56 protein-coding genes and 1 riboswitch (2 of these 57 cut by a window edge) are annotated in these 55206 nt (G+C 72.9%); of the genes, 40 read left to right on the plus strand and 16 right to left on the minus strand.

The window, feature by feature from the left end; translation table 11 throughout:
* On the plus strand, positions 1–1152 hold the 3' portion of the coding sequence (gene fadD5, locus ELX43_RS02185) for a fatty-acid--CoA ligase FadD5 (RefSeq protein ID WP_127781940.1). It extends 471 nt beyond the left edge of the window; only the last 1152 of its 1623 coding nucleotides appear in the window; the start codon falls outside the window, past its left edge; it ends in the stop codon at positions 1150–1152.
* Between the two features lie 113 nt (positions 1153–1265).
* Here fadD5 and ELX43_RS18140 read toward each other — a convergent pair whose 3' ends face one another.
* On the minus strand, positions 1266–1391 hold the full coding sequence (locus tag ELX43_RS18140; protein WP_277601712.1) for a hypothetical protein: 126 nt from the start codon (positions 1389–1391) through the stop codon (positions 1266–1268).
* A 256-nt stretch (positions 1392–1647) separates the two neighbouring features.
* Here ELX43_RS18140 and ELX43_RS02190 point away from each other — a divergent pair, with 256 nt between their 5' ends.
* The 7 genes from ELX43_RS02190 to ELX43_RS02220 all read left to right on the plus strand — a co-directional run bounded on the left by ELX43_RS02190 (position 1648) and on the right by ELX43_RS02220 (position 8675).
* Complete coding sequence (locus ELX43_RS02190) at positions 1648–2157, plus strand: NAD(P)H-dependent oxidoreductase (RefSeq protein ID WP_127781941.1); 510 nt, start codon at positions 1648–1650, stop codon at positions 2155–2157.
* Positions 2154–2651: a flavin reductase family protein gene (locus tag ELX43_RS02195; RefSeq protein WP_127781942.1), complete on the plus strand. Its 498-nt coding sequence runs from the start codon at positions 2154–2156 to the stop codon at positions 2649–2651. Before ELX43_RS02190 ends, ELX43_RS02195 begins: the two co-directional genes overlap by 4 nt.
* A gap of 140 nt (positions 2652–2791) precedes the next feature.
* Complete coding sequence (locus ELX43_RS02200) at positions 2792–4930, plus strand: molybdopterin oxidoreductase family protein (protein ID WP_127781943.1); 2139 nt, start codon at positions 2792–2794, stop codon at positions 4928–4930.
* Complete coding sequence (locus ELX43_RS17720; protein WP_127781944.1) at positions 4923–5276, plus strand: molybdopterin oxidoreductase; 354 nt, start codon at positions 4923–4925, stop codon at positions 5274–5276. Before ELX43_RS02200 ends, ELX43_RS17720 begins: the two co-directional genes overlap by 8 nt.
* Positions 5276–7789, plus strand: coding sequence for a nitrite reductase large subunit NirB (gene nirB, locus ELX43_RS02210; protein ID WP_127781945.1), 2514 nt, complete (start codon positions 5276–5278; stop codon positions 7787–7789). Before ELX43_RS17720 ends, nirB begins: the two co-directional genes overlap by 1 nt.
* Positions 7790–7800: 11 nt before the next feature.
* Complete coding sequence (locus ELX43_RS02215) at positions 7801–8130, plus strand: Rieske 2Fe-2S domain-containing protein (RefSeq protein ID WP_127784599.1); 330 nt, start codon at positions 7801–7803, stop codon at positions 8128–8130.
* Positions 8131–8240: 110 nt separating this feature from the next.
* Entirely contained in the window at positions 8241–8675 is a 435-nt protein-coding gene (locus ELX43_RS02220) for a MarR family transcriptional regulator (RefSeq protein WP_127781946.1), read from the plus strand.
* Here the strand turns inward: ELX43_RS02220 and ELX43_RS02225 are convergent.
* Both ELX43_RS02225 and ELX43_RS02230 read right to left on the minus strand, forming a co-directional pair.
* Entirely contained in the window at positions 8665–9582 is a 918-nt protein-coding gene (locus ELX43_RS02225) for a GNAT family N-acetyltransferase (RefSeq protein ID WP_241249641.1), read from the minus strand. The genes ELX43_RS02220 and ELX43_RS02225 overlap by 11 nt on opposite strands.
* Complete coding sequence (locus ELX43_RS02230) at positions 9582–10172, minus strand: peptide deformylase (RefSeq protein WP_127781947.1); 591 nt, start codon at positions 10170–10172, stop codon at positions 9582–9584. The genes ELX43_RS02225 and ELX43_RS02230 overlap by 1 nt, the downstream gene beginning before the upstream one ends.
* Before the next feature lie 233 nt (positions 10173–10405).
* Between ELX43_RS02230 and ELX43_RS02235 the strand changes: the two genes are divergently transcribed.
* The 5 genes from ELX43_RS02235 to ELX43_RS17530 all read left to right on the plus strand — a co-directional run bounded on the left by ELX43_RS02235 (position 10406) and on the right by ELX43_RS17530 (position 14138).
* On the plus strand, positions 10406–11653 hold the full coding sequence (locus ELX43_RS02235; protein WP_127781948.1) for an EAL domain-containing protein: 1248 nt from the start codon (positions 10406–10408) through the stop codon (positions 11651–11653).
* Positions 11654–11844: 191 nt separating this feature from the next.
* Positions 11845–12177: a DUF3263 domain-containing protein gene (locus tag ELX43_RS02240; RefSeq protein WP_241249643.1), complete on the plus strand. Its 333-nt coding sequence runs from the start codon at positions 11845–11847 to the stop codon at positions 12175–12177.
* Positions 12174–12725: a LytR C-terminal domain-containing protein gene (locus tag ELX43_RS02245; protein WP_127781949.1), complete on the plus strand. Its 552-nt coding sequence runs from the start codon at positions 12174–12176 to the stop codon at positions 12723–12725. The genes ELX43_RS02240 and ELX43_RS02245 overlap by 4 nt, the downstream gene beginning before the upstream one ends.
* Positions 12726–12805: 80 nt before the next feature.
* Positions 12806–13711, plus strand: a complete 906-nt coding sequence (locus ELX43_RS02250; protein WP_206518075.1) for a mechanosensitive ion channel family protein — start codon at positions 12806–12808, stop codon at positions 13709–13711.
* The gene (locus tag ELX43_RS17530) at positions 13704–14138 is read left to right on the plus strand and encodes a hypothetical protein (RefSeq protein ID WP_164860554.1); all 435 of its coding nucleotides are present in this window, start codon (positions 13704–13706) and stop codon (positions 14136–14138) included. The genes ELX43_RS02250 and ELX43_RS17530 overlap by 8 nt, the downstream gene beginning before the upstream one ends.
* 24 nt (positions 14139–14162) lie before the next feature.
* On the opposite strand, the gene pssA is transcribed toward ELX43_RS17530, so the two are convergent.
* The 4 genes from pssA to glp all read right to left on the minus strand — a co-directional run bounded on the left by pssA (position 14163) and on the right by glp (position 17521).
* Positions 14163–15080 carry a CDP-diacylglycerol--serine O-phosphatidyltransferase gene (gene pssA, locus ELX43_RS02260; protein WP_241249645.1) on the minus strand — a complete coding sequence of 306 codons (918 nt, stop codon included), beginning with the start codon at positions 15078–15080 and terminating at the stop codon, positions 14163–14165.
* Positions 15077–15811, minus strand: coding sequence for a phosphatidylserine decarboxylase (locus ELX43_RS02265; RefSeq protein WP_127781951.1), 735 nt, complete (start codon positions 15809–15811; stop codon positions 15077–15079). Before ELX43_RS02265 ends, pssA begins: the two co-directional genes overlap by 4 nt.
* A gap of 141 nt (positions 15812–15952) precedes the next feature.
* Positions 15953–16255, minus strand: coding sequence for a GlsB/YeaQ/YmgE family stress response membrane protein (locus ELX43_RS02270; RefSeq protein ID WP_127781952.1), 303 nt, complete (start codon positions 16253–16255; stop codon positions 15953–15955).
* Positions 16256–16327: 72 nt separating this feature from the next.
* Positions 16328–17521: a gephyrin-like molybdotransferase Glp gene (gene glp / locus ELX43_RS02275; protein ID WP_164860555.1), complete on the minus strand. Its 1194-nt coding sequence runs from the start codon at positions 17519–17521 to the stop codon at positions 16328–16330.
* A 104-nt stretch (positions 17522–17625) separates the two neighbouring features.
* On the opposite strand from glp, the gene ELX43_RS02280 reads away from it, so the two are divergent.
* On the plus strand, positions 17626–18756 hold the full coding sequence (locus ELX43_RS02280) for a serine/threonine-protein kinase (protein WP_206518076.1): 1131 nt from the start codon (positions 17626–17628) through the stop codon (positions 18754–18756).
* 219 nt (positions 18757–18975) lie between these two features.
* On the plus strand, positions 18976–20604 hold the full coding sequence (gene groL, locus ELX43_RS02285; RefSeq protein WP_127781954.1) for a chaperonin GroEL: 1629 nt from the start codon (positions 18976–18978) through the stop codon (positions 20602–20604).
* 120 nt (positions 20605–20724) lie between these two features.
* Here the strand turns inward: groL and ELX43_RS02290 are convergent, their stop codons facing one another.
* Genes ELX43_RS02290 through ELX43_RS02300 form a run of 3 tightly spaced genes read right to left on the minus strand, consistent with a single transcriptional unit; the run spans position 20725 to position 22987 of the window.
* Positions 20725–21738 (minus strand): Gfo/Idh/MocA family oxidoreductase, encoded by a 1014-nt coding sequence (locus ELX43_RS02290; RefSeq protein ID WP_277601713.1) that lies wholly within the window; start codon positions 21736–21738, stop codon positions 20725–20727.
* Positions 21735–22415 carry a carbonic anhydrase gene (locus tag ELX43_RS02295; protein ID WP_127781956.1) on the minus strand — a complete coding sequence of 227 codons (681 nt, stop codon included), beginning with the start codon at positions 22413–22415 and terminating at the stop codon, positions 21735–21737. Before ELX43_RS02295 ends, ELX43_RS02290 begins: the two co-directional genes overlap by 4 nt.
* Positions 22412–22987: a TetR/AcrR family transcriptional regulator gene (locus ELX43_RS02300; protein ID WP_206518077.1), complete on the minus strand. Its 576-nt coding sequence runs from the start codon at positions 22985–22987 to the stop codon at positions 22412–22414. Before ELX43_RS02300 ends, ELX43_RS02295 begins: the two co-directional genes overlap by 4 nt.
* A gap of 147 nt (positions 22988–23134) precedes the next feature.
* Here ELX43_RS02300 and ELX43_RS02305 point away from each other — a divergent pair, with 147 nt between their 5' ends.
* From ELX43_RS02305 to ELX43_RS02320, 4 genes are read left to right on the plus strand one after another with little or no spacing between them, the layout of a single operon-like run.
* Positions 23135–24688, plus strand: coding sequence for a carboxyl transferase domain-containing protein (locus ELX43_RS02305; RefSeq protein WP_127784605.1), 1554 nt, complete (start codon positions 23135–23137; stop codon positions 24686–24688).
* 5 nt (positions 24689–24693) lie between these two features.
* The gene (locus ELX43_RS02310) at positions 24694–26634 is read left to right on the plus strand and encodes a biotin carboxylase N-terminal domain-containing protein (RefSeq protein ID WP_206518078.1); all 1941 of its coding nucleotides are present in this window, start codon (positions 24694–24696) and stop codon (positions 26632–26634) included.
* A complete protein-coding gene (locus ELX43_RS02315) occupies positions 26627–27568 on the plus strand; it encodes a hydroxymethylglutaryl-CoA lyase (RefSeq protein WP_127781959.1) in 942 nt (313 codons plus the stop codon). The genes ELX43_RS02310 and ELX43_RS02315 overlap by 8 nt, the downstream gene beginning before the upstream one ends.
* The gene (locus ELX43_RS02320) at positions 27569–28720 is read left to right on the plus strand and encodes an acyl-CoA dehydrogenase family protein (RefSeq protein ID WP_127781960.1); all 1152 of its coding nucleotides are present in this window, start codon (positions 27569–27571) and stop codon (positions 28718–28720) included.
* A 2-nt stretch (positions 28721–28722) separates the two neighbouring features.
* On the opposite strand, the gene ELX43_RS02325 is transcribed toward ELX43_RS02320, so the two are convergent.
* Positions 28723–29019, minus strand: a complete 297-nt coding sequence (locus ELX43_RS02325; protein ID WP_127781961.1) for an antibiotic biosynthesis monooxygenase — start codon at positions 29017–29019, stop codon at positions 28723–28725.
* 71 nt (positions 29020–29090) lie between these two features.
* On the opposite strand from ELX43_RS02325, the gene ELX43_RS02330 reads away from it, so the two are divergent.
* Positions 29091–29654, plus strand: a complete 564-nt coding sequence (locus ELX43_RS02330) for a nucleotidyltransferase family protein (RefSeq protein WP_127781962.1) — start codon at positions 29091–29093, stop codon at positions 29652–29654.
* Between the two features lie 87 nt (positions 29655–29741).
* On the opposite strand, the gene ELX43_RS02335 is transcribed toward ELX43_RS02330, so the two are convergent.
* Positions 29742–29921 carry a hypothetical protein gene (locus tag ELX43_RS02335; protein WP_127781963.1) on the minus strand — a complete coding sequence of 60 codons (180 nt, stop codon included), beginning with the start codon at positions 29919–29921 and terminating at the stop codon, positions 29742–29744.
* A gap of 175 nt (positions 29922–30096) precedes the next feature.
* Entirely contained in the window at positions 30097–30969 is an 873-nt protein-coding gene (locus ELX43_RS02340) for an alpha/beta hydrolase (protein ID WP_206518079.1), read from the minus strand.
* A 60-nt stretch (positions 30970–31029) separates the two neighbouring features.
* Here ELX43_RS02340 and ELX43_RS02345 point away from each other — a divergent pair, with 60 nt between their 5' ends.
* The 15 genes from ELX43_RS02345 to ELX43_RS02415 all read left to right on the plus strand — a co-directional run bounded on the left by ELX43_RS02345 (position 31030) and on the right by ELX43_RS02415 (position 46957).
* Complete coding sequence (locus tag ELX43_RS02345) at positions 31030–31893, plus strand: MoxR family ATPase (RefSeq protein ID WP_206518080.1); 864 nt, start codon at positions 31030–31032, stop codon at positions 31891–31893.
* A gap of 11 nt (positions 31894–31904) precedes the next feature.
* Complete coding sequence (locus ELX43_RS02350; protein ID WP_127781964.1) at positions 31905–33056, plus strand: VWA domain-containing protein; 1152 nt, start codon at positions 31905–31907, stop codon at positions 33054–33056.
* Entirely contained in the window at positions 33049–34182 is a 1134-nt protein-coding gene (locus tag ELX43_RS02355) for an XdhC family protein (protein WP_127781965.1), read from the plus strand. Before ELX43_RS02350 ends, ELX43_RS02355 begins: the two co-directional genes overlap by 8 nt.
* 95 nt (positions 34183–34277) lie before the next feature.
* Positions 34278–35267 carry an LLM class flavin-dependent oxidoreductase gene (locus ELX43_RS02360; RefSeq protein ID WP_127781966.1) on the plus strand — a complete coding sequence of 330 codons (990 nt, stop codon included), beginning with the start codon at positions 34278–34280 and terminating at the stop codon, positions 35265–35267.
* 156 nt (positions 35268–35423) lie between these two features.
* Positions 35424–35840, plus strand: coding sequence for a GtrA family protein (locus tag ELX43_RS02365; RefSeq protein ID WP_127784608.1), 417 nt, complete (start codon positions 35424–35426; stop codon positions 35838–35840).
* 93 nt (positions 35841–35933) lie between these two features.
* Positions 35934–36035: riboswitch (guanidine-I (ykkC/yxkD leader) on the plus strand.
* A gap of 103 nt (positions 36036–36138) precedes the next feature.
* Complete coding sequence (locus ELX43_RS02370; protein WP_127781967.1) at positions 36139–37176, plus strand: 2-oxoglutarate and iron-dependent oxygenase domain-containing protein; 1038 nt, start codon at positions 36139–36141, stop codon at positions 37174–37176.
* The gene (locus tag ELX43_RS02375) at positions 37173–37958 is read left to right on the plus strand and encodes a creatininase family protein (protein WP_206518081.1); all 786 of its coding nucleotides are present in this window, start codon (positions 37173–37175) and stop codon (positions 37956–37958) included. Before ELX43_RS02370 ends, ELX43_RS02375 begins: the two co-directional genes overlap by 4 nt.
* Positions 37959–37972: 14 nt before the next feature.
* Entirely contained in the window at positions 37973–39355 is a 1383-nt protein-coding gene (locus tag ELX43_RS02380) for a glutamate--ammonia ligase (protein ID WP_127781968.1), read from the plus strand.
* A 1-nt stretch (position 39356) separates the two neighbouring features.
* Complete coding sequence (locus tag ELX43_RS02385) at positions 39357–40124, plus strand: SDR family NAD(P)-dependent oxidoreductase (RefSeq protein WP_127781969.1); 768 nt, start codon at positions 39357–39359, stop codon at positions 40122–40124.
* Positions 40125–40219: 95 nt separating this feature from the next.
* Positions 40220–41785: an ABC transporter substrate-binding protein gene (locus tag ELX43_RS02390; protein ID WP_127781970.1), complete on the plus strand. Its 1566-nt coding sequence runs from the start codon at positions 40220–40222 to the stop codon at positions 41783–41785.
* Between the two features lies 1 nt (position 41786).
* Positions 41787–43616: an ABC transporter ATP-binding protein gene (locus ELX43_RS02395; protein WP_127781971.1), complete on the plus strand. Its 1830-nt coding sequence runs from the start codon at positions 41787–41789 to the stop codon at positions 43614–43616.
* Positions 43616–44494, plus strand: coding sequence for an ABC transporter permease (locus ELX43_RS02400; RefSeq protein ID WP_127781972.1), 879 nt, complete (start codon positions 43616–43618; stop codon positions 44492–44494). Before ELX43_RS02395 ends, ELX43_RS02400 begins: the two co-directional genes overlap by 1 nt.
* Before the next feature lie 21 nt (positions 44495–44515).
* Positions 44516–45499, plus strand: coding sequence for an ABC transporter permease (locus tag ELX43_RS02405; protein WP_346773861.1), 984 nt, complete (start codon positions 44516–44518; stop codon positions 45497–45499).
* Positions 45496–46284, plus strand: coding sequence for an N-acyl homoserine lactonase family protein (locus tag ELX43_RS02410; RefSeq protein ID WP_127781974.1), 789 nt, complete (start codon positions 45496–45498; stop codon positions 46282–46284). The genes ELX43_RS02405 and ELX43_RS02410 overlap by 4 nt, the downstream gene beginning before the upstream one ends.
* A gap of 61 nt (positions 46285–46345) precedes the next feature.
* Positions 46346–46957 (plus strand): hypothetical protein, encoded by a 612-nt coding sequence (locus ELX43_RS02415; protein ID WP_127781975.1) that lies wholly within the window; start codon positions 46346–46348, stop codon positions 46955–46957.
* A 101-nt stretch (positions 46958–47058) separates the two neighbouring features.
* On the opposite strand, the gene ELX43_RS02420 is transcribed toward ELX43_RS02415, so the two are convergent.
* The 3 genes from ELX43_RS02420 to mftR form a co-directional block, all read right to left on the minus strand.
* Positions 47059–49356: an MMPL family transporter gene (locus ELX43_RS02420; protein ID WP_127781976.1), complete on the minus strand. Its 2298-nt coding sequence runs from the start codon at positions 49354–49356 to the stop codon at positions 47059–47061.
* Positions 49357–49563: 207 nt separating this feature from the next.
* A complete protein-coding gene (locus ELX43_RS02425) occupies positions 49564–50007 on the minus strand; it encodes a hypothetical protein (protein ID WP_241249651.1) in 444 nt (147 codons plus the stop codon).
* 12 nt (positions 50008–50019) lie between these two features.
* Complete coding sequence (gene mftR / locus ELX43_RS02430) at positions 50020–50631, minus strand: mycofactocin system transcriptional regulator (RefSeq protein ID WP_241249659.1); 612 nt, start codon at positions 50629–50631, stop codon at positions 50020–50022.
* Between the two features lie 133 nt (positions 50632–50764).
* Between mftR and mftA the strand changes: the two genes are divergently transcribed.
* The 5 genes in view from mftA to ELX43_RS02455 are tightly spaced (at most 2 nt apart) and all read left to right on the plus strand, a layout consistent with a single transcriptional unit that may run on beyond the window.
* Positions 50765–50863 carry a mycofactocin precursor MftA gene (gene mftA / locus ELX43_RS02435; protein ID WP_127781978.1) on the plus strand — a complete coding sequence of 33 codons (99 nt, stop codon included), beginning with the start codon at positions 50765–50767 and terminating at the stop codon, positions 50861–50863.
* Positions 50864–50865: 2 nt separating this feature from the next.
* Entirely contained in the window at positions 50866–51165 is a 300-nt protein-coding gene (gene mftB, locus ELX43_RS02440) for a mycofactocin biosynthesis chaperone MftB (RefSeq protein ID WP_127781979.1), read from the plus strand.
* Positions 51162–52409: a mycofactocin radical SAM maturase gene (gene mftC, locus ELX43_RS02445; RefSeq protein WP_127781980.1), complete on the plus strand. Its 1248-nt coding sequence runs from the start codon at positions 51162–51164 to the stop codon at positions 52407–52409. The genes mftB and mftC overlap by 4 nt, the downstream gene beginning before the upstream one ends.
* Entirely contained in the window at positions 52410–53609 is a 1200-nt protein-coding gene (gene mftD / locus ELX43_RS02450; RefSeq protein ID WP_127781981.1) for a pre-mycofactocin synthase MftD, read from the plus strand.
* Positions 53609–55206, plus strand: partial view of a mycofactocin system FadH/OYE family oxidoreductase 1 gene (locus ELX43_RS02455; RefSeq protein ID WP_127781982.1) — the 5' portion only. It continues 292 nt past the right edge of the window; the window shows 1598 of its 1890 coding nt (coding positions 1–1598); the start codon lies at positions 53609–53611; the stop codon falls past the right edge of the window. The genes mftD and ELX43_RS02455 overlap by 1 nt, the downstream gene beginning before the upstream one ends.

Here is a 55206-nt window from a genome sequence, read left to right on the forward strand (position 1 = left end):
GGCCCCGCCGAGGGCGACGTGCTCGGCTACGAGCAGCTGCTCACCGAGACCGGTGCGGCGCACGCCCCGGTGGACGTCCCGGACGACACCCCGGCGCTGATCATGTACACCTCCGGCACCACCGGCCGGCCCAAGGGCGCGGTGCTCACCCACGCCAACCTGCAGGCCCAGGCCTTCACCTGCATCCGGGCCCTGCAGATGCACGGCACCGACGAGGTCGGCTTCTGCGCCGCGCCGATGTTCCACATCGCCGCGCTGGGCAGCCTGGCGCCGTCGCTGCTGCTGGGGGTGCCCACCGTGGTGCACCCGACGGGCGCGTTCGACCCGGGTCAGCTGCTGGACGTGCTGGAGGCCGAGGGCGTGACCACGCTGTTCCTGGTGCCGGTGCAGTGGCAGGCGGTGTGTGCCGAGCAGGCGGCCCGGCCCAGGCAGCTGCAGCTGCGGGTGATCTCCTGGGGCGCGGCCCCGGCCTCGGACACGGTGCTGCGAGCGATGGCGGAGACCTTCCCGGAGGCGCTCAACGTCGCGGTGTTCGGCCAGACCGAGATGTCGCCCATCACCTGCGTGCTCGACGGCGAGGACGCGCTGCGCAAGCTGGGCTCGGTGGGCCGGGTCATCCCCACCATCCAGGCCCGGGTGGTGGACGACGAGATGAACGACGTCCGCCCCGGCGAGGTCGGCGAGATCGTCTACCGCGGCCCCACGCTCATGCAGGGCTACTGGCAGAACCCGCAGGGCACCGCGGATGCGTTCCACGGCGGCTGGTTCCACTCCGGCGACGTGGTGCGCCAGGACGAGGAGGGCTTTGTCTTCGTCGTCGACCGCAAGAAGGACATGATCATCTCCGGCGGGGAGAACGTCTACTGCGCCGAGGTGGAGAACGTGCTCTACGAGCACCCGCAGATCGCCGAGGTCGCCGTCATCGGCCGACCCGACGAGCGCTGGGGCGAGGTCCCGGTGGCGGTGGCCGCGGTCACCGGCGGTGAGCTGACCATCACCGAGCTCTCCGCGTGGCTGGACACCCGGCTGGCGCGCTTCAAGCACCCCAAGGACCTGGTGGTGGTGGACGCGCTGCCGCGCAACGCCAGCGGCAAGGTCGTCAAGGGCGAGCTGCGCTCGGCCTATCCGAAGGTGGGAGCCGGCTCGGTCTGACCCGGACAGGGCTGCCCAGGTCAGTCCAGCGCAGGTCGGTCCAGCGCAGCCTGGCGGCGGGCCAGGCGACCGATCCCCGGGACGAACCGGCCGACCCGGGCCGCGTGCTCGGATTAGGCGCTGCCGTGCACAGCCAGCAGGTACGGCTCCTCGACGACCCGGACCTGCAGCTGCAGGGCCACGAGGAGCAGCACCAGCCCGGCCACGGCGACGGCGACGACGTTCGGGCTGAGCAGCACCAGGGCCGAGCCCGGTCAGGCTCATGGCGGTGAAGATGGGGTTGCGCGCCACGGCGAACGTGCCGGTGACCACGAGATCGGTGCGCTCACTCGCGTCGACGCCGATGCGCCGAGTGATCGCCGCCACAAGAGGGTGGTTCGGGCGCCGGCGAAACACTCCGGCCACTCGCCGGTAGCAATCCGGCCATCAGCGTGGCGTTCAGTGCGCTGAGCAACACTGGCAGATGCACCGACACACGCAGCGCGGAGGACGAACATGAAGGTAGTGGTGGTCGCGGGCAACCCGAAGCCGGGCTCACGCACGCTCGAGGCGGCAACCCTGGTGGCCAGCGCGCTCACCGGCGAGGAGCCCGCCGAGGTCATCGACGTCATCACCCTGGGGCCGGGTCTGCTCGGCTGGGGTGATGCCGGGGTGCAGGCGGCGGTGGCGACCGTGCAGGCGGCGGATCTGGTGGTGGTGGCCAGCCCGACGTTCAAGGCGACCTACACCGGGGTGCTCAAGCTCTTCCTCGACCAGTTCGCCACCGGCGACGGGCTGCGGGGCGTGGTGGTGGTCCCGCTGATGCTCGGGGCCGGACCCACGCACGCGATGGCGCCGGACCTGTTCCTCAAGCACGTGCTGGTCGAGCTGGGGGCCACTGCGCCGGCACCGGGACTGTTCCTGCTTGACTCGACGTACAGCAGCGATACTCGAGTCGCCGACTACGCGGCCCGGTGGGGAGCTGTGCTCACCGCCGCCGCCAGCTCACGAACGGAGACTTCATGACCACCCCCAGCACCTTCGACCAGGGCGAGCTGCGCAACGCCTTCGGACAGTTCCCCAGCGGCGTGGTGGCGGTGTGCGCCGAGATCGACGGCACCCCCGTGGGCATGGCCGCCAGCAGCTTCGTCGCGGTGTCCCTGGAGCCGCCGCTGGTGGCCTTCTGCGTGCAGAACACCTCGTCCACCTGGCCGCGGCTGCGGGCCTGTCAGCGCATCGGCATCAGCGTGCTGGGGGAGGCCCACGACGGCGCCGCCCGCACCCTGGCCGCCAAGACCGGCGACCGCTTCGCCGGGCTCACCCTGCGCACCAGCGACGACGGTGCGGTGTTCATCGAGGGCGCGACCACGTGGCTGGACACCACCGTCACCGAGGAGGTCCCCGCTGGTGACCACGCCATCGTGCTGATGGCGGTCAACTCCTTCGAGGTGCTGCAGGACGTGGCGCCGATCGTCTTCCACGGCAGCAAGTTCCGCAAGCTCGCCGCCGACGCGGGCTAGCCGCTGGCCCCGGCACCTCAGCGTGTCGGGGCGGTGGCGGTGAACGCATGGCTTCCTCCCTGACTCCTCGGAGCAACACCGAGGAAACCTTGCCCTCCTAGGTTCGTGGGGCCAGGTCGTCGCCACGACGCAGGGGGAGCATGCCGACCAAGACGCACTGCCCGTACTGCTCGCTGCAGTGCGGCATGACCCTCACCGCCCCGGCTCCCGACGCCCCGGCTGACGCCCTGCCGCTCACGGTCGCGCCGCAGGAGGACTTCCCCACCAACCTCGGCGGGCTGTGCGCCAAGGGCTGGACCTCCGCCGAGCTGCTGGCCCACCCCGAGCGGCTCACCCAGCCGCTGGTGCGTGACTCCCGGCACGAACCACTGCGCCCCACCACCTGGGACGACGCGCTCGACCGGGTGGTGGCCGGCATCCGCCGCAGCCAGGACGCCCACGGCCGCGACAGCGTGGGCTGCTTCGGCGGCGGCGGCCTCACCAACGAGAAGGCCTACCAGCTGGGCAAGTTCGCCCGGGTGGCGCTGGGTACGGCGTCCATCGACTACAACGGCCGCTTCTGCATGTCCTCGGCCGCCAACGCCGCCGGGCGGGCCTTCGGCATCGACCGCGGCCTGCCCTTCCCGCTGGCCGACGTCGCCCACGCCGACGCCGTGCTGCTGGTGGGCAGCAACCCGGCCGACACCATGCCCCCGGCCATGCAGTTCTTCGACGCCGGCCGCGAGCGCGGCGCCCGCCACGTCGTCGTCGACCCCCGCCTGACCGGCACCGCCCGTCGCGCCGAGCTGCACCTGCAGCCGGTGCCCGGCACCGACCTGGCCCTGGCCAACGGCATGCTCAACATCGCCATCCGCGAGGGCCTGGTCGACCACGACTACCTCGCCGAGCGCACCACCGGCTTCGAGGCGGTGCGCCGGGCGGTGCGGCTGTACTGGCCCGACCGGGTGGAGCGCATCACCGGCGTCCCCGAGGCCGACCTGGTGGCGGCGGTGCACCTGCTGGCCGAGGCGCCGCGGGCGATGATCCTCACCGCCCGCGGTGCTGAGCAGCACAGCTCCGGCTCGGACACGGTGATGGCCTACATCAACCTGGCGCTGGCCCTGGGCCTGCCCGGACGGCCCTACTCCGGCTACGGCACCATCACCGGCCAGGGCAACGGGCAGGGCGGTCGCGAGCACGGACAGAAGGCCGACCAGCTGCCCGGCTACCGCCGCCTGGACGACCCCGCGGCGCGGGCGCACGTGGCGGGGGTGTGGGGCGTGCACCCCGACGAGCTGCCGCAGCCGGGGGTCTCCGCCTACGAGATGCTCGACACCCTGGGCACCGACGGCGGGGTGCGGGCGCTGCTGGTCACCGCTTCCAACATCGTGGTGTCCGCCCCGCGGGCCGCGCACGTCACCGAGCGGCTGCGGGCGCTGGACCTGCTGGTGGTGTCGGACTTCTTCCTCTCCGAGACCGCGGCCCTGGCCGACGTGGTGCTGCCCACCACCCAGTGGGCCGAGGAGACCGGCACCATGACCAACCTGGAGGGCCGGGTCATCCTGCGGCAGCAGGCCATCGACGCCCCGGACGGTGCGCGCACCGACCTGTGGATCATGCGTGAGCTGGCCGAGCGCCTCGGCCGGCCGTTCTTCTCCGACGACCCGGAGGTGGTGTTCGCCGAGCTCGGCCGCGCCAGCGCCGGCGGCAAGGCCGACTACTCCGGGCTCAGCCACCAGCGCCTCGCCCAGGACCAGGGCGTGTTCTGGCCGTGTCCCTCCCCGCGGCACCCCGGCACCCCGCGGCTGTTCACGGTGGACTTCCCCACGCCGGACCGGCGTGCCCACCTGCACCCGGTGGAGCACAAGGGCACCGCGGAGGTGCCCGACGAGGAGTACCCCTACTACCTGAGCACCGGCCGCCTGGCCCGGCAGTACCAGTCGGGAACCCAGACCCGGCGAGTGCCGTCCCTGGCCGCCGACGGGGCCGGTGCCGCGGTGCAGCTGCACCGCGACCTGGCCCAGCGCCTGGGCGTGGGCGACGGAGCCCTGGTCCAGCTGCGCACCCGTCGGGGCAAGGCGGTGATGGCAGTGGAGGTGGTGGCGGGCATCCGCCCGGACACCGTCTTCGCACCCTTCCACTGGGGCGGGGAGTCCAACGCCAACCTGCTCACCAACCCGGTCCTGGACCCGTACTCCCGCATGCCCGAGTTCAAGGTCTGCGCCGTCGCGCTGGACCGTGCCGACCTTGCTGACCCAGCCCGCCCCACCGACACCGAGAGCGAGCCGAGCCATGCCTGACAGCAGCACTCCCCGATTCCTGCAGGGCGTCTTCGCCTTCGACGGCAAGGGCCTGGACAGCCCCTTGCCGCTGTCCCCCGAGCTGCGCTACTCGGTGCCGCCGGGAGCCACCACCCAACCGGTCTACTTCCGCGGCGGCAACAGCGCGCCGGAGATGATCACCGTGGTGCTGGTGCGCGACGGAGCGCCCATGCGCTACTTCCCCATCGCCGCCTCCGGGGCCTGTCACGTGCCGCTGCGAGTGGTGGAGGACCTGCTGGGCGACACCGTGCTGGAGATCCACGTGGCCGCTCCGGAGGGGTGCAGCGGGACCGTGGTGGTCGACCTGGGGCTGGTGGAGGTCTGATGACGCTGCTCGAGGAAGCCCCAGCCGCCCGCAACGGCCACGAGCCGTCGCGCTCGCGCCTGGTCGTGGTGGGCAACGGGATGGCCGGGGTGCGCGCCGTGGAGGAGATCCTGGCCCGCGACGGTGCGGGGCAGTTCGCCATCACCGTCTTCGGCGACGAGCCCTACGGCAACTACAACCGCATCCTGCTGTCCAACGTGCTGGCCGGCTCCGACGACACCTCGGAGATCTACCTCAACCCCGTCGACTGGTACACCGACAACGACATCGACCTGCGCGCCGGCGTCCGCGTGGTGCGCATCGACCGCTTCGCCAAGGTGGTGCTGGCCGACGACGGCAGCACCCTGCACTACGACCGCCTCGTCATCGCCACCGGCAGCCGCTCCTTCTTCCCGCCGATGGAGGGCATGTGGGCGGACAACACCACGCTCACCGCGGGTGTCTTCGGCTTCCGCAGCCTGGACGACTGCTCCGGGATGATCGACTACGCCGCCGGCAAGGCCCGCGCAGTGGTGATCGGCGGTGGGCTGCTGGGGCTGGAGGCCGCGCGCGGGCTGCAGAACCGCGGCCTGGAGGTGGAGGTGGTGCACGCCGCGCCCACCCTGATGAACGCCCAGCTCGACGACGACGCCGGCGCCATCCTGCGCCGGTCGGTGGAGAACCTGGGCATCACCGTGCACACCGAGAAGCGCACCGAGAAGGTGCTCAGCGCCGACGGCGCCGTCACCGGCATCGAGTTCTCCGACGGCACCCAGGTGCCCTGCGACATGCTCGTGGTCTCCGCCGGAATCCGGCCCAACGTGGGACTGGCCGTGCGGGCCGGGCTCACCGTGGAGCGCGCCATCGTCGTCGACGACCACCTGCGCTCGGTGGACGACGAGAACATCTACGTGGTGGGGGAGTGCGCCCAGCACCGCGGCCAGGTCTACGGGCTGGTCGCACCGCTGTGGGAGCAGGCGACCGTGCTGGCCGAGCACCTCACCGGCACCAACCCCAAGGCCGTCTACCAGGGCTCCCGGATGGCCACCAAGCTCAAGGTCGCCGGCGTGGACGTGGCCGCCATGGGGCTCAAGCACCCGGAGCACCCCGACGATGAGTTCGTCCAGTTCTCCGAGCCGCGCAACGGCATCTACAAGACGATCGTGGTGCGCGACGGCAAGCTGGTGGGCGCCACCCTGGTGGGCGACGTGAGCAAGGTGGCGTTCCTCATGCAGGCGTTCGACCGCGGGCTGCCGCTGCCCGAGGAGCGCATCTCGCTGATGTTCGACCTGGGCACCCCGTCGGTGGAGGTGGGGGCGGCCGAGCTGGCCGACGACGCCCAGGTCTGCAACTGCAACGGGGTGAGCAAGGCGGCCATCGTCAGCTGCGTGCAGGGCGGGCAGAAGACGGTGAGCGGGGTCTCCGCCGCCACCCGGGCCGGCAAGGGCTGCGGCTCGTGCAAGGGACTGCTGGGCCAGGTCGTGGAGTGGGCGGCCGGCGGCGCGGTGGAGGAGGACGCCTCGGCCAGCTGGTACGTGCCCGGCGTGCCCTACGCCAAGCCGGAGCTGATGCGGCTGATCCGTGAGCTCGAGCTGCACTCGGTGTCGTCGGTGTTCGCCGCCCTGGCGCCGGAGGCCGCCGAGGACGCCCAGTCCAAGATGGGCCTGGCCTCGCTGCTGCAGATGATGTGGGCCGAGGAGTACGTGGAGGAGCACGACGCACGGTTCATCAACGACCGGGTGCACGCCAACATCCAGCGCGACGGCACCTTCTCGGTGGTTCCGCAGATGAAGGGCGGGGTGACCAGCTCCGAGCAGCTGCGCAAGATCGCCGACGTCGCCGACAAGTACGAGGTGCCGCTGATCAAGCTCACCGGCGGTCAGCGCATCGACCTGCTCGGCATCCGCAAGGAGGACCTGCCCGCGGTGTGGGCCGACCTGGACATGCCCTCGGGCTTCGCCTACGGCAAGAGCTTCCGCACGGTGAAGACCTGCGTGGGCACCGACTTCTGCCGCTTCGGGGTGGGCGACTCCACCGCCCTGGGCATCGCCATCGAGGAGCGCTTCAAGGGCATCGCCGGCCCAGGGAAGATGAAGCTGGCCGTCACCGGGTGCCCGCGCAACTGTGCCGAGGCGCTGTGCAAGGACCTCGGGGTGGTGGCGGTGGAGGGCGGCCGCTGGGAGATCTACGTGGGCGGGGCCGCGGGTGCACACGTGCGCAAGGGGGACCTGCTCGCCACCGTCACCAGCGCCGCGGAGGTGATGACGCTGACCGGTCGCTTCCTGCAGTACTACCGGGAGAGCGCCAACTGGCTGGAGCGCACCTACAGCTGGGTGCCGCGGATGGGTATCGAGCACCTCCGCGCAGTGGTGGTGGACGACAGCGAGGGCATCGCCGAGCGCCTGGACGCGGAGATGCAGAAGGCGGTGGACGCCTACCGCGACCCGTGGACGGACGGCAGGGAACCGGCCACCCCCGGGCAGTTCCGCCCCTCGCTGCCGCTGACCGTGCTCCCCCAGGTGCCGGTCCGGTGAGCGCCGAGCCGCTGGAGGAGGTGGACGCCCCGGTGGTGGGCCACCTCGAGGACATCCCGGTGGGGGAGGGCCGGGCCTTCGCGGTCGCCGGTGACCAGGTGGCGGTGTTCCGGCTGCGGGACGGCTCGCTGCGGGCGCTGGACGCGGTCTGTCCGCACCGGGGCGGCCCGCTGGCCGACGGCCTCACCGACGAGCGGGTGGTGGTCTGCCCGCTGCACGGCTACACCTACGACCTGGCCACCGGGCAGGAGATGTCCAGCGGGGCAACGGGAGTGTGTGCCTACCAGGTGAGCGCCGACGAGGGCGGAGCCATCAGGATCGGTCCACGAATCGCACGGTGAGGCGCGCCCCCGCCCACCGTGCAGCACGGCTCTGCCTGCGATGATGTGCCGGACGATCAACGCTGCGGAGAGCTGAGGCCGGGATGACAGACACGGGCACCGACAGTCGGATGGTGGTCGCGACGGAGGTGCACCTGACCCTGGCGCGGCTGTCCCGCCAGCTCCGCCGCGCACGTCGCCCCACCGAGCTCGCCGTCGGGGCGATCTCTGCGCTGGACGCCCTGGTGCGCCTCGGGCCCACCCGCCTCGGTGACCTCGCCGCTCGTGAGCAGGTGGCCGCGCCGACCATGTCGCGGATCGTGGCGATGCTGGAGACCGAGGGCTACGTCGAGCGCAGCCCCGACCCGCAGGACGGCCGCGCCCGTCTCTTCGGGGCCACCGAGCAGGGGGAGCTGCTGATCACCGGGGTGGTCTCCGAGCGCACGCGGGCCCTGGCCGACCGCCTGGACCGGCTCTCCCCGAGCCAGCGGGACGGGCTGATCGAGGGCCTGCGGGCGCTGGAAAGCACCTTCTCCTGGGACGACCCGGCCGGGGCTAGTCGCTGAGGTAGCGGTAGCGGTGGTGCTCGGTGAAGCCCATCGACCGGTACAGGCCCAGCGCCGCCTCGTTGCCCTCCGCCACCTGCAGGTAGGCGCGCTGAGCGCCGCGCTCGTGGCCCCACCGCAGCAGGGCGGTGCACACCCGACGGCCGAGCCCGGTGCGACGGTGCTCCGCCGCCACCTCGATGGCGTTGAGACCCAGCCACCTCGTGCCGTCCGGGGCGGTGGTGAGCGCGCCGCGCCCGATCGCGAGCGGGTGCTCGCCCCCGATCCTGGCGAAGCCGAGCTCGCCGTCGAGCACCGCGGAGACCACCTGCGCGGCGACGTCGGGCGCCGGTTGTCCGCGGTAGTGGTAGCGCTGCAGCCAGGCCGCGTCAGGTGCGCTGGCGATCTGCACGTCTGGCGCTGCGGCTGCCCCGGGATCAAGGGGTGCGGTGAGCACCACGACAGGGTCGGCCGGCTGCCAGCCCAGCTCGGCGAAGCGCATCCGGTCGGGCACCTGGAAGCGCACCGGCAGGTCCCGCTCGGCGTACCAGGCACGCACCTGCTCCACGGCGTCGTCCACGCCGGGCGGGCCCACCACCAGCACCGTGTTGGCCCGGTTGCTGAAGCCCGCACCGGCGCGCAGCAACCACCGGCCCAGCCACTGCTGCTCCAGCCCGGGCCAGGCGCGCGCCGCGGCCTCCTCCAGGTTGGCGATGGCGCGGGCGCTCACCGGAGCGGCCGGAACGGCCTTCAGCGCCACCACCTGCTCGGGGGCCACGCTGGTCAGCTGGCCGTCGGCGGACTCCACCACCACCAGGGGGCCCAGCGACCGGAGGGTCCCCAGCCGGTCGGTCATCGGGTGACTGCCGCCAGCAGGCAGCCGGTAGCGCAGCATCACCCGCTGGCCGAGCGAGGGCAGCGGCGGCACTAGTGGCCGAAGGGGTCGGGAACCTCGCCGGGCATCCAGCTCAGCCCCGGCACGCCCCACCCGTTGCGCTTCACCATCTTCTTGGCGGCCCGCTGGTTGCGACCGACGAGCACGTCCAGGTAGAGGAAGCCGTCCAGGTGGCCCACCTCGTGCTGCAGGCAGCGGGCGAAGAAGCCGTGGCCGGCGATGTCCACCGGCTTGCCGTCACCGTCGACCCCGGTGACGCGCGCCCAGTCGGCCCGCCCGGTGGGGTAGCCCTCGCCGGGCACCGAGAGACAGCCCTCGTCGGACTCGTCCGGGTCGGGCATGGTCTCGGGGATCTCCGAGGTCTCCAGCGTGGGGTTGACCACCACGCCGCGGCGCATCACCACGTGCTCGGGGTCGTCGGGGTCGACGTCCGGGCAGCCGTAGACGAAGAGGCGCTTGCCCACGCCCACCTGGTTGGCGGCGAGGCCCACGCCGTTGGCCGCGTCCATGGTGTCGAACATGTCCTGGATCAGGGTGTGCAGCTCGTCGTCGAAGTGCTCGACGGGTGCGGTGGGGGTGTGCAGGACAGGGTCACCGACGATGCGGATGGGCAGGATCGACACAAGCGCGGAGTCTAGTCGGGCGGCCCACCAGCACCTCCGCCGGCGACGACCACCACGGGCCGGCGGCGACCGCGGCCGGGCCCGCCCACCAGGCTGCGCACGACCTCGTCACCACCAGCGCCGATCCGCCGCCCCTCTCGCCGCGGCGGGTGGCGGGTGGGACGTATTGCTCTGCGTCACAAGGAAATTGCGTTCTGTCACGAAAGGGCAGTGATCCTGGCTAGGCTGGCGAAATGCACAGCTCCGGAGTCCTGACGCCCCTGGAACGGGTCCTGGCCGACGGGCACCTGGCGCCGGTCTACCAACCCCTCGTCCGGCTGGACAGCTTCGAGCCGGTGGGCTTCGAGGCTCTCGCCCGCGGGCCGGTGGGCACCGAGCTGGCCAACCCCGCGGAGCTGTTCGGCGCCGCCCGGGCCGAGCAGCGCCTGGCCGAGCTGGACTCCGCCTGCATGGCGGCCGCGTGCGCCGGGGCCGCCGAGGCGGGGCTCACCGCCCCGTGGACGTTGTTCGTCAACGTGGAGCCCGAGGTCGCCGACGACGTGGTGCTGCCCACCGCGAGCGCCGCCGGCGAGGACGCCCAGCCGGTCCGCATCGTGGTCGAGCTGACCGAGCGTGCCCTGGCCGCCGACCCCGCCGCCGTACTGCGCCTGGTCGACCGCATCCGCGCCCGCGGGTGGGGCATCGCCCTGGACGACGTCGGCGCCAACACCGAGACCCTGGCCCTGCTGCCCCTGGTGCAGCCCGACGTCATCAAGCTCGACCTCAGCCTGATCCAGGGCAAGCCCACCGCCCGCATCGCCCGCGTCTTCAACGCCGTCGCCGCCGAGGCCGAGCGGTCCGGCGGCATCGTCCTCGCGGAGGGCATCGAGACCGAGACGCACCTGCGTGCCGCCCTGGCCCTGGGCGCCCAGCTGGGCCAGGGCTGGTACTTCGGCCGGCCCGGCCCGCTGCCCGCCGAGCTGCCGGCCGCCCCGAGCGTGCCCGTGCACGTTCGCCGCCGGCCGGTGGTCGACCCCACCTCGCTCACCTCCTTCGAGCTGGCCGCCCTCGAGCGGCCGGTGCGCACCTCCACCAAGGACCTGCTGGTGGAGGTCTGCAAGCACCTCGAGCGCCAGGCCGCCGACGTCGGCGAGGCGTGCATCCTGCTGGCCGCCTTCCAGTCCGCCGACCGGTTCACCGAGCACACCAAGAAGCGCTACAGCCAGCTCGTCGACGGCGCGGCCTACATCGGGGTGCTCGGGGTGGACATGCCCGACCACGTCGTCCCCGGGGTCCGCGGGGTCGCCCTCGACCCCGACGACCCCCTCGCCCTGGAGTGGGACGTGGTCGTGGTGGGCCCGCACTTCGCCGGCGTGCTGGTGGCCCGGGACACCCCCGACGGCCGCGACGGGGCCGAGCACGTCCTGGAGTACGTGCTGTCCTACGACCGCGACCTGGCCATCACCATCGCCACCGGCCTGATGGCCCGCATGCAGCCCTAGCGGCGACGACGACGCAGGTCAGGCCCCGCAGCGGGGGCCGGTGGCCACAGCCCACCGCGCCGCCGCCACGGTGCGCCGCTACCGGGGCGGGCCCGGCTCCCGTGGTTGAATGACCGACGAAGAACACGCGTGTGATTCGGCTGGTGTCCGGCCTGGTCACCGCCCAGCATCGTCGTCAGCCGAGGAGTGACATGGACGTCGCAGCTTCGAGCCTGCCCACCGACGGGGACCGGGTCCCCATCGCCGAGGCGCCCGACGCCGAGGTCCCCGCGGGACTGACCCGGCGCGAGCACGAGATCCTCAGCTTCGAGCGCCAGTGGTGGAAGTACGCCGGCGCCAAGGAAGACGCCATCAAGGAGCTCTTCGACATGTCCGCCACCCGCTACTACCAGGTGCTCAACGCCCTGGTGGACACGCCCGCCGCCCTCGCTGCCGACCCCATGCTGGTCAAGCGGCTGCGCCGGCTGCGCGCCAGCCGGCAGAAGGCCCGCGCGGCCCGCCGACTCGGGTTCACGGTCACGTGAGCGCCAACCCCAAGCCCCCGCACCCGCCGATGCGGGTCCTCGGGATGTTCCTGGTCATCCTGGCGGTGGCCCTGGTCGGCGTCGGCGTGCTGATCAGCGGTGGCTCGCAGGACAACGCCGCCGCCCCGGCCCCTGCCACGTCGGCGCCGGCGCTGACCACCTCGCCGGAGGCCACCACTCCCGCCCCGCCGAGCACCACCACGCCGGAGCCCGCGACCACCACACCGCCCCCGAGCACCACCCCCTTGGCCACGCCCGCCTCCAGCCAGGTGGGCGTGCAGGTGCTCAACAACACCACCACCCGTGGGCTCGCCGACCGGGCCGCCCAGCAGCTGCGCGGCGCGGGCTGGGACGTGGCCAAGGTGGGCAACTACCCGGGTGGGATCGTGCCCAGCACGGTGGTCTACTTCCGTCCCGGCACCGACGAGCAGGCTGCGGCGACCAGGCTGGCCGGCACCCTGGGCGCCAGCGCCCAGCCTCGGCCCTCCGGCTTCGCCACCTTCGGCGACGGGCTGATCGTGGTGCTCGCCTCCGACTACGACGGTTGAGCGCTACTCACCCCGTGCGTGGTCCTGATCACGGTGGGTGACGGTCACCGCGACCGCACCGACCGGGCATAGTGGTCCGCGTGAGAGTTCAGGCCATCGCCCCGCTCGGCGACATCACCACGTGGCTGCGCAGCAGCGGCCTGCTCATCGTGCTGTACGTGCTCGGTGCCATCCTGCTGGCCCGCTTCGTCAGCTGGGTCGGGCAGCGCATCACCGACCACATCGATGACACCTCCGGCAGCTCGGACGCGCTGGTCCGCTCGGAGCAGTCCAAGCACCGGCACGCCGTGGCCCAGGTGATCACCTGGATCGCCATCGTGCTGCTCTACTGCCTCACCGCCGTGCTCGTCCTGGACGCGCTGGGCATCCCCATCACCGGCCTGGTGGCTCCGGCGACCGTGCTCGGCGTGGCGCTGGGCTTCGGTGCCCAGCGCGTGGTGCAGGACCTGCTCGCCGGCTTCTTCATCATCGCCGAGCGCCAGTACGGCTTCGGTGACGTGGTGCGGATCTCCGCGGTCGGCTCGGTCACCGGGGTCACCGGCACCGTGGAGGACGTGTCCCTGCGCGTCACCCGGCTGCGCAGCGCCGACGGCGAGGTGGTGATCGTGCCCAACGGGCAGGTGGTGCAGGTGACCAACCTGTCCCGCGACTGGGCCCGCGCGGTGGTCGACGTGCCGCTGCCGCCGTCGGTGGACATCACCGTGGCCAACGAGGTCCTGCACCAGGTGGGCGCCGACATGTACCAGGACCCCGACTTCCAGCCCCTGCTGCTGGACGAGCCGAGCGTGATGGGGGTGGAGAGCTTCACCGTGGAGCAGACGACGGTGCGCATGGTGGCCCGCACCCTGCCGGGCCGGCAGTTCGAGGTCGGCCGCCAGCTGCGGGTGCGGGTGGCCGTGGCGCTGCGCCAGCACGGCATCAACGTCTCCGCCGCCGAGCTGGAGGCCCCCGCCGCCGCCGTCCGGGGGGAGACCGCAGATGCCTAGCCAGAGCCCGCGGCGCCTGCCGCCCTACCTGCTGCACGGCAAGGTGCGCACCTCCACGCTGCTGCTGTCGCTGCTGTTCCTGCTGGTGCTGGCGCTGTACCTGGTGGTCCGCCCCGACCCGGCCGCCACCCCCCAGGGTCCCAGTCGTGCGGTGCAGCCAGCCGGCCCCGCCACCACCTCCGAGGTGGTGCCGAGCACCACCACCCGGGCGCCGACCACCACCACGGCACCGCCCGTCACCACGACGGCACCGGAGGAGACCACCACCGTGCCGCCGGCCACCACCACCACGGAGCGGCCCAGCACCACCACGGCACCGGGGACCGCCCCCACGACCACGCAGCCGCGCTCCTCGGTGGCTCCCACCACCACGGCCGCGACCACCTCCGCACCGTCGCCCACCGCGGCGACCGCCGAGGAGCCCTAGCTCAGCTCGGCTCGGGGCGGGTCGTCAGTGCCGGCCGGCGCCGGGTCGCCGGCCGGCGGGCACGCCACGCCGACGCGGCGGACGCAGCCCCAGGCGGCGGGTGGAGCGCGAGCGCCGGATGGCCGGACGGGGCGTGGGCGTGTCCACGATCCAGGCCTCCGGGTTGCAGGCCAGCCAGCGGAAGCGGTACATCGCGTAGGGGATGTGCGCGGCGTAGAGCACCAGCGCCACCACCATGAACAGGTACGGGAACAGCAGCAGACCGGCGAAGGCCAGGCCCACGGCCATCAGCAGGAAGCTGGCGTAGCGCAGCGGCACCCGTGCGGTCTTCAGCGACAGGGTGGGCACCCGGCTGATCACCAGCGCCGAGACCACCACCATCCAGATCAGCGACGCAGTGGTGCCGCACCACCAGCCCTCGCCCCACTGCTGCTGCAGCGCCACCGGCAGCAGCACCAGCAGCCCGCCGGCGGGGGAGGGCACGCCGGTGAAGAACTCCTTCTCGTACACCGGTGCCGTGGTGTCGTCGAGCAGCGTGTTGAACCGCGCCAGGCGCAGCACCACGCTCACCACGAACAGCAGCGAGACCACCCAGCCGCCGTTGGTGCCGTGCAGCACCGTCACGTAGAGCACCAGCGCCGGTGCCACCCCGAAGGAGACCGCGTCGGCCAGCGAGTCCAGCTCGGCGCCGATGCGGCTGGTGGCGTCCAGCAGGCGGGCGAGGCGACCGTCCAGGGCGTCCAGGACGGCGGCGGTGCCGACCAGGGCCAGCGCCGCACCCAGCTCCCCGTCGAGAGCGAACTTCAGCGAGCTCAGTCCCGCGCACAGGGCCAGCACCGTCACCACGCTGGGCAGCAGGCGCACGCCGTTGCGCCCACCGCGCTCGTCGGCGGTGGCCAGGGGCGCACCCGGGCTGTTCAGCGCCGTCCGGCGGGTGCTCACGGCAGCTCGGCCAGCACGGTCTCGGCGCCGATGGTGCGCTGGCCGACGTCCACCAGCACCCGGCTGCCCGGCGGCAGGTAGACGTCCACCCGGGAGCCGAACCGGATCATCCCGTAGGTCTGCCCGCGGGTCACCTGCTCGTCGGCCACCACGTCGCAGACGATGCGGCGCGCGATCAGCCCGGCGATCTGCACCACGGCCAGGTCGTGCCCGTCCTCGGTGTGCAGCCACAGCGAGGAGCGCTCGTTGTGCTCGCTGGCGCCGGGCAGCTCGGCGGAGAGGAACCGGCCCGGCCGGTAGGCCACCGTGCGCACGGTGCCGGCCACCGGGATGCGCTGCACGTGCACGTCGAAGACCGACAGGAAGACGCTGACGCGGGGGACCGGCTCCTCGCCCCACACCTCGCTCATCCCCAGCTCGGCGGGGGGCAGCGCGGTGTCCACCAGCGCGATGGTGCCGTCCGCGGCGGCCACCACCAGGCCGGGCCGCTGCGGCGGGACGCGCGTGGGCTCGCGGAAGAACGCCGCGCAGGCCAGGGCGGCGACGGTGCCGGTGCGCCGCAGCAGCCGAGACCGTCGGCCCAGCACCGCCAGGGCGGCCGGGGCCAGCACGAACGGGCGACCGGCGGGGTGCAGCGGAGGGATGCTCTGGCGCGCCAGCTCCAGCAGGCCGTGCACGCTGGTGGTCGGCAGCTGCTCGCCGGGGTCGACGGGCTTCGGTCTGCGGGCCATCTGGGTGAGCATCTCCTCGAGGTCGGGGCGCCCGGTCGTGCCCCTCCGGCAGAGGAGCGAGCACAGCGATGGGCGGGTCACACGCTACGTGACCCGCCCATCGTCGCGGCGTCGCTGCTGCTCAGCGACGCGCAGTCGTGCTCAGCGCCGACCGGTCACCAGCTTGACCAGCCAGAGCAGGATGACCGCGCCGAACAGGGCGATGAAGAAGGTGAACCACCATCCGCCACCGTCGACGTCGACGCCGAAGATCTGCAGGATGAGGCCGCCGATGATGGCGCCGACGACGCCGACCACGACGTTCAGGATGATGCCCTGCTGGGCGTCGGTGCCCATGAACTTGCTGGCGATCCACCCCGCCAGGCCGCCGATGATGATGTAGGCGATGACGCCCACGCTGGTCTGGCCGGCGCCGATGCCGGCGGCCAAGAGTTCCTCGGTCATGACGTTGCTCCTTGTTCGTGGTTGGTCGGACCGTTCGCGGTCCTGCGGACAACTGTGGACTTCCGGCGCCCGCTAGTCGATCAGCCAGGCGTCGACCTCGGTGCCCTCCGCCAGGTGCACGGCGTCCTCGGGCAGGTCGAGCAGGCAGTTCGACGTCGCCATCCAGCGCAGGAAGTGCGACGCCGGCGGACCCATCGCGTGCACGGTCCCGGTGGCCCGGTCGAGCACGCCCCGGCGGAACTGGCGCCTGCCGGCGGGGGAGTCCAGCGGCTCGCTCAGCCGCGCCCGGACCACGTGCCGGCCGGGCGGCAGCCCCATGGCGGACCGGATGGCCGGCCGCAGGAACACCTCGAAGGACACCAGCGAGCTCACCGGGTTGCCGGGCAGGGTCACCACCGGCACCCCGTCGAGGCGGCCAGCGCCCTGCGGCATGCCCGGCTGCATGGCCACCTTCACGAACTCCACGCCCTGGCCGGTGAGCGCGTCCTTGACCACCTCGTAGGCGCCGGCGCTCACGCCCCCGGAGGTGATCACCAGGTCCACCTCGGCCAGCCGCGGCTGCAGCGCCGCGTGGAAGGCGGTGACGTCGTCGGCGACGAAGTGCAGCTGCTCGGCATCGGCGCCGGCCGCGCGCACCGCGCTGGCCAGCATGATGCCGTTGGACTCGTGGATCTGGCCGTGCTGCAGCGGCTGCCCGGGCTCCACCAGCTCCGAACCGGTGGACAGCACCAGCACCCGCAGCGGCGGCACCACCGCGACGGTGGGCTCGCCGAGCGCGGCGACCAGGCCCAGCTGGGCCGAGCCGAGCACCACGCCTGCGGGCAGCGCCGTGTCGCCGGCGCGCACGTCCTCCCCGGCGGAGCGGACGTGCTTGCCCGGCTCCCGGCTCTCCCGGATGGTCACGGTGGTGGTGCCACCGTCGGTGGCCTCCACCTGCACCACCGCGTCGGCGCCCGCGGGCATCGGGGCGCCGGTCATGATGCGGTGAGCGGTGCCGGGGGCCAGCGGCGGGCCGTCCACCCGGCCGGCGGGCACGTCCTCGGCCACCGGCAGGACCACCGGGTGCTCGGCCCCGGCCCCGGCGACGTCCTCGGCGCGCACGGCGTAGCCGTCCATCGCGGAGTTGTCGAAGGCGGGCAGCGGCCGGGCCGCCACCAGGTCGGCGGCCAGCGCTCGGCCGGCCGCCTGCTCGAGCGGAACCTGCACCGGGGCGGGGCGGGTCAGCAGCCCGGCGACGACCTTCTGGTGTTCGGAGACGGTGCGCACGCCTGCCATCCTCCCCCTCCGGCCGGGTTGGGGCACTACGGGGCGTAACGGTGGATTGCGCAGTGCGCCACCGCAGGGGCGGGCACCGGGCTAGAGTCGGAGGCGTGCCCGGCCAAGAGACCACCGACCTCGTGGGTCGTCGCCTCGGGCACTACCGCGTGGACGGCGTGATCGGGCGGGGCGGGATGAGCACGATGTACCGCGCCACCGACGTCCGGCTGGGCCGCACCGTCGCGCTGAAGGTGATGGCCGAGGAGCTGGCCGGCGACGCGGAGTTCCGGGAGCGCTTCGTCGACGAGGCCCGCAACACCTCGGCGATCGACCACTCCCACATCGTCCCGCTGTACGACTTCGGCGACCTGGACGGCTCGCTGTTCCTGGCCATGCGCTACGTGGAGGGCCAGGACCTGGCCGCGGTGCTCGCCGGCGGTCCGCTGGCGCCGCGCCGCACGGTGAACCTGCTCAGCCAGGTGGCCGAGGCGCTGGACGTGCTGCACGCCCGCAAGCTGGTGCACCTGGACGTCAAGCCGGCCAACGTGCTGGTGACCAAGCGGGAGAGCGCGGGGCGCGAGCACGTCTACCTCGCCGACTTCGGCCTCACCCGCCGCGGCGCGGCCGGGCACCGCACCAGCAACGGCGACTTCCTCGGCTCACCCACCTACGCCGCGCCCGAGCACCTGCGCGGCGAGCACGTGGACGGCCGCACCGACGTGTACTCGCTGGCCTGCGTGCTGTTCGCCTGCCTCACCGGCAGCGCACCCTTCCGCGGGTCGGTGGACGAGGTGATCGCCGGGCACCTCTCCGGCGCGGTGCCCCCGGTCTCCGCCGAGGCGGTGCTGCCCCGCCAGCTCGACGAGGTGGTCTGGCGCGGGATGGCCGCCGAGCCGTCCGCGCGGCCGGACACCTGTGGCGAGCTGATGGTGCTGGCCCAGCAGGCGCTGGCGCACGTGGTGCAGCCGGAGTCCCCGCCCGCCCGTCGGGTGGTCGGTGCTGGGGCAGCCGCGCCGGCCCACCCGTCGGTCCCGCCGCGCGGCACCTCCGCACCGCAGGGCGCCGCGCAGCCGCCGGCGCACATCAGCACGCTGCGGCTGCGCGACCCCTCGCCCACCCGCGCCGGCTCGCCGCTGGTGGCCGAGCCGGTCACGGAGAAGCGGTGGGTGATCCCCAGCCTGGTCGCCGTGGCGCTGGCCGGGCTGGTGCTGCTGGTGATCGGGCTCGTGGCTCTCGCCACCTGACCCCAGCCCGCCCCCCTGACCGGCCCGCGCAACACCGCAAGTCGGTGTGGGCCACGTTGCAGTCGAGGGGCGAGAGTGCTAAACATGGGGCTGGCACTCGCGACACGTGAGTGCCAGGTCGGGACGGTGAGGCGTGGGCCCCGGTGAGCCCAGGTCGTCCGTCGCGGGCACCTCCTGGCCAGCAGCGTGTCACCCCCCAATCTGGAGGATCACTTCGCAATGGCCAAGATGATCGCGTTCGACGAAGAGGCCCGTCGCGGCCTCGAGCGGGGCATGAACGTCCTCGCTGACGCAGTAAAGGTGACGCTCGGCCCGAAGGGTCGCAACGTCGTGCTGGAGAAGAAGTGGGGCGCCCCCACCATCACCAACGACGGTGTCTCCATCGCCAAGGAGATCGAGCTCGAGGACCCCTGGGAGAAGATCGGGGCCGAGCTCGTCAAGGAGGTCGCCAAGAAGACTGACGACGTCGCCGGCGACGGCACCACCACCGCCACCGTCCTGGCCCAGGCCCTGGTTCGCGAGGGCCTGCGCAACGTCGCGGCCGGCGCCAACCCGATGGCCCTGAAGAAGGGCATCGAGAAGGCCGTCGAGGCCGTCACGGCCAAGCTCATGGAGACCGCCAAGGAGGTGGAGACCAAGGAGCAGATCGCTGCCACCGCGGGCATCTCCGCCGGCGACCCCGCCATCGGCGAGCTCATCGCCGAGGCGATGGACAAGGTCGGCAAGGAAGGTGTCATCACCGTCGAGGAGAGCAACACCTTCGGGCTCGAGCTCGAGCTCACCGAGGGCATGCGCTTCGACAAGGGCTACATCTCGCCCTACTTCGCCACCGACACCGAGCGGATGGAGTCGTCCCTGGACGACCCGTACATCCTGCTCATGAGCTCCAAGATCTCCACCGTCAAGGACCTGCTGCCGCTGCTGGAAAAGGTCATGCAGTCGGGCAAGTCCCTGGCGATCATCGCCGAGGACGTCGAGGGCGAGGCCCTGGCGACCCTGGTGGTCAACAAGATCCGTGGCACCTTCAAGTCGGTCGCCGTCAAGGCCCCCGGCTTCGGTGACCGTCGCAAGGCGATGCTGGCCGACATGGCCATCCTCACCGGCGGCGAGGTCATCAGCGAGGAGGTCGGCCTCAAGCTCGAGACCGCCGACATCTCCCTGCTGGGCCGCGCCCGCAAGGTCGTCGTCACCAAGGACGAGACCACCATCGTCGAGGGCGCTGGCGACCCGGACGCGATCGCCGGTCGGGTCAACCAGATCCGCGCCGAGATCGAGAACTCCGACTCCGACTACGACCGCGAGAAGCTGCAGGAGCGCCTGGCCAAGCTGGCCGGTGGTGTCGCGGTGATCAAGGCCGGTGCCGCCACCGAGGTTGAGCTCAAGGAGCGCAAGCACCGCATCGAGGACGCCGTGCGCAACGCCAAGGCGGCCGTCGAGGAGGGCATCGTCGCCGGTGGTGGCGTGGCCCTGGCCCAGGCCGGTACCGCGTTCGACTCCCTCAAGCTCGAGGGTGACGAGGCCACCGGTGCCAACATCGTGCGCGTCGCGCTCGAGGCCCCGCTCAAGCAGATCGCCGTCAACGCCGGCCTCGAGGGTGGCGTCGTCGCGGAGAAGGTCCGCAACCTGCAGACCGGTCACGGCCTGAACGCGGCCACCGGCGAGTACGTCGACATGCTGCAGGCCGGCATCAACGACCCGGTGAAGGTCACCCGCTCTGCCCTGCAGAACGCGGCCTCCATCGCGGCCCTGTTCCTCACCACCGAGGCTGTCGTCGCCGACAAGCCCGAGAAGGCCGGCGCTGCGCCGGCCGGTGGCGGAGACATGGGCATGGGCGGCATGGACTTCTGAGTCCTGCGGCTCTGGGTCCTGCCACCTGCTAGACCCCGCACCACAACCGCCAGGGGCGGTCCCGCACCACGCGGGACCGCCCCTGGCGGCGTGTGTGGACCCTGTCCTGGGCCGGCTGCTCTAGAGGACGTTCGGGTCCTCGGCCAGCGGCACGCCCAGCTGGTCGGCGGCGGCCTCGAGCACGTCCATCACGGCCTGGGTGTCGCGCAGCGGCATCACGTCGCTCTCGGTGCGGCCCTCCTGCAGGCAGCGGGTCACCTCGGCCAGCTCGTGGGCGTAGCCGGTGCCGCGCTGCGGCAGGGTGATGGTGGCCGGCTCGGCGTGGTTGCGGTGCAGCACGATGGTCTGCGGGTGGTGGAAGCGCGGCAGCACGTCGATCCAGCCCTTGGTGCCGTACACCCGGGCGTCGCCGGGCAGCGCGCAGCGCAGCGAGCACGCCAGGGCGGCGCTGCGGCCGTCGTCGTAGCCCAGCAGCAGCCCCGCCTCGGCGTCCACGCCGGTGGGAAAGAGCGAGCCCACCGCGCTGACCCGGTCCGGGTCGCCCAGCACCATCTGCGCGAACGACACCGGGTACACGCCCAGGTCCAGCAGCGACCCGCCACCCTGCGCCGGGTCGTAGAGCCGGTCGGTGGGGTCGTAGCGGCGCTGCACGCCCAGCTCGGCCGACACCGAGCGGACCTCACCGATGGCGCCGTCCTCGACCAGGTCGCGCAGCCGTACCACGGCCGGCTGGAAGCGCGTCCACATCGCCTCCATGGCGAACACCCCGCGGCGGTGCGCCTCGGCGATCACCTCGGCCGTGCCCTCGGCGGTGGCGGTGAACGACTTCTCCACCAGCACCGCCTTGCCCGCCCGCAGGGCCCCGAGGGCCACGGCGTGGTGCTGCGGGTGCGGGGTGGCGATGTAGACCACGTCCACCTCGTCGTCGGCCAGCAGCTCGGCGTAGGAGCCGTGTGCGCGCTCCAGGTCGTGGCGCTCGGCGAAGGCCTGGGCCCGCTCCAGGGAGCGGGAGCCCACCGCCACCGGCCGCGCGCCGGGGACCAGGGCGAAGTCGTGCATGACGTTCTCCGCGATCCGGCCGGGGCCGACGACTCCCCACCGGATCTCGCGGGCTCTGGGGGGCGTCCGGGTCACAGGTTGCCGATGACGTCGACGACGCCGGCGTGGCCGTCCGCCAGGCGGTAGGTGATGCCGACGATGGCCACCTTGCCCTCCTCGACGGCCTTGTTGAGCACGGTGGAGCGCTCGGGCAGGCGGTGCATGGTCTGCAGCACGTGCTCGCCGACGATGTCGTCCACCTCGGTGAGGTCCTTGCGCTCGGCGGACATCACCGAGGGCACGATGCGCTCCACCAGGTCGCGGATGTAGCCCACCGGCATCTCGCCGGTGTTGTAGGAGTTCGACGCCGCGGTGACCGCGCCGCAGTTGTCGTGGCCGAGCACCACCAGCAGCGGGATGCCCAGCGGGGTGACGCCGTACTCCAGGGTGCCCAGCACCGACTCGTCGATGACGTGGCCGGCGGTGCGCACCACGAACATGTCACCCAGGCCGACGTCGAAGATGATCTCCGCGGCCAGGCGGGAGTCGCTGCAGCCGAAGACCATGGCGAACGGAGCCTGGTTGTGGGCGAGGGACTCCCGGCGGGTGGCGTCCTGGTGCGGGTGCGAGGGCGCTCCGTCGACGAAGCGCTTGTTGCCGGCGAGCAGCGCCGCCCAGGCCTCTGCGGGGGTGCTCGGGCGGCCAGTGGTGGGCGGCTCCGTGGCCGGGGTGGTGGAGGTGGGGTTGGCGGCGGTGGCGTCCGAGGAAGTCATGGAGCAGAGGTTACGACCTCGGTCAGCAGGGCGGCCGAGCCGAGACCCCGCAACAGCTCGGCCAGGCGGTGCTCGTCCAGTCCCTTGCCTGCGTACGGCGTGGAGTTGAGCAGCCCGAACACCGCCTGCACCCGGGCGCGGGCCACCGGCTCGTCCAGCTGGGGCAGCACCAGCACCAGCTGGCCCACCCACACCTCGGTGTAGGCGCGCTGCAGCCGGCGCACCCGGGCGCGGTCGTCGTCGGAGGTCGACGCCAGGTCGCGATCCTGCACCCGGATGAGGTCGGGCTCGGTGAGCGCGAAGTCCACGTGCCCGGCGATGAGCGCGGCGATGGCGGCCGCGGGCGTGGCTGCGGCCTCGACCCGCCGGCGGCCGTTGTCCAGCAGGCGCTCGCTGACGCTGACCAGCATCGCGCCGAGCACCGCCTGCTTGCTGGTGAAGTGCCGGTAGACGGCCGGACCGCTGACCCCTGCGGCAGCGCCGAGGTCGTTGATGCTCACCCCGTGGAAGCCGCGCTCGGCCATCAGCCCGGCGGCCACCTGCAGCAGCTGGTCGCGGCGGGGGGTGCTCATGGGCGGCATCGTAGTCCACCGGTGTTAGCGGACGTTAACATCGGGCTGTTAACACCTGCTAACGTGTGGCCTGTGACACACCCGGCCCCGGTCCTGTCCACCCGCGCTGACCCCACCAGCCCCCAGGGGCAGGCCAACGCGGCGGCCATGGCGGCGCAGGTGGCCGACCTGCGGGCCCGGGTCGCCGCCGCGGCGCTGGGCGGCTCGGAGCGCTCCCGGCAGCGCCACGTGGCGCGCGGCAAGCTGCTCCCGCGCCAACGGGTGGACACCCTGCTCGACCGGGGCAGCCCGTTCCTGGAGCTCTCCGCCCTGGCCGCGCACGGCATGTACGACGACGCGGCGCCCGGCGCCGGGATCATCACCGGCGTCGGCCGGGTGAGCGGGCGCGAGTGCGTGGTGGTGGCCAACGACGCCACCGTCAAGGGCGGCACCTACTACCCGATGACGGTGAAGAAGCACCTGCGCGCCCAGGAGGTGGCGCTGCACAACAACCTGCCGTGCCTGTACCTGGTGGACTCCGGCGGCGCCTTCCTGCCCCACCAGGACGAGGTGTTCCCCGACCGCGAGCACTTCGGGCGGATCTTCTTCAACCAGGCCACCATGAGCGCCCGCGGCATCGCCCAGGTGGCCGCGGTGCTCGGCTCGTGCACCGCCGGTGGCGCCTACGTGCCGGCGATGAGCGACGAGGCGGTGATCGTCCGCGACCAGGGCACCATCTTCCTGGCCGGACCACCTCTGGTGAAGGCGGCCACCGGCGAGGTGGTCACCGCGGAGGACCTCGGTGGCGGGGCGCTGCACGCCCGGGTCTCCGGCGTGGTGGACCACCTGGCCGACGACGACACCCACGCCCTGCAGGTAGTCCGCTCCATCGTGGCCACCCTCGGCCCGCGCGAGCCGGTGCCGTGGGACGTGCGCGAGCCCGAGCCGCCGCGCCACGACCCCGCGGAGATCCCCGCGGTGGTCCCCGCCGACGCCCGCACCCCCTACGACGTGCGCGAGGTGATCGCCCGCGTGGTGGACGGCAGCCGGTTCCACGAGTTCAAGGCGGACTACGGGACCACCCTGGTCACCGGCTTCGCGCACGTGCACGGCCACCCGGTGGGCGTGGTGGCCAACAACGGCGTGCTCTTCAGCGAGTCCGCCCTCAAGGGCGCGCACTTCGTCGAGCTCTGCGACCAGCGCAAGATCCCGCTGGTGTTCCTGCAGAACATCACCGGCTTCATGGTGGGGCGGGAGTACGAGGCGGGCGGCATCGCCAAGCACGGCGCCAAGATGGTCACCGCGGTGGCCTGTGCCCGGGTCCCCAAGCTCACCGTGGTGATCGGCGGGTCGTTCGGCGCCGGCAACTACTCGATGTGCGGGCGGGCGTACTCGCCGCGCTTCCTGTGGATGTGGCCCAACGCCCGCATCTCGGTGATGGGCGGCGACCAGGCCGCGGCGGTGCTGGCCACGGTGCGCGGCGAGCCCGATGACGCAGCCGACAGCACCGCAGCCGACAGCACCGCAGCCGACAACGCCGCCGCCGACGCCGCGGTGCGCGCGCAGTACGAGCACCAGGGCCACCCCTACTACTCCACCGCACGGCTGTGGGACGACGGCGTCATCGATCCCGCCGACACCCGCACCGTGCTCGGCCTCGCCCTGGGAGCCGCGGCCAACGCCCCGCTGGAGCCCGTCCGCAACGGCGTCTTCCGGATGTGAGCGCCATGTTCAGCACCGTCCTGGTGGCCAACCGCGGGGAGATCGCCGTCCGCGTCATCCGCACCCTGCGCGAGCTCGGCATCACCGCGGTGGCCGTGTGCTCCGACGCGGACACCACCGCTCGGCACGTGCGCGAGGCCGACGTCGCCGTCCGGCTCGGGCCCGCCCCCGCGCACCAGAGCTACCTCGACGGCGACCGCGTGCTGGCGGCCGCGCGCGCCACCGGGGCGCAGGCCATCCACCCCGGCTACGGCTTCCTGGCCGAGAACGCCGCCTTCGCCCAGGCGTGCGCGGACGCCGGCGTCGTGTTCATCGGCCCACCCCCGTCGGCCATCGAGGTGATGGGCGACAAGATCCGCGCCAAGCGCGCCGTCAGCGCCGCCGGAGTGCCCGTGGTGCCCGGCCGCAACCAGCCGGGCATGAGCGACGCCGACCTGCTCGCCGCCGCCGAGGAGGTCGGCTATCCGGTGCTGGTGAAGCCCTCCGCCGGCGGGGGCGGCAAGGGCATGCGCCTGGTGCGCGCCGCCGCCGCCCTGCCCGAGGCGCTGGTCAGCGCCCGCCGAGAGGCCGCCGCCAGCTTCGGGGACGACACGCTGTTCCTGGAGCGCTTCGTGACGGCGCCGCGGCACGTGGAGGTGCAGGTGCTGGCCGACACCCACGGCGGTGTCATCCACCTGGGCGAGCGGGAGTGCAGCCTGCAGCGGCGGCACCAGAAGATCGTCGAGGAGGCGCCGTCGCCGCTGCTGGACGCCGCCACCCGGGCCCGCATCGGGGAGGCGGCCTGCGAGACGGCGCGGGCCTGCGGCTACACCGGGGCGGGCACGGTGGAGTTCATCGTCAGCGCCGAGGCGCCCGAGACGTTCTTCTTCCTGGAGATGAACACCCGCCTGCAGGTGGAGCACCCCGTCACCGAGCTGGTCACCGGCATCGACCTGGTGGCCCAGCAGCTGGCCGTGGCCGCGGGGAAGAAGCTGGCCCTGAGCCAGGACGACGTGGTGCTCACCGGACACGCCGTGGAGGCTCGCGTCTACGCCGAGGACCCCGCCCGGGACTTCCTCCCCACCGGCGGCACCGTGCTGCTGCTGCGCGAGCCGACCGGCGCTGGTGTCCGGGTGGACTCCGGGCTGCGCGTGGGGACGGTGGTGGGCAGCACCTACGACCCCATGCTGGCCAAGGTGGTGGCCCACGGCCCGGACCGGGCCACCGCGCTGGCCCGGCTGGGCGCTGCGCTGGGGCGCACCACGGTGCTGGGGGTGCCCACCAACCTCGGCTTCCTCCGGGAGCTGCTGGCCCACCCGGACGTGCGGGCCGGACGGCTGGACACCGGGCTGGTGGAGCGCGAGCTGGCCACCCTGGTGCACGAGGAGGTCCCCGCGGCAGTGCCCATCGGGTTCGCCCTGCACGCGCTGGCCCAGCCGCCACCGCCCGACCCGTGGGCGGCGCGCACGGGGTGGCGGATCGGGGCGCCCGCACCGCTGGTGTGGCAGACCACGGCGGGGGAGGTGTCGCTGCTCGGCGACCAGGCGCGGGTGGACGGCGGCGAGGCGGTGACCGCTGCGGCGGTGCTCGACGGCGACGAGCTGGTGCTCACCATGGACGGGCGCACCGAGCGCTGGCTGTGCGCCCGCGACGGTGCCAGGCTGTGGCTGGGCCGCGGCGGGTCGGCGTGGCCGGTGGCCGAGCTGGCCGTCGACCGGGTCCGCGCCGCCGCAGCCGGGGACGCCGAGCTGCGCAGCCCCATGCCCGGCGCGGTGATCGCGGTGCACGTGGCGCAGGGGGAGCAGGTGGCGGCCGGGGCGGCGCTGCTGGTGGTGGAGGCGATGAAGATGGAGCACACGATCCGCGCTCCGCACGCGGGCACGGTCACCACGCTGGCGGTGCGGGCCGGCCAGCAGGTGGCCGTGGAGGAGCACCTGGCCACGGTGGAGGGGGACCCGGATGCCTGAGCAGGCAACGGCGCCGCTGGCCGGGCTGCCGGGGCGAGTGAGCATCTACGAGGTGGGTGCCCGCGACGGGCTGCAGAACGAGAGCGCCCTGGTGCCGGTGGCGGTGAAGGCCGACTTCGTGCGCCGGCTGCTCGCCGCCGGGCTGACCGCGGTGGAGACCACCAGCCTGGTGCGCCCGGAGTGGGTGCCGCAGCTGGCCGACGCCGAGGAGCTGCTGGCCGAGCTCGGTCCCACCCCGGCGGGGCTGCGGATGCCGGCGCTGGTGCCCAACCGCCGCGGGCTGGACCGGGCGCTGGCTGCCGGGGTGCGCGAGATCGCCGTGTTCGCCTCGGCCACCGAGACCTTCGCGCGCAAGAACCTCAACCGGGGGCTGGCGGAGTCCCTGGACGTGTTCGAGCCGGTGGTCACCGCGGCGCGCGCGGCCGGCCTGGCCGTGCGCGGCTACGTGTCCATGTGCTTCGGCGACCCCTGGGAGGGCGCCGTCGACCCGGCGCAGGTGGCCCGGGTGGTGCACGCGCTGTGGGACATGGGGGCGCAGGAGATCTCCCTGGGCGACACCATCGGCGTGGCCACCCCGGGGCAGGTGGTGGCGGTGCTGGAGGAGCTGCCGGTGCCGCGCGAGGCCGTCGCCGTGCACTTCCACGACACCTACGGCCAGGCGCTGGCCAACACCCTGGTGGCGCTGCAGCACGGGGTGACCACTGTGGACTCCAGCGCGGGCGGTCTGGGTGGCTGCCCGTACGCCAAGTCCGCCACCGGCAACCTCGCCACCGAGGACCTGGTGTGGCAGCTGCACGGGCTGGGCATCGAGACCGGCGTCGACCTGGCGGCGCTGGTGGCCACCAGCACCTGGATGGCCACCCAGCTGGGCCGACCCAGCCCGTCCCGGGTGGTCACCGCGCTCGCCAGCTCCGCCACCGCCGAGGAGGCCTAGATGCTCGACACCCAGCTCACCGACGAGCAGCAGCAGCTGCGCAAGACCGTGGCGGCCTTCGCCCGCGAGGTGGTGGCCCCGGTGTCGGCCCGGCACGACGCCGAGCACAGCTTCCCCTACGAGGTGGTGGCCCAGATGGGGGAGATGGGCCTGTTCGGGCTGCCCTTCCCCGAGTCCTGCGGCGGCATGGGCGGGGACTACTTCACGCTCTGCCTGGCGCTGGAGGAGCTGGGCCGGGTGGACCAGAGCGTGGCCATCACCCTGGAGGCGGGCTGCTCGCTGGGTGCCATGCCGATCTTCCGCTTCGGCACCGAGGAGCAGAGGCAGCAGTGGCTGCCGCAGCTGTGCGCCGGGCAGGCCCTCGGTGCGTTCGGGCTCACCGAGCCGGGTGCGGGCAGCGACGCCGGCGGCACCCGCACCACCGCCCGGCTGGACAGCGGCCAGTGGGTGATCAACGGCAGCAAGGCCTTCATCACCAACTCCGGCACCGCCATCACCCGAGTGGTCACCGTCACCGCGGTGACCGGCGAGCGCGCGGGTGGGGGCAAGGAGATCAGCACGATCCTGGTGCCGGTGCCCACCGCCGGCTTCACCGCGGAGAAGGCCTACGACAAGGTGGGCTGGAACGCCTCCGACACCCACCCGTTGACGCTGGACGACGTGCGGGTGCCCGAGGAGAACCTGCTGGGCGAGCGCGGTCGCGGCTACGCCAACTTCCTGCGGATCCTGGACGAGGGGCGCATCGCCATCGCCGCGCTGGCGGTGGGCGCCGCGCAGGGCTGCGTGGACGAGAGCGTGCGCCACGCCCGGGAGCGGGAGGCCTTCGGCCGGCCGATCGCGGCCAACCAGGCCATCGCCTTCAAGATCGCCCGGATGGAGGCCCGCGCGCACGCCGCCCGCACCGCCTACTACGACGCCGCCGCCCGGATGCTGGCCGGGCGGCCGTTCAAGAAGGAGGCGGCCGTCGCCAAGCTGGTGGCCGGCGAGGCGGCGATGGACAACGCCCGCGACGCCACCCAGGTGCACGGCGGGTACGGCTTCATGAACGACTACCTCGTCGCCCGGCACTACCGCGACTCCAAGATCCTGGAGATCGGCGAGGGCACCACCGAGGTGCAGCTGATGCTCATCGCCCGCGAGCTCGGGCTCTAGCGTCAGACGCGGTCGTCCACGGTGAACTTGGTCAGCGTGGGAGCCCCGGCCAGCAGCGGTCCCAGCTCGGTGATCGCGCCCGGCCCGGCCCGGAACTCGCGGTAGGCGGCGTCCGCCTCGGCCGACGCCCACTGCTCGCTCACCAGCCAGTGCGCCTCGTTGGACTCGTCCACCAGCACCTCCACGCCCAGGCAGCCCTCGAACGCCCGGGTGTCGGTGAGCACCTGGTGGAACAGCTCGCGGGCCTGCTCCACCGACTCGGGCTTGAACAGCAGGTCCAGGTGCGCGGTGATGGCCATGGTGGCTCCTCGGGTTGCGGGGTGGCTGGGTTGTGGTCTGGGTCTCAAGTTGTATCAGGCACCATGGGCGCGTGAGCGTCGTGGGAGTGCTGCTGGCCGCCGGAGCCGGCACCCGGTACGGCAGCCCCAAGGCGCTGGCGCACGACGGGTCCTGGCTGCGCGGGGCGGTGACGGCGCTGCGTGCCGGCGGTTGCGACCAGGTGGTGGTGGTGCTGGGCGCGGCGGCAGAGCAGGCCCGTGCCCTGGTGCCCGAGGGTGTCGAGGTGGTGGTGGCCGCGGACTGGCAGAGCGGGATGGCGGCGTCGCTGCGGGCGGGGCTGCGGGCGGCGCGCGAGCGCGACGCCGGTGCGGCGCTGGTGCAGCTGGTGGACACCCCGGACGTGGGCGCGGACGTGGTGGCGCGGGTGCTGGGGGTGGCCGCCGGTTCGCTGGACACCGCGCTGGCGCGGGCGAGCTTCCACGGTGCGCCGCGGCACCCGGTGCTGTTCGGGCGCCACCACCTCGGTGCGGTGATCGACACCGCCACCGGCGACGCGGGTGCGCGGGACTTCCTGCGCGGGCGCCCCGACGTGGTGCTGGTGGAGTGCGGTGACCTGGCCACCGGGGCCGACCACGACACTCCGGAGCCAGCCTGACTGGTCCGCCGGCGCGCGGCAGCTGGCTGGCCAACAGCAGGTTCCCCCGTCGCACGGAAGGGGGAACCTGCTGCGTCCGTCGGAGTGCTACTGCGGCCAGACCTCGGAGATCGAGATGCCGTTGCCCGCGACGTGGTCACCGTCGTGGTCCGGCTCCATCGTGCAGATGAAGCCCCAGCCGTCAGGGTCGGTGGCCTCGCAGCACGGGGTGGCGTCGGTGCGGTTCGGACGGGGGTCAGGGTCGTGGACCCGGTGGTGAGCAGACATGCAGGCTCCTCGGAGAAGACGCCCGGCGAGAGCTGTTACCCGCCGACGAGAGCGTCTTGGTCTCCGTCAGCCCGGCGCACCCGCCACCAGCTGAGCTCCTCATGAGTCACCGCGTCATTGTGGCATCGAGGCGAGACGGAAACACCCCTCGTCCTCCAGGCAGTGCGCCGCGACGTCAGCTGAGGAACTGCTGCAGCAGCGTGGTGCACTCCTGGGGTCGCTGCTCCACCAGGAAGTGCCCGGCGTCCACCGCCTGGCCACGCACGTCAGAGCCGTACCCGCGCCACACGGCGAGCGGGTCGTAGAGCTCGGCCACCGCGCCGCGTGCGCCCCACAGCGCGAGCAGCGGCTGGGTGAGCAGCCGGTCGGCGTCGGCGCGGTCGTGGGCGGCGTCGATGGACAGCGCCGCCCGGTAGTCCTCGCACCAGCCGCGCACGGTGCCCGGGTCCCGGGCGCAGCGCTCGTACTCCGCCAGCGCCTCGGCGTCGTAGTCGTCCAGGCTCCCGCCCAGCGCCCCGAGGTTGGCGTGCAGGAAGAACACCGGGTCGCCGCCGATCAGGGTCTCCGGCAGCGGCTCGGGCCGGCTCAGGAAGAACCAGTGGTAGTAGCGCTGGGCGAGGGTGAGGTCGGCGGTGGCCAGCACGTGCACGGTGGGCACGATGTCCAGCACCGCCAGCCGCTCCACCCGCTCGGGGTGGTCCAGCGCCATCCGGTGGGTCACCCGCGCGCCGCGGTCGTGGCCCACCACGGCGAAGCGGTCGTGGCCCAGCGCCCGCATCACCGCCACCTGGTCGGCGGCCATCGCCCGGAAGCTGTGCGCGGCGTGGTCGTCGCTCGCGGCGGGCTTGCTGGAGCTGCCGTAGCCGCGCAGGTCGGGCACCACCACGGTGTGCTCGCGGGCGAGCGCCGGTGCCACCTGGTGCCACATCGCCGAGGTCTGCGGGAAGCCGTGCAGCAGCAGCACCGGCGGGCCCGACCCGGCGTGGCGGACGGCGATGGTGGCGTCGCCGGTGTCGAGGTGGTCGGTGGCGAAGTCAGGAAACAGCACCGGCTGATCCTGCCCGCTGGCTGAGCTCGTGGCCGAACGGAACCCGTCTAGGGTGCGAGGGTGGACATCACCTCTCCCGTTGACCTCGCCGCCGCCCTGCGCGACGTCGGATACCTGCCGGACGAGGGCATCGCCACCGCGGCGTTCCTGGCGCTGAAGATGCAGCGCCCGCTGTTCTGCGAGGGCGAGCCGGGCACCGGCAAGACGGCGCTGGCCATGGCACTGGCCCGGGCGCTGGACGTGCCGCTGGTGCGGCTGCAGTGCCACGAGGGCATCGACGCCAGCCAGGCCCTCTACGACTGGGACTTCCCCCGCCAGCTGCTGCACCTGCGGGCGCTGGAGAGCGGTGGCGGACCGGTGGACGACACCGAGCTGTACTCCGAGCGCTTCCTCATCGCCCGCCCGCTGCTGCAGGCGCTGCGGCAGGCGCCGTGCGTGCTGCTGGTGGACGAGATCGACCGCGCCGACGACGAGTTCGAGGCGTTCCTGCTGGAGGTGCTGGCCGAGAACAAGGTGAGCATCCCCGAGCTGGGCGAGATCCGCGCTGAGGTGCCGCCGCTGGTGGTGCTCACCTCCAACCGCACCCGCGAGGTGCACGACGCGCTCAAGCGGCGCTGCCTCTACCACTGGCTGGAGCACCCCGACCTCGAGCGGGAGGTGGCCATCGTGCACGAGCACCTCCCGGAGGCGCCGGAGACGCTGGTCAGCCAGGTCGCCCAGGCCAGCCGCACCCTGCGCACCCTGGACCTGCTCAAGCCGCCCGGAGTGGCCGAGACCCTGGACTGGACCGCCGCGCTCACCGCGCTCGGCCGCACCTCCCTGGACGTGCAGAGCGCTGCCGCCACGCTGGGCGCGGTGCTGAAGTACCGGGAGGACAACGACAAGGTGATCAAGTCCGGCCTCGACGCCCTGCTGTTCGGGTGAGCGGTGCCGCCATGACCGCTTCCCAGGCAGCGCCGGCCCCGCGCCAGACGTCCGAGCAGCCGGCCCAGCCGGTGCTGGGGCTGCTGGGCTTCGTGCGGGTGCTGCGTGCGGCGGGGGTGGCCGCCGACGCCGGTCGCGGACTGGCGTTCGTCGCCGCCGTCTCCGAGCTCAGCGCCGCCAGCCCCGACCAGGTCTACTGGGCCGGGCGCATCACCCTGTGCTCGCAGCCCGACGACCTGCCCCGCTACGACGCCGCGTTCCTGGCCTGGTTCGGCGCCACCACCGCCCGCTCGGCGACCAGCGAGGAGCTGGTCTCGCTGCCCAGCGTCAGCGCTTCCCTCACCGGCCCCCACCCGCAGACGGGTGCGGACACCGAGGAGGCCGAGCAGCTGAGCACCGCGGCCAGTGCCGAGGAGCGGCTGCGGCACAAGGACTTCAGCGAGCTGAGCGCCGCCGAGCGCGAGCACCTGCGCAGCCTGCTCACGGCCCTGCGCTACCGCCCGGCCACCCGGCGGGCGGTGCGCCGGCGTCCGGCCCGCCGCGGGAGTGTCGATCCCCGCGCCACCGTGCGCTCCATGCTGCAGGCCGGGGGCGAGGTGGCGCGGCCGTTGATGCACCGCCGCAGCCGTCGACCGCGCCGGCTGGTGCTGCTGGTGGACGTCTCCGGCTCCATGACGCCCTACGCCGACGCCCTGCTCCGCTTCGCGCACGTGCTCACCACGGCCGCGCCGGCCACGGTGGAGACCTTCACCCTGGGCACCCGCCTCACCCGGCTCACCCGCGCGCTGCGCCACCGCGACGCGGAGGTGGCCCTGCGCCTGTCCGCGGCCGCGGTGCCCGACTACGCAGGCGGCACCCGGCTGGGGGAGACCCTCAAGGTCTTCACCGACCGCTGGGGGCAGCGGGGGATGGCTCGTGGCGCGGTGGTGGTGGTGTTCAGCGACGGCTGGGAGCGCGGCGGCGCTGAGCTGCTGGGCGAGCAGGTGGGCCGCCTCGCCCGGCTGTCGCGCGCGGTGGTGTGGGTCAACCCGCACGTGGGTCGAGCAGGGTACGAGCCCGTGCAGTCGGGCATCGTGGCGGCGCTGCCGCACCTGCACGAGCTGGTGTCCGGACACTCGCTGGAAGCCCTGGACGAGCTGTTGGAGGTGGTGGCAGGTGCGTGACGTGCTGGACGAGGCCGAGCACTGGTGGCGGCGGGGCGAGCCCATCGCGCTGGCCACCGTGGTGGGCACCTGGAAGTCCTCGCCGCGGCAGGCCGGGGCGTCGATGATGCTCGGCGGCGACGGCGCCGTGGTGGGCAGCGTCTCCGGCGGCTGCGTGGAGGGTGCGGTGTACGAGCTGGCCCAGCAGGTGGTGGCCGACGGGGTGCCGCAGCTGCAGCGCTACGGCGTCTCCGACGACGACGCGTTCACCGTGGGCCTCACCTGCGGCGGCATCCTGGACGTCTTCGTGGAGCGCATCGACCCCACCAGCTTCCCCGAGCTGGGTGAGGTGGCCGAGGCGATCCGCGCCGGGGTCCCGGTGGCGGTGGCCACCACCACCCGGCACCCCGACCCCGCGCGGGTGGGGCAGCGGCTGGTGCTGTTCGCCGACTCCACCAGCGGCACCCTGGGCTCGGCGCGCAGCGACGCCGCCGTCACCGACGACGGCCGCGGCCTGCTGGCGGCCGGGCGCAACGCGATCCTGGAGTACGGCCCGGACGGGGAGCGGCTGGGCGACGGCATGGAGGTGTTTGTCTCCTCCTACGCCCCGCGCGCCCGGATGCTGGTCTTCGGCGCCATCGACTTCGCCGCCGCCGCCGCGAAGATCGGGGCCTTCCTCGGCTACCGGGTGACCGTGTGCGACGCCCGTGCGGTGTTCGCCACCCCACAGCGGTTCCCGGACGCCGACGAGGTGGTGGTGGAGTGGCCGCACCGCTACCTGCGGGCCGAGCGCGACGCCGGACGCCTGGACGGGCGCACGGTGCTGGCGGTGCTCACCCACGACCCCAAGTTCGACGTGCCGCTGCTGGAGCTGGCGCTGGGCGACGAGGACTGGAAGGTGCGCCCGGCCTACGTGGGGGCGATGGGGTCACGGCGCACCCACGACGACCGCGAGGCGCGGCTGCGCGAGCGGGGGGTGACCGACGCCCAGCTGGCCCGGCTGCACAGCCCGATCGGGCTGAACCTGGGTGCCCGCACGCCCGAGGAGACCGCGGTGTCCATCGCCGCGGAGATCATCGCCGCGCGCTGGGGCGGCGACGGGGTGCCGCTGACGCGGACCGACGGTGCCATCCACCGGCCCGGCTGAGGCGCCTCGGGAAGTAATCGGGCGTCGTCACGGTTGGTAACTGTGCACCCGGGGAGTCACCCGGGAGAGCTGTGCTCGAGGAAAGGCTGATCGCTGTGACCGTCCCACTCTCCATCCTGGACCTTGCCCACATCGGTGAGGGCGAGACCGTGCGCGAGAGCTTTGACCGCAGCGTGGCGCTGGCGCAGCGCGCGGAGCAGCTGGGCTACCGCCGCGTCTGGTACGCCGAGCACCACAACATGGGCACCATCGCCTCCTCCGCCACCGCCGTGCTCATCGCGCACGTGGCCGCCAACACCGAGCGCATCCGGCTGGGCGCGGGCGGCGTGATGCTGCCCAACCACGCACCGCTGACCATCGCCGAGCAGTTCGGCACCCTGGAGACGCTGCACCCCGGGCGCATCGACCTCGGGCTGGGCCGCGCGCCGGGCAGCGACCAGCAGACCATGCGCGCCATGCGGCGCGACCCCGCGTCGGCGGAGAGCTTCCCGCAGGACGTGCAGGAGCTGCAGGGCTACCTGGGGGAGGAGTCGCTGATCCCCGGCGTCAACGCCACCCCCGGCCGCGGCACCCACGTCCCGCTCTACATCCTGGGGTCCTCGCTGTTCGGCGCCCGGCTGGCCGCGGCGCTGGGCCTGCCCTACGCCTTCGCCTCGCACTTCGCCCCTGGCGCCCTGCAGGACGCGGTGACCATCTACCGGCGTGAGTTCCGCCCGTCGGCGCAGCTGTCCGAGCCCTACGTCATCGCCGGGGTGAACATCGTGGTGGCCGACACCACCGAGGAGGCCGAGCTGCAGCTGCTCGCTGCCCGGCGGGCCCGGGTGTCGCTGCTGCTGGGCCGTGGGCGCACCTTCACCGACGAGGAGGCCGACATGATCCTGGAGGCCCCCGCCGGCCAGCAGATCCGGCAGATGACGCACTACTCCGCGGTCGGCACCCCCGCCGAGGCGCGGGAGTACCTGGACAAGTTCGCCGTCCACGCCCAGGCCGACGAGCTGATCGTGGCCTCGGCCAACGACCGCAACAGCTGGCTGCGCTCCTACGAGCTGCTCGCCGAGGTCAGCGACATGGGTGTTCCCGCGTGAGCCTGCGGAGCTGCGCGGCGTGAGCCCTGGCAGACTGCGGCCGTGACACAGGCGGCCTCGGCGCAGGAGGAGGACGAGCCCGCCCAGCCCGCGGAACCGGCGGCACTGCCCTACTGGGCGCCGTCGTGGCTGCGTGGCCGGGCGCGTCCCACCCGGATGCGTCCCGACCACGTGGTGCGCCAGTTCATCCGCTTCGCGCTGGTGGGCGGGTCCAGCAACATCGTCTACGCCGGCACCTTCACCGCGCTGGCGGCCTGGGGCTACCTGGTGGCCAACGTGGTCGGCGTGGTGCTCAGCACCGCCCTGGCCAACGAGCTGCACCGCCGGCTCACCTTCAACGCCGCCGAGCGGGTGAGCTGGTGGTCGGCGCAGTGGGAGGGTGGTGCGCTCGGGCTCATCGGGCTGGTGATGAGCTCGCTCACCCTCGGGGTGCTGCACGTGTGGTTCCCCGGGGCGGCACCGCTCACCCAGGTGCTGCTGGTCATCGCGGTCAGCGCGGTGGTCGGGGTGCTGCGCTTCGTGGCGCTGCGCGGCTGGGTGTTCACCCCCCGCCGCCAGGGCGTCGACGCCTGACGCTGACCGGCGCGCGGTTCACGAACTGGAAACAGCATGGACGCGAGGACGGAACGCCGCCCGTGTTGCATGACTCCTGACTCGCCCGCAGGGGCGAGGCGCACCTAGGGTTCCGCCGGCTCGCCGGGACTGGACCGAGGGGTGCAGCGTCGGCCGAGCGGCCGGCGTCCACGGCGGGACAAAAGCCCGGGAGACCTTCAGACGGCGTGCTCTGCCTGCGCCCACCCTGAGCCTCCGCAGGAGCAGTCATGTCCTTGGCCCCCTCTTTTCGCTGCGCCCGCAACACCGGTGGTGCCTCGTGAGCACCCCGGCCTTCACCGAGATTCCTGAGGTCGACGTCTCGGGGTTGTTCAGCGACGACCCTGCCGACCAGGCTGCGGTTGCCGCCCAGCTGGGTGCGGCCGCGCGCGACGTCGGCTTCCTCTACGTCACCGGCACCGGTCTCGACCCCGCGCTCTACGACGACCTGGTCGCCGCCGCCCAGCGGTTCTTCGACCAGCCCGACGAGCGCAAGATGAGTGTCTACATCGGACGGTCGAGCAACCACCGCGGTTACGTGCCGGTCGGCGAGGAGGTGCTGGGCGGGCAGAGTCGCGACCTGAAGGAGGCTTACGACCTCTCCCTGGACCTGCCCGCCGATCACCCCGCGGTGGCCGTCGGACCCGGGCTGCTCGGACCCAACCAGTGGCCGGACCTGCCGGGCTTTCGGGAGCAGGTCGGGGCGTACTACGACGCGGCCATGGCGCTGGGCCGAGTGCTGCTGCGCGGCTTTGCCATGGCGCTGGGCGAGGACCCGGCGCTGTTCGACAGCCACGTCACCACCCCTCCCAGCCAGCTGAGGCTGATCCACTACCCCTACGAACCCGACGCCCACGACGTGCACGGCATCGGTGCCCACACCGACTACGAGTGCTTCACCCTGCTGCGCTCCACCGCCCCCGGGCTGGAGGTGCTCAACGGCGACGGGGTGTGGATCGACGCCCCGCCCCGTCCGGACGCCTACGTGGTGAACGTCGGGGACCTGCTGGAGGTGTGGACCAACGGCCAGCTGGTGGCCACCACCCACCGGGTGCGCAAGGTGGCCGAGGAGCGCTGGTCGTTCCCGCTGTTCTTCAACGTCGACTACGACACCGTGGTGGCCCCGCTGCCGCAGTTCCTCGCCGAGGGCCAGGAACCGGGCCCGGGCGTCGTCGCCGGCGACCACCTGCTGGCGCAGACCGCACAGACCTTCACCTACCTGCAGCAGCGGATGGCCCGCGGCGAGCTGGTGCTGCCCGACGGCGCCCTGGGCCGGGGCACCTTCGGCCAGGGTGCGCGGCAGGAACAGGCCTCGTGAGCGCGCTGCAGTGGGCCGAGCAGGCGTGGCCGGAGCTGCAGGGCCTGGGCGCGCGTCCCGACGGCGGTCACGACGTGGGCCTGGTTCCCGTCGGCGCCGTCGAGCAGCACGGTCCGCACCTGCCCACCGGCACCGACACCCTCGTCGCCGCCGCGGTGTGCGAGGCGGCGGCGGCACGGTGCGGGGCGATCGTGCTGCCGCCCATCCCGGTGGGCTGCAGCTACGGCCACGGCACGGTGCTGCCGGGAACGCTGTCGGTGAGCCCGGAGCTGCTGGCCCAGGTGGTGCGCTCCTACGCCGAGTGGGCCGCAGCATCGGGGTTGCGCCGGTTGCTGTTCGTCAACGCGCACATGGGCAACGCCGCCGCGCTGGGTATCGCCACCGACCACCTGAGGCTGTTCCGCCCCGACCTGCGGGTGGGTTTCCTGGACTGGTGGGACGCCGATCCCACCGTCCGGGCCGAGCTGACCAGCGACGGGGAGGACATCCATGCCAACCGGGGCGAGACCGCCATGGTGATGGCCGTCGCGCCGCACCTGGTGCACCTCGACCGCTGTGCCGACGGCGACGACCCGGACCGCACCGCTGACCTGGTCTTCCGCTACACCGCACCGGCGCTGTCCACCAACGGAGTCACCGGACGGCCCTCCGAGGCCACCGCCCAGCTCGGTCACTCCCTGCTCGACCGGGTCGCCGACGCCATCGCCGACCGCGTCACCCGAGGCCGCACCGAGGAGCCACCGCTCGGTCCCGCCCCCACCCCGACCTTCACTGCCTGCTGACCAAGGAGACCCTGATGGACACCACGCACGGGATCAACCCTGCCCACACCCAGCTCGCTGCCGAGCTGGCCGCCGACGGCGTCAAGTACGCCGTGGGTGGCTGGATCGACGTGCACGGGCGCAGCAAGTCCAAGGTCGTGCCGATCGACCACCTGCCCAACCTGCTGGCCGGCTCCGAGCGCTACACCCCACGCGGCATCAGCGGTCTCGGCACGATGACCCCCAACGAGGACGAGTCGGTGGCCATGCCCGACCCGGCGACGCTGCGGGTGCTGCCCTGGGACCGCAGCATCGCGTGGATGGCCGCCGACCTGCTCTTCGACGGAGACCAGCCCTTCGTGCACTGCCCTCGTTCCATCCTCAAGCGCCAGGTCGCTGCCGCAGCGGACGCGGGTTTCGCCATGAACCTCGGAGTGGAGACGGAGTTCTTCGCCTTCGACCCGGCCTCGCTGGAGCGCGCCGACGGCTACCTGCTGCCGACGGCGCGCAGCGGCTCCATGCGGCCCACCCCGGCCTACGACCTGGAGCCGACGCTGGACGCGATGCCGTTCCTGGACGCCATGGTCTCGGCCATGCAGGAGTCCGACTTCGGTGTCTACAGCTTCGACCACGAGGGTGGCGACGCTCAGTTCGAGTTCGACTTCGACTACGCCCCGGCGCTGGTGATGGCCGACCGCATCTCCTTCTTCCGGCTGATGGCCCGCCAGGTGGCCAAGCAGCACGGCCTGCTGGCCACCTTCATGCCCAAGCCCTACACCGAGTCCTGGGGCAGCGGCCACCACTTCAACATGAGCCTGGAGGACGTGGGCACGGGGGAGAACCTGATGCGCGACGCCGGTGACGTGCGCGGCAAGGGCTGGAGCAAGATCGCCTACTGCTTCACCGCGGGGATCATGAAGCACGCCGGCGCGCTGTCGGCCATCACCACGCCCACGGTGAACTCCTACAAGCGGCTCAACCCGCGGCTGGCCGACGGCAGCGCCTCGTGGGCGCCGGTGTACTCCGCCTACGGCGAGCAGAACCGCTCCTGCATGCTGCGGCTGCCCAAGAACCGGCCCGCGGTGGAGAACCGGGTGGTGGACTCCGCGGCCAACACCTACCTGGCGGCGGCGTTCCTGCTCGCCGCCGGCCTGGACGGCATCGCCAAGGGCATGGACCCGGGCGAGCCGGTGGACAGCGCCCTCACCGACGGCCGCCAGCAGCTGGGCACCAACAGCACCCGGCTGCCGCGCACCCTGCTGGAGGCGACGGAGGCGTTCGAGCGCGACGAGCTGGTGCACGAGGTGTTCCCCGGCGGGTTCGTCGAGGACTACGTGAACATGAAGCACGCCGAGTGGGACGAGTACCACGCCCAGGTCACTCCCTGGGAGCGCGACCGCTACCTGCTGGGGCTGTGAGGTGGCTCCCGTAGCGGTGGTCACCGGTGCCAGCCGCGGACTGGGCCGGGGCATCGCGGAGTCCCTCGCCGACGCCGGCCACCACCTGGTGCTCGGCTACTGCTCGGACGCCGCCGGCGCGGAGGCCACCGCGCAGGCGGTGCGGTTGTGCGGGGTGCGGGCGGTGACCGTGGCCGGCGACGTCCGCGAGGCCGCCACCGCCGCCGCCCTGGTGGCCGCCGCTGCCGAGCTCGGCGACCTGGCGGTGTGGGTGAACAACGCGGGGGTGTCGCTGCTGGCACCGGTGCAGGACACCCCCGCCGCTGAGCTGGAGCGGATGCTCGCGGTGAACGTGCTGGGCACGCTGCACGGCATCCAGGCGGCCACCCCGGTGCTGGTGGCACGCGGGTCCGGCCGGATCGTCAACCTGGCCAGCGACCTCGGCGTGCAGGGTGGAGCCCTGCTGGGCGCCTACGCCGCCAGCAAGTTCGCCGTCGTCGGGCTCACCCAGTCCACCGCGCTGGAGCTGGCCGCCACCGGGGTCACGGTCAACGCGGTGTGCCCCGGCACCTGCGAGACCGACATGGTCGACGCCGAGTGGCACAGCCAGGCCGTGCACACCGGCGCCAGCCCCGACACCGTCCGCGCCGGGTACCTGGCCGCCATCCCGGCCGGCCGCTTCTGCACCCCCGCCGACGTGGGTGCCGCCGTCAGCTACCTCGCCAGCCCCGCGGCCGGCTACGTCACCGGCCAGTCCCTCTGCGTCAACGGCGGATCCGTCCTGCACTAGCCCCGTCCTGCACCAGCCCAGTCCTGCACCAGCCCAGTCCTGCACCAGCGCCTCGTCCCACCTCCTCGCCCCGCTGCACCCGAGAAAGGTCTCCCATGAAGCGAACCCGAAAGTCCCGGATGGCGGTGCTGGCCGGTCTGGCCACCACGGCCGCGCTCGTCCTCTCGGCCTGTGGCGGCGGGGCCTCCGGCGGAGGTGCCGGCGGCGACACCTTGCGGCTGGCCTTCAACGCCGACATGCAGGTGCCCGACCCGGACATCTTCTACGAGATCGAGGGCAACGCCCTCACCACCTCGGTCTACGAGGGCCTGGTCCGCTACAAGCCGGACTCCACCGAGATCGAGCCGGCCCTCGCCTCGTCCTACACGGTGTCCCCGGACGGCAGGACCTACACCTTCACCCTGCGCGACGGGGTGACCTTCCACGACGGCACCCCGCTGGACTCCGCCGCGGCCAAGGCCAGCTTCCAGCGCCGGCTGGACGTCAACAGCGCCCCGGCGTACATGCTCAGCGAGGTGGTGGACATGACCACCCCGGCCCCGATGACCTTCGTGGTCACCCTGGGCAAGCCGGTGAGCGCGTTCCTGGACTACCTCGCTGCGCCCTACGGACCCAAGATGGTCAGTCCCAAGGTGCTCGCCGACCACGCCGGCTCCGACCACGCCCAGAGCTACCTCAAGGACCACGACGCCGGCACGGGTCCGTTCACGCTCACCGAGTTCATCAACGGCCAGCGCTACGTGCTCAGCCGCTACGACGGGTACTGGGGGACCAAGGCCGCCTACGGCAAGGTGGTCTTCTCGATCGTCCCGGACACCTCCACCCAGCGGCTGCAGCTGGAGGGCGGGCAGCTGGACATGAGCCTGCACGGCTACACCACCGACGACATCAGCTCGTTCCGCAGCAACCCCGGCTTCACCGTCACCGACTTCCCGGCGGTGTTCAAGAGCTTCCTGTTCCTGGACGAGAACAAGGGGGTCTTCACCGACCAGAAGGTCCGCCTGGCGGTGCGCCAGGCCCTGGACCGCGAGGAGCTGGTGCGGACGGTCTACGGCGACCGGGCCACCCCGAGCACCCAGGTGTACCCGGCGGCGCAGCAGGTGACCGGCGGCTCCACCACCGCACCCGTGGACCCGTCGGTGCTGAAGAACCTGGTGAGCGGGCTGGGCAACAAGAAGGTCGACCTGGCCTACGTCAACGATGACTCCACCAACCAGCGGATGGCCGAGCTCATCCAGACCAAGCTCTCCGCCGCCGGCCTGCAGGTGACCACCCGGCCGATCCCCATGGCCCAGGCCTTCGACCTGCCCAACCAGCCGGAGAGCGCCCGGCCGGACATGGTGCTGTCCACCCTCAACCCCGACGCGGTGCACCCGGACACCTACGCCCGCATCTTCATGAGCACCGCGGGCTCGCTGAACTGGCTGCAGTCCTCGGTGCCCGCCGCCGACGCGGCCATGGACCGCGGGCTCAACGCCACCGATCCCGCCGAGGTCAGCAAGGCCTACGCCGCGGCCGGTGACGCCATCGCCGCCTCCGGGCTGTGGCTGGACATCGCCGACGTCAAGGAGACGGTGATCGCCCGCAAGGGCATCGGCAACCTCGTCCACCAGCTGCCGACCCTCAACACCGTGCGTCTCGGCGACCTCGTGAAGGAGTGACATGACCCTCTCTGCGGCCCCGGGCCACACCCCCGTCTCCACTGCTGCCGAGGCCCTGGTCTCGGTGCAGGACCTGCACGTCACGTTTCAGCGCAACGGCAGCGAGGTGCCCTCGCTCCGGGGCGTGTCCCTGGAGATCGGCCGCGGAGAGATCATCGGGCTGGTCGGCGAGTCAGGATCGGGCAAGAGCGTCCTCGGGCTCTCCCTGCTCGGCCTGCTGCCGACCAGCCCGGCCCCCCGGACGTCGGGGCAGGTGGTGGTAGCCGGCACCGACGTGCTGACCGCCACCGCGGAGCAGCGCCGGCTGCTTCGCCGCGACCACCTCGGTGCGGTGTTCCAGGACCCGATGACCTCGCTGAACCCCACGATGCGGGTGGGCAGGCAGGTCGAGGAGAAGGCGGGTTCCGCCCAGGAGGCGCTGCGGCTGCTCGACGCCGTCGGGGTGCCGCAGGCCAAGTCGCGCCTGCGGGCCTACCCGCACGAGCTCTCTGGTGGACTGCGCCAACGGGTGATGATCGCGATGGCCGTGGCCGGCAGTCCCTCGCTGGTGGTGGCCGACGAACCCACCACCGCCCTGGACGTCAGCGTGCAGGCACAGATCCTGGAGCTGGTGGTGAACCTGCGCGCGGAGCTGGGTTGCTCCTTCGTGTTCATCACCCACGACCTCGGGGTCGCCTCGGAGATCGCCGACCGCATCGCGGTGCTCTACGGCGGGAAGCTGCTCGAGGTGGGCCCCACCGCCGCGGTGCTGGAGGCGCCCCGCCAGCCCTACACGCTGGGGCTGCTGCAGACCCGGCTCACTCCGACGTCGGACCGTGCGCACCCGCTGCCCACCCTGAGCGGGGAGCCGCCGAGCCCCAAGGACCACCCGCCCGGGTGCCCGTTCGGCCCCCGCTGCGAGCTGCACGTGGCGGCCTGCGACGAACCGGTGCCGCTGGAGGCGGCGGCCCCCGGGCACCTGGTGGCCTGCACCCAGCCCGAGCGGCTGGACGAGCTGGCCCGCGCACTGGCCTCCACCGCGCAGTGGCCCGCCGGGCCGGTGTTCCGCCAGGTGCAGAAGGAGTACCCCGGCGTGGTGCTCACCGAGGTGCGCAAGGCCTTCCCGCTCGCCGGTGGTGGCACCCTGCAGGCGCTGGACGGGGTGGACCTGTCGGTGCAGCCCGGGGAGTGCCTGGCCCTGGTGGGGGAGAGCGGCTGCGGCAAGTCCACCCTGTTGCGGGTGGTGGCCGGGCTGGTCACGCCCGACTCCGGCGACGTCGAGCTGGGCCGCGGGGGGCGCCCACAGATGGTGTTCCAGGACGCGGGCTCGTCCATGACGCCGTGGTCGACCATCGGTGACCTGCTCACCGACCGGCTGCGTGCCGAGGGAGTGCCCCGGCGGGAGCGGGCCGCGGCGGTGCGCAGCGCGCTCGCCCTGGTGGGTCTGCCCGCCGAGGTGGCGTCCGCACGGGCTCGTCAGCTCTCCGGGGGGCAGCGCCAGCGGGCGTCGCTGGCGCGAGCGGTGATCGTGCCGCCCCGGGTGCTGCTGTGCGACGAGCCGACCTCCGCGCTGGACGTCTCGCTGGTGGCCACCGTGCTCAACCTGCTGGGTCGGCTGCGCCGCGAGCTGGACATGGCGGTGCTGTTCGTGACCCACGACTTGGCTGCCGCCCGGGTGGCCGCCGACCGGATAGCGGTGATGACCAAGGGCCGCATCGTGGAGGAGGGCGACGCCGAACAGGTCGTGGACGCACCCTCGCACCCGTACACCCGCGCGCTCCTGGACGCCGCCCCGCGGCCCGGCCGCCGCCGCACGGGCACCCTGCCCACCACCAAGACTGGAGCCGCGTGATGGTGACGACAGCGGATCGCACGAGACCAGCCCTGCAGCGGTGGGGCAGGGGCCGGACGGCCGAGGCCCACCACGTGCTGCGCCGGCTGGGCATCAGCGACACAGCGGCCCTGGCTGCGCTGGCAGTGGTGTTCGTGGTGGCCCTGCTCGCCCCGCTGCTGGCCCCGCACTCCACGTCGGTGCCGGCCGGCGAGGCCTTCCTCGCCCCGGGCGGCGGGCACCTGCTGGGCACCGACGAGGTGGGCCGCGACATCCTCTCGCGGGTCCTGGAGGGCATCCGCTCCTCGTGGCTGTCGGCGCTGCTGGTGATCGCCTCGGGAGTGGTGGTGGGCGGACTGGTGGGTGTGGTGGCCGGCGCCGTGGGTGGCTGGGTGGATTCGCTGCTGATGCGCCTGACGGACGCGTTCCTGGCGCTGCCCGGGCCGCTCCTGGCGATCTGCGTGGTGGCCGCCCTCGGTCCCTCGCTGACCCACACCCTGCTCGCCGTGATGATCGTGTGGTGGCCGTTCTACGCCCGCATCGTGCGTGGCGAGGTCCGGGCCCAGGCCGCCCGCCCGCACGTGGAGGCCGCCCGGCTCTCCGGGGTGGGTCCGGTGCGCATCGCGCTGAAGCACCTGCTGCCCGGGGCGCTGGTCTCCACGCTGGTGGCGGCCAGCCTGGACATGGGCAACCTGATCATCACCCTGGCGGCGCTGTCCTTCCTCGGCCTCGGTGCCCCCGCCCCCGCGCCCGAGCTGGGCGGGATGGCGGCACGAGGCATGTCCAACCTGCTCGAGCACTGGTGGGTGCCGGTGATGCCCGGCGTCGCGGTGCTGCTGCTCGCCCTGGTCGCCAACCTCGCCGGTGACGCGCTCCGCAACCTGCTCGCCGACCGATAGGAGACCGACGTGCTGCGCTTCGTGCTCACGAGAGTGGCTGGCGCCGTCGCGGTGCTGCTGTTCCTCACCGCGGTGGTCTTCCTGCTGCAGAAGAACACCCCCATCGACAGCGTCCGGGCCAAGCTGGGGGCCAACGCGTCCCAGCAGCTGGTGGATGCCGAGACCGCTCGGCTCGGGCTGGACCGTCCGCTGGTGGTGCAGTACGTCGACTACGTCGGCGGCCTGCTGCACGGCGACTTCCAGGACTCGCTGCGCACCCGCCAGCCGGTCTCCGCCGACCTGGCCACCTACCTGCCCGCCACGGTGGAGCTGATCCTGGCGGCGCTGGTCCTGGCGGTGGTGCTGGGCACCGGGCTGGGCATCGCCGCCGCCTCGCGCTGGCGCGGCGCCGGGGTGCTCAGGGTCGGGCTGGTCGCCGGGGCCTCGGCACCGGTGTTCCTGCTGGCGGTGCTGGGGATCCTGCTCTTCTACCGCACCCTCGGTTGGCTGCCCGCCACCGGCAGGTCGTCCTTCTACGACGCCCCCGACGGGCCCACCGGGCTGCTCGTCGTCGACTCGCTGGTGCACGGGCGGATGGACGTCCTCAGCGACGCGATCCGCCACCTGGTGATGCCGGCCGTCTGCCTGGCGCTGGGCCCGGCAGTGGCGATCGCCCGCACGCTGCGCAGCTCGCTGCTGACCAACCTGCAGGGCGACCACGCGCGCACCGCCCGGGCCAAGGGCCTGCGTGAGGTGCAGGTGCTGCTGCGCCACGGGCTGCGCAACTCGGCGGGCCCGGCGCTGTCCATGGCCGGCGTGCAGGTGGGGCTGATGTTCGCCGGCGTGGTGGTGCTGGAGTCGGTGTTCGCCTGGCCGGGCATCGGGCTGTACGTGGTGCAGGCCATCCCCCGCGCGGACTTCCCGGCCATCGCCGGGGTGACGCTGGTCCTCGGAGCCATCTACGTGGTGGTCAACTCCGTCGTCGACTTGCTGCAGGCGGCCGCCGACCCCAGGATCACCCGATGAGCGTGCGCAAGGTGGTCCCGCTGACGCTGGGCTACGAGGACCTGCCGCTGGCCTACTCGCTGCTCGGCGCACCGGCGGGTGAGCGCATCCGCGAGCCCGTGCCCGCCGTCCTGCTGGACACCACCGACGGCTGGGTGCTGCTGGACACCGGCTTCAACACCGAGCTGCTGACCAACCCGGTGCTGCGCGAGCGGTACCACCCGCGGGAGTCCTCCATCCAGCCGTCGCTGCCGCCGGGCGAGGACGCCCCGCTGGAGCAGGGCCTGGCCCGGCACGGCCTCACCGTGGCCGACATCGCGGTGGTGGCGGTGTCGCACCTGCACAACGACCACTGCGGCGGGCTGCACCACTTCGCCGGGAGCGACGTCCCGGTGCACGTGCAGGACGCGGAGCTGACCTACGGCCTCAGCGCCGACGACGCCGTGGAGTACGGCATCTTCCGGGCGGACTTCGACAACCCGGGGCTGCAGTGGGTGCGCGCGCAGGGCGACGCCGAGATCGTGCCCGGGGTGTCGGCGGTGCTCACCGCCGGGCACACCCCCGGACACCAGAGCTTCGTGGTGGACCTCGAGGACGGCAGCGGCTACGTGTTCGCCTTCGACGCCGCCGACCTGCAGGTCAACCTGGACGAGGAGCGACCCGTCGGCGGCACGGTGCACGTGCCGGCCGAGGACACCCTGGGCCCGATCCTGCGGCTGAAGGAGATCGCCCGGCGCACCGGCTACCGCCTGGTGCCCGGCCACGACCCGGAGGTCTGGCCGGCGCTCACCGCCGAGCTGGCGTGATCCCGGCCGATCGCATCACTCACCGTTGACCAGCGCGCCGACGGCGTGCGACGGTTCGCCCATGTCCGCCCCCGCGCGCTCCACCCGAGGTCAGCACCGCACGGCTGCGCTGGTCCACGCCGCCGCCGGGCTGCTGCTGGAGCGCGGGATCACCGCGATCAGCCACCGCTCCGCCGCCCGACGAGCCGACCTGCCGGTGTCCGCGGCCACCCACTACTTCCCGGACCTCGAGGACCTCAAGCACGAGGCGCTCGCCGCAGTGATCCAGCGCTGGACCATTGCCACCCACGAGCTGGTCGGTCGGTTGCCCGAGCGCCTGGAGACGCCCGACGCCCTGGCCGCCGCCGTGCTGGAGATCGCCACCGCCCGCCCGGCGGAGGCGTCCTCGGCCACTCCGACGGGGGTGATGGCCATGTACGAGCGCTACCTGGAGGCCGGTCGGCACCCGCGCATGCGTCCGCTGGTGCACGACTACAACGCCGAGCTGCTGCGGCTGGTGAGCGTGGTGCTGGCCAAGGGTGGGCTGCCCGCCGACCCAGCGACAGCCCGGCTCACCCTGGCCGTGGTGGACGGGGTGGCGTTCTTCGACATCGCCGAGGGAGTGGCGCCAGCGTCGGCAGCCACGCAGGCGCTGGCTCGGATGCTGCGGCTGATGTACGCCGAGAAGAGCTAGCACCACCCGCGACCCTGGCTTGGTGCAGCGCCACCCCCCAGCGCTGCGCATCCCTCGCGGCCAGGGCGACGAATGGCTGGGAGAAGACGCTACGCGGCCGGTCAGGACACCGCGACCGGCTCCTCGGGGTCGCTGTGCTGACGGGTGTCCCTCGCGTCGAGCTGCTTGAGGATCTGCTCGCCCTCCACGTCCACGTTGGGCAGGATGCGGTCCAGCCACCTCGGCAGCCACCACGCGGCCGAGCCGAGCAGAGTCATCACCGCCGGGATGATCACCATCCGCACCACGAAGGCGTCGAACAGCACGGCCGCGGCGAGGGCGAACCCGATCGACTTGATGAAGGCGTTGTCGCCCAGCATGAACGAGCCGAACACCGACATCATGATGATCGCGGCGGCGGTGACCACCCGAGCACCGTGGTGGAACCCTGAGGTGACGGCGTCCTTGGGCGTCGCGCCGTGCACGTACTCCTCGCGCATCCGCGTCACCAGGAACACCTGGTAGTCCATGGCCAGGCCGAACACCACGCCGATCAGGAAGATCGGCATCATGCTGACGATCGGCTGCGGGTTGGCGATCAGCCCGAGGGCGCCCTCCTGGAAGATCGCCACGGTCGCCCCGAACGTGGCCAGCACGCTGAGCAGGAAGCCGAGCGTCGCCGTCAGCGGCACCAGGATCGAGCGGAACACCAGCATCAGCAGCAGGAACGCCAGCCCGATCACCACGGCCAGGTAGGGCACCAGCGAGCTGGACAGCCGCTCGGAGACGTCGCCCTCGATGGCGGTCTGGCCGGTGACCCCGATGCTCACTCCCGTGGTGCGGTTGAGCCCGCCCTCGGCGTCGCGGATGTGGCTGACCAGGTCGTGGGTGGCGGTGCTGCTGGGTGAGCTGGAGGGGATCACCGTCAGCTGCGCGGTGTCGCCGGCCGGGTTGACCGCCAGCACCTGGGCGTTGGCCACGTCGCCCTGGGCCTTGATGGTGGCGACCACCTGGGCGAAGGCCTCGGCCTTGGGCACGGTGGCCTGGGAGGCGTCCACCACCACGATCAACGGGCCGTTCACACCGGCGCCGAACGCGCCGGTGACCAGGTCGCTGGCCTTGCGCTCGGTGGTGTCGGGGTCGGCGGTGGAGTCGTTGGGCAGGGCCAGCTCGAGGTTGGCGGCGGGGATGGCCAGCACGCCCAGCAGCACCACGCCGGCCACCAGGGTGAGCACCGGGACGCGGCGGACCAGCCGCGCCCAGCGCAGGCCGTTGGTGACCAGGTCCTTGTTCTCCTCGGCGTCGTGGTCGGTGATGCCCTTGATCCGGCCGGCGAAGGCCTTCTCGCCGAGCAGGCCGAGGATGGCCGGCAGCAGGGTGAGGGCGAGCACCACGGCGATGGCCACGGTGAACGCGGCGGCGTAGCCCATGGTGGCCATGAACGGGATGTTCACCACCCGCAGCGCCACCAGGGCGATGATCACGGTGAGTCCGGCGAACACCACCGCAGACCCTGCGGTGCCCACCGCGCGCCCGGCCGCCTCCTCGCGGTCGCCGACCTTGCCCACCTCGTTGCGGTAGCGCGAGAGGATGAACAGCGAGTAGTCGACCGCCACCGCCAGCCCGATCATGATGGCCAGCGTCGGGGTGGCGGAGTTGAGGTCGAAGAACCCGCTGGCGGTGGTGATGGCCAGGCTGCCCACCGCGATGCCGATGATGGCCATCAGCAGCGGCAGCCCGGCCGCCACCAGCGAGCCGAAGGTGATGGTGAGGACCACGGCGGCCACGGCCAGACCGATCAGCTCGGCAGCCTGGCCGCCGGCCTGCTCCGCGGCGGCGGTGCCGGTCATCTCCACCGTCAGCCCCTCGCTGCGGCCGAGCTCGGCGGCGGCCTTCAGCTGGTCGCGGGTCTCCGGGGTGATGTCGGTGATCGCGCCGGTGAAGCTCATGGAGAGGTAGCCGACCGTGCCGTCGGGGCTCAGCGGCGACAGCGCCGCGGCGTCCTCCGGCGACTTGCCCGCCCCCTCGGCGGCCTGCACCAGCGCAGCGGCGGCCACCACCGGGTTGACCAGGGTGTCCGGACTCTTGGCCTGGGAGATGGTCTTGAGATCGGCGACGACCTTGTCCATCGCCGCCTGGTTCTGCGGGGAGCTCAGCGTCTGGCCCGCCGGCGCGGCGAAGATGAACCGCTCGGTGGGGGTGTTGATCAGGTCGTCGGCGCCGGCCGAGGGAAAGCGCTCCTTGAGCAGCTCCTGGGCCTCCGTGGCCGGGGTGCCGGGGATGGAGAAGGTGTCCACCGTCGGTCCGGACAGCGTGGAGGCGGTGCCACCGAGCAGCACCAGCAGGAACACCCACGCCCCGATGACGCGGCCCTTGCGCCGGTAGGCCAGCTTTCCCAGCCGGTAGAGGTAGTTCGCCATCAGGACTCCAGGGGTGCGGCGGGGCAGTGCTGGGCACGACGGCGCCCTCTCCCGGCGCGCCCGATGGTCAGGACCCGCTCAGCCAGCGTGAGCGCGGCAGCAGTCGACCAAGCGTGTATTCACCTGTCCGCCAGGGCAATGTTGCGGCGGATGTAAAAAAGTGATTCTGGGCACACCACGCCGGGGGTCACCAGCGCCGGTGGCGGCTCAGCCCTTGGCGACGCGCAGCGCGGCAGTGATCATGGGGACCTGCAGGGGCAGGCGAGCCAGGGCCACGGCCTGCAGCGGCTTGGACCGGGACACCACCTTCACCGAGTACACGTTGGCGGGGAAGACGCCGACCAGCACCGCGGCGCTCACCCAGCCGCCCAGGCGTCGAGTGGCAGGGACGAGCAGCAGCGCCGCGCACGCCGCCTCGGCAACGCCGCTGACGTACACCCAGCGCCGGGCGTCGCCGATGCCCGGCGGGATGATCGGCTCGAACACCTGCGGGCGCACCGCGTGCACCACCGACGACCCGCCGAGCCCACCGGCGAGCAGCGCCACCCGACGGTGCTCGGGGTTGCGCAGCAACCGGGTCGCGCGGACCAGGGCGGCCCCGGGCAGGGCGTTGGTCAGCACTCGGGCGGCTCTCGTGCGGGGGGCTCTCATGCGGCGATCCTGTCAGGACGGAGGCGTCAACGTGCGCAGGCCGGCGGCGAGCACCGACGCGCCCTCCCGGAGCAGGTCGACCAGCTCCAGCGTCTCGTCGTCCAGCCACTGCTCGTAGGCGGCGATGGCCACACCCAGGAACATCCACGCCACCGAGCGAGCCAGGTGGTCGTCGTCGGCCACGCCCAGCCGGCGGGCGGCGTGCTCGGCCACCACCTGTCGCCAGCCGGCGTACATCAGGGCGGAGTGCGCCTGCAGCGCCGGGACGCCGAACACCAGCCGCATGCGCTGCCGGTGCCAGGGGGCCTCCGCGGCGGGGAAGGTGTTGAAGTCCACCAGCGCCCCACCCAGCTCCTCGGCCAGCGGGGTGCCCGGGGGCAGCGCGACCAGGAAGGCCCGCATGCGGGCCAGCTCGGCGTCGAAGTCGCCCCAGGGAATGTCGTTCTTGGAGGCGAAGTAGCGGAACAGCGTGCGCCGGGAGATGTGCGCCGCCTCGGCGATCTCGTCCACGCTGGTCTCGTCAAACCCGTTGCGCGCGAACAGGGGTAGTGCGATCCGGCTGATGGACGCCCGGGTGGTGGAGGGGCGGCGTCCGGCGCGGGCGGCCAGGTCGTCGACGCGCACGGGACCTTCCACAGCGGTGTCCACCTGCCTTCCGTGCTGGTCCAGGTACCTCCTGGCTTTCCTTCGGCACTGAGTGCCATTATGGTGCCTGTCACACCGCAACGGTGATCCCGCCAACACTCTGGAGAGTCCCATGGCCGAGCAGACCGCCCCCCAGTCCACCGACGAGCCGATGGTCGAGGAGACCCTCGTCGAGGAGGTCTCCATCGACGGCATGTGCGGCGTGTACTGAGCATGCCTGTGCTCGAGGCCGAGCAGCAGACCGCCGTGCTGGACGGTGCCTGGCAGGTGCACCCCAAGGTGGCCGTCCGCCCGGAGCCCTTCGGCGCGCTGCTGTACCACTTCGGCACGCGGCGGCTGTCCTTCCTGAAGAACCACACCGTGGTCGGCATCGTGCAGTCGCTGGCCAACCACCCCGACGCGCGGTCGGCCTGCCTGGCCGCCGGGGTCGGCGAGGCGGCGCTGCCGTCCTACGCCGCCGCCCTGGCCACGCTCGTCGAGTCCACGATGATCATCAGGAGAGATGCCGCATGACCGCAGTGCTGGATCCAGCTGCCGTGCTCGAGCCCCCCACCACCACGGCACCGCCCAAGGTGGGACGGTTGATCGACCAGTTCGAGCTCGGCCTCGACGCACCCATCTGCCTCACCTGGGAGCTCACCTACGCCTGCAACCTGGCGTGCGTGCACTGCCTGTCCTCCTCGGGCAAGCGCGACCCGCGCGAGCTCAGCACCGAGCAGTGCAAGGCCGTCATCGACGAGCTGCAGCGCATGCAGGTGTTCTACGTGAACATCGGCGGTGGCGAGCCCACCGTGCGCTCGGACTTCTGGGAGCTGGTGGACTACGCCACCGCGCACCAGGTGGGCGTGAAGTTCTCCACCAACGGCGTGCGCATCGACCGCGCCGTCGCCGAGCGCCTGGCCGCCAGCGACTACGTGGACGTGCAGATCTCCCTGGACGGGGCCACCGCCGAGGTCAACGACGCCGTGCGTGGCACAGGCTCGTTCGACATGGCCTGCCGCGCGCTGCAGCACCTGGCCGACGCCGGCTTCGCCGACGCCAAGATCTCCGTCGTGGTCACCCGGCAGAACGTCGGCCAGCTGGACGAGTTCAAGGCACTGGCCGACCGCTACGGCGCCACCCTGCGCATCACCCGCCTGCGACCGGCCGGCCGCGGCGCGGACGTGTGGAACGAGCTGCACCCCACCATGGCCCAGCAGCGCGAGCTCTACGACTGGCTGGTGCGCAACGGCGAGGGCGTGCTCACCGGCGACTCCTTCTTCCACCTGGCCGCCTTCGGTGACGCCCTGCCCGGGCTCAACCTGTGTGGCGCCGGGCGCGTGGTCTGCCTGATCGACCCGATCGGCGACGTCTACGCCTGCCCGTTCGCCATCCACGACGCCTTCCTGGCTGGCAACCTGCTCAACCCCGGTGGCTTCCAGGAGGTGTGGCAGAGCTCGGAGCTGTTCACCGACCTGCGCTCCCCGCAGACCGGCGGCGCGTGCAGCAAGTGCCAGCACTTCGACGCCTGCCGCGGCGGCTGCATGGCGGCCAAGTTCTTCACCGGCCTGCCGCTGGACGGGCCGGACCCGGAGTGCGTGCAGGGCTACGGCGAGGTGGCGCTGGCCGACGTGGCCGGCGACGTCCCCAAGCCCACCGGCGACCACTCGCACTCCGGACCCGTACGAGGCCAGGCGCCCAAGCCTGTCCCGCTCACGCTGATGGTCAAGCCACCGGTGAGCTTCTGCAACGAGAACCCACTGGCAGGGATGAGCTGAATGAGCAAGAACGCATGGTTCGAGACCGTCGCCGAGGCGCAGCGCCGCGCCAAGAAGCGGCTGCCCAGGTCGGTCTACGGCGCGCTGGTCGCCGGCTCCGAGAAGGGCATCACCGTCGAGGACAACACCGCGGCGTTCGCCGAGCTGGGCTTCGCCCCCCGGGTGGCCGGGCTGTCGGGCTCCCGCGAGCTGGCCACCACGGTCATGGGCCAGCCCATCTCCATGCCGGTGCTCATCTCGCCGACCGGGGTGCAGGCGGTGCACCCCGAGGGTGAGGTGGCCGTGGCCCGGGCCGCCGCCAACCGCGGCGTCGCGGTCGGCCTGTCGTCCTTCGCCAGCAAGTCCGTCGAGGAGGTCGCCGCGGTCAACCCGCAGACGTTCTTCCAGATGTACTGGGTGGGCAGCCGCGAGGTGCTGGTGCAGCGGATGGAGCGGGCCCGCGCGGCCGGCGCCGTCGGGCTCATCATGACCCTGGACTGGTCGTTCTCCAACGGACGCGACTGGGGCAGCCCCACCATCCCGGAGAAGATGGACCTCAAGGCGATGGCCCGCTTCGCCCCGGAGGGCATCACCCGCCCGAAGTGGCTCTACGAGTTCGCCAAGACCGGCCGGGTCCCCGACCTGACCACCCCCAACCTCACGCCACCCGGCGGCGAGGCGCCCACCTTCTTCGGCGCCTACGGCGAGTGGATGAACACCCCGCTGCCCACCTGGGAGGACGTGGCCTGGCTGCGCGAGCAGTGGGGTGGGCCGTTCATGCTCAAGGGCGTGATGCGGGTGGACGACGCCAAGCGGGCCGTGCAGGCCGGCGTCACCGCCATCTCCGTGTCCAACCACGGGGGCAACAACCTGGACGGCACCCCGGCGCCCATCCGGGCGCTGGCGCCCATCGTGGACGCCGTCGGCGAGGACATCGAGGTGGTGCTCGACGGTGGCATCCGCCGCGGCAGCGACGTGGTCAAGGCCGTGGCCCTGGGGGCGCGCGCGGTGATGATCGGCCGCGCCTACCTGTGGGGCCTCGCGGCCAACGGGCAGGCCGGGGTGGAGAACGTGCTGGACATCCTGCGCGGCGGCATCGACTCCGCCGTGCTGGGCGTGGGCCGCTCCTCCATCCACGACCTCACCCGTGACGACGTCTACGTGCCGCCGGGCTTCGTCCGGGACCTCGGCGCGCACGAGCCCGCCGCCACCCGGAGCTGATGGCCGGACTGCTGCTCCGGCCCGTCACGCTGGCGGGCCGGACGGCGTCCTCGCGGGTGCTCTTCGGCCCGCACGAGACCAACCTGGGCGCGGGCCGGGCGTTCTCGCCCGCGCACGTCGCCCACTACGCCCGGCGCGCCGCGGGCGGCGCCGGCGTGGTGGTCACCGAGACCGCGTCGGTGCACCCGGGGGACTGGCCCTACGAGCGGGCCCCGCTGGCCGCCGAGTGCGGACCGGGCTGGGCGGACGTGGTCGCCGCCTGCCGACCCCACGGAACCCTGGTGCTGGCCGGGCTGGGCCACGCCGGGGTGCAGGGTTGCAGCGCCCACAGCCAGACCGTGCTCTGGGCGCCGTCCCGGGTGGCCGACGTGGTCTCCCGCGAGCTGCCCATGGCGATGGAGCAGGCCGAGCTGGATGCGGTGGTGGCAGGCTTCCGGGCCGCCGCCGCGCTGGCCGTGCAGTCCGACGTGGACGGGGTGGAGGTCGACGCCGGGGCGATCAGCCTGCTGCGGCAGGCGCACTCCGGGCTGACCAACCTGCGCGACGACGCCTACGGCGACGACCGGTTGCTGCTCACCCGGCAGGTGCTGGCGGCCGTGCGCGACGAGCTGGGGCCGGGCCGGGTGCTGAGCCTGCGGCTGAGCTGCGACGAGCTGGCCCCGTGGGGCGGGATCACCCCGGAGGAGGCGCTGGATCAGGTGGCGGAGCTGTCGCCGCTGGTGGACCTGCTGGTGGTGGTGCGCGGCGGCCCGTACTCCGTGGACGCCTACCGGCCCGACCGGCACACCGCGCCCGGGTTCAACCGGGAGCTGTGCGCGGCGGTGCGGGTGGTGAGCGTGGCGCCGGTGGTGCTGCAGGGCAGCGTGGTGGACCCGGCGACGGCCGAAGCCGCGCTGGCCGGCGGGGTGTGCGACGCGGTGGAGATGACCCGGGCGCTGATCGCCGACGCCGAGCTGGTGGCCACGCTGCGGGCGGGCGGGGCGCCGCGGCCGTGCGTGCTGTGCAACCAGGAGTGCCGGGTGCGGGACCCGCGCAACCCGGTGGTGAGCTGCGTGGGCGACCCGGTGGCTGCCCCCCTCTCCGGCGTTCAGGTCCCTCGTCGCCCGTTTTCGGACCCGACAAGGGCGACCAGGGCCCGCAACGCCGTGGTGGTGGGCGGTGGCCCGGCCGGGCTGGAGGCCGCACGGGTGCTCGCCGACGGCGGCGTGCAGGTGCGGCTGCTGGAGCGCGCGCCGCAGCTCGGGGGCCTCGCCCGGGTGGCCGTGGGCTTTGCCCCGCTGGTGGACTGGCTGGAGCAGCAGTGCCGCCGGCTCGGGGTGGAGCTGGTGACCGGCTGCGAGGTGGGGCCGGGGGAGCTGGTCGGGGCGGCGGTGGTGCTGGCCACCGGCAGCGTTCCCGCCCCGCGGGGGGTGGCCGGCGACGCACCGTGGTTCACTGCCGCCGAGGTGCTCGCGGGGGCGCCCGTGTCCGGGCCGGTGCTGGTGCACGACCCGGTGGGCGGGCCGGTGGGCGTGGCGGTGGCCGAGCACCTCGCCGCCGCCGGCCGTCCGGTGGCGGTGGTGACCGCGGACCCGGTGGTGGGTGCCCAGCTGGGCCG

The sequence above is a fragment of the Rhodococcus sp. X156 genome, from assembly GCF_004006015.1.
In the GTDB taxonomy this organism is placed as follows: domain Bacteria; phylum Actinomycetota; class Actinomycetes; order Mycobacteriales; family Mycobacteriaceae; genus X156.

Excerpts from the sequence above, each read along its gene's own strand:
- ELX43_RS02190 (WP_127781941.1), top strand. The coding sequence starts at position 1,648 with ATGAAGGTAGTGGTGGTCGCGGGCAACCCGAAGCCGGGCTCACGCACG.
- ELX43_RS02195 (WP_127781942.1), top strand. The coding sequence starts at position 2,154 with ATGACCACCCCCAGCACCTTCGACCAGGGCGAGCTGCGCAACGCCTTC.
- ELX43_RS02200 (WP_127781943.1), top strand. The coding sequence starts at position 2,792 with ATGCCGACCAAGACGCACTGCCCGTACTGCTCGCTGCAGTGCGGCATG.
- ELX43_RS17720 (WP_127781944.1), top strand. The coding sequence starts at position 4,923 with ATGCCTGACAGCAGCACTCCCCGATTCCTGCAGGGCGTCTTCGCCTTC.
- nirB (WP_127781945.1), top strand. The coding sequence starts at position 5,276 with ATGACGCTGCTCGAGGAAGCCCCAGCCGCCCGCAACGGCCACGAGCCG.
- ELX43_RS02220 (WP_127781946.1), top strand. The coding sequence starts at position 8,241 with ATGGTGGTCGCGACGGAGGTGCACCTGACCCTGGCGCGGCTGTCCCGC.
- ELX43_RS02235 (WP_127781948.1), top strand. The coding sequence starts at position 10,406 with ATGCACAGCTCCGGAGTCCTGACGCCCCTGGAACGGGTCCTGGCCGAC.
- ELX43_RS02240 (WP_241249643.1), top strand. The coding sequence starts at position 11,845 with ATGGACGTCGCAGCTTCGAGCCTGCCCACCGACGGGGACCGGGTCCCC.
- ELX43_RS17530 (WP_164860554.1), top strand. The coding sequence starts at position 13,704 with ATGCCTAGCCAGAGCCCGCGGCGCCTGCCGCCCTACCTGCTGCACGGC.
- ELX43_RS02265 (WP_127781951.1), bottom strand. The coding sequence starts at position 15,811 with ATGGCCCGCAGACCGAAGCCCGTCGACCCCGGCGAGCAGCTGCCGACC.
- ELX43_RS02270 (WP_127781952.1), bottom strand. The coding sequence starts at position 16,255 with ATGACCGAGGAACTCTTGGCCGCCGGCATCGGCGCCGGCCAGACCAGC.
- groL (WP_127781954.1), top strand. The coding sequence starts at position 18,976 with ATGGCCAAGATGATCGCGTTCGACGAAGAGGCCCGTCGCGGCCTCGAG.
- ELX43_RS02295 (WP_127781956.1), bottom strand. The coding sequence starts at position 22,415 with ATGACTTCCTCGGACGCCACCGCCGCCAACCCCACCTCCACCACCCCG.
- ELX43_RS02300 (WP_206518077.1), bottom strand. The coding sequence starts at position 22,987 with ATGAGCACCCCCCGCCGCGACCAGCTGCTGCAGGTGGCCGCCGGGCTG.
- ELX43_RS02305 (WP_127784605.1), top strand. The coding sequence starts at position 23,135 with ATGGCGGCGCAGGTGGCCGACCTGCGGGCCCGGGTCGCCGCCGCGGCG.
- ELX43_RS02310 (WP_206518078.1), top strand. The coding sequence starts at position 24,694 with ATGTTCAGCACCGTCCTGGTGGCCAACCGCGGGGAGATCGCCGTCCGC.
- ELX43_RS02315 (WP_127781959.1), top strand. The coding sequence starts at position 26,627 with ATGCCTGAGCAGGCAACGGCGCCGCTGGCCGGGCTGCCGGGGCGAGTG.
- ELX43_RS02320 (WP_127781960.1), top strand. The coding sequence starts at position 27,569 with ATGCTCGACACCCAGCTCACCGACGAGCAGCAGCAGCTGCGCAAGACC.
- ELX43_RS02325 (WP_127781961.1), bottom strand. The coding sequence starts at position 29,019 with ATGGCCATCACCGCGCACCTGGACCTGCTGTTCAAGCCCGAGTCGGTG.
- ELX43_RS02335 (WP_127781963.1), bottom strand. The coding sequence starts at position 29,921 with ATGTCTGCTCACCACCGGGTCCACGACCCTGACCCCCGTCCGAACCGC.
- ELX43_RS02350 (WP_127781964.1), top strand. The coding sequence starts at position 31,905 with ATGACCGCTTCCCAGGCAGCGCCGGCCCCGCGCCAGACGTCCGAGCAG.
- ELX43_RS02365 (WP_127784608.1), top strand. The coding sequence starts at position 35,424 with ATGCGTCCCGACCACGTGGTGCGCCAGTTCATCCGCTTCGCGCTGGTG.
- ELX43_RS02380 (WP_127781968.1), top strand. The coding sequence starts at position 37,973 with ATGGACACCACGCACGGGATCAACCCTGCCCACACCCAGCTCGCTGCC.
- ELX43_RS02390 (WP_127781970.1), top strand. The coding sequence starts at position 40,220 with ATGAAGCGAACCCGAAAGTCCCGGATGGCGGTGCTGGCCGGTCTGGCC.
- ELX43_RS02395 (WP_127781971.1), top strand. The coding sequence starts at position 41,787 with ATGACCCTCTCTGCGGCCCCGGGCCACACCCCCGTCTCCACTGCTGCC.
- ELX43_RS02400 (WP_127781972.1), top strand. The coding sequence starts at position 43,616 with ATGGTGACGACAGCGGATCGCACGAGACCAGCCCTGCAGCGGTGGGGC.
- ELX43_RS02410 (WP_127781974.1), top strand. The coding sequence starts at position 45,496 with ATGAGCGTGCGCAAGGTGGTCCCGCTGACGCTGGGCTACGAGGACCTG.
- ELX43_RS02415 (WP_127781975.1), top strand. The coding sequence starts at position 46,346 with ATGTCCGCCCCCGCGCGCTCCACCCGAGGTCAGCACCGCACGGCTGCG.
- ELX43_RS02420 (WP_127781976.1), bottom strand. The coding sequence starts at position 49,356 with ATGGCGAACTACCTCTACCGGCTGGGAAAGCTGGCCTACCGGCGCAAG.
- ELX43_RS02425 (WP_241249651.1), bottom strand. The coding sequence starts at position 50,007 with ATGAGAGCCCCCCGCACGAGAGCCGCCCGAGTGCTGACCAACGCCCTG.
- mftA (WP_127781978.1), top strand. The coding sequence starts at position 50,765 with ATGGCCGAGCAGACCGCCCCCCAGTCCACCGACGAGCCGATGGTCGAG.
- mftB (WP_127781979.1), top strand. The coding sequence starts at position 50,866 with ATGCCTGTGCTCGAGGCCGAGCAGCAGACCGCCGTGCTGGACGGTGCC.
- mftC (WP_127781980.1), top strand. The coding sequence starts at position 51,162 with ATGACCGCAGTGCTGGATCCAGCTGCCGTGCTCGAGCCCCCCACCACC.
- mftD (WP_127781981.1), top strand. The coding sequence starts at position 52,410 with ATGAGCAAGAACGCATGGTTCGAGACCGTCGCCGAGGCGCAGCGCCGC.